The organism is Paenibacillus aurantiacus (assembly GCF_042431225.1).
GTDB classification, from domain to species: domain Bacteria; phylum Bacillota; class Bacilli; order Paenibacillales; family Paenibacillaceae; genus Paenibacillus_Z; species Paenibacillus_Z aurantiacus.
The window spans coordinates 516,053-556,595 of the sequence record NZ_JBHMDO010000022.1; the positions used below are offsets into that span (position 1 = coordinate 516,053).

Consider the following 40,543-nt stretch of genomic DNA (forward strand, 5'->3'; position numbering starts at 1 on the left):
CCGGGTTCTTGATTGTTCCGCGTCTCTCCGACCGCATTCCGTACGATCAGAATATGGTGGATGCGCAGATGGCCGAGCTGTCGAAGCTGGGCGTCCACCGCATTCTGTTTGAAGGCGACGCGGTCAAAGGGTACAAGGACAACGCGGAGAAGAAGAGCCTTGCGGGGTTCGCTCACATTTTGACGAAGTACAATATTGGCATTGCGGCCATCGAGAATTCGAAGCCGCAAAAAGGGATGAATTCGCTTGCGTATTTGACGCAATATAATATTGCAAGACTGTACTCGCTGTCGGATTCGGACGCGGCCACTATGGAGCCGGAAGCGATCGCGGACCGGTTCCATCTCGCCGTGAAAGACCGGAATATCCGGATGTTCTACTTGAATACGGCACCGACGCGCAGCGCGGCGAAGTCCGCGGTCGTCAACTCGCTGCCGAATATTTACGACGCGCTTCAAGGCGAGCAGGGAGCTGTTCGGAAGCTGAGCGATTTGGGATACGAGATTGGTTCGGCCCAGCCGTTCGAATACGAATCGCCGTCCTGGCATAAACCGTTGAAGGCGCTGGTTGCCTTGGGGGCGGTGGCGCTCATTACGCTGCTGGTCAGTGCGTTTATTCCGGGTGTCGTCATCCCTGTCTTCTTGATCGGGCTGATCGGCAGCGCTGGATTATACGTACTATCCAAGCCGACTCTGGAACAAGGTCTCGCGCTTGGGGCCGCGGTCAGCGCGCCAACGCTCGCGATTATTTGGGCGATCAGCCGGGTTAAGGCGCACACGACAGGCTCTCTTCGCCCCGTTGGCGGGACGAGTATGGCCAAGAACGGCTTTGCGGGCTTGAACTGGGTGTTCCCGGGACTTACGGCTGGCAGAAGGCTGATGATGGCGCTCTCCATCTTCGCGATGACCTCCGTCATCTCGCTGATCGGCGTGCCTTATGTATTCGGCCTGCTGAACAATATTACGTATTCGCTCGTGCTTGAACAGTTCCGCGGTGTGAGTCTGCTGCATTTGGCGCCGATCGGCCTGTCCGCGCTGTACGTGTTCTTGTTTACGAGCGGTTCGCTCGGCGGCAATATCCGGCGCATTCTGAGTGCGCAGATCACGGTGCTTTGGGTCGTCGTGGCTGGCGCGCTCGGCATCGTCGGGATGTACTACTTGTCGCGGACGGGCAATGCGGGACAAGCCTCCGCCCTCGAATTGTTTACCCGCAACGTGCTGGAGACGACGTTTGGGGTTCGGCCACGGTTTAAGGAGTTCATCCTATCCCATCCGTTATTTTTAGTCGGGCTTTTCCTTGCGCTTCGTTACAGGGCCGCATGGGTATTCTTTATCGTAGGATCCATCGGGCAGCTATCAATGGTGGATACGTTCGCGCATATTCATACACCGCTTCATATCTCGCTAATCCGCGTTGTGCTCGGACTTGTATTGGGCGCGATCATCGGTTTGGTCGGCATCGGCGTGTGGCAGGTGTTGGAAGGGGTTTGGAGAAAATGGGTGCTTCGCTACATCCCGATGCTCAAGTTCAGCCAGAAGTGAAGCGCGTCGTCATCTCCGGTTACTACGGATTCCACAACAGCGGCGACGAGGCCGTGCTCAAGTCGATGCTATTCGCGCTGGAGGAAGAAGGCAGACAGCAGGGCGTGCGCATCGTGCCGGTCGTGCTGTCGATCGATCCCGCATGGACGACGCGAATGTACGGCGTCGAAGCGGTGCACCGTATGCGGCTGACGGAAGTCATTCGCGCCATTCGTTCAAGCGACGGTTTGATCAGCGGCGGCGGAAGCTTGCTGCAGGATGCGACGGGCGCATTGACGATCCCGTACTACACCGGCGTACTGAAGCTTGCGCAGCTGCTGCGCAAGCCGACGTTTATTTACGCGCAAGGCATCGGGCCGGTCAATCGGAGATGGATGGACCCGCTGATTCGCGGCGTGATGCGACGCAGCGCTTACGTCTCGGTGCGTGACGCCGAATCTGCCGCGCTTCTGGGACGGATCGGCGTGCCGGCCGAACGCATCGACGTCGTGCCTGATCCGGTCATGGGCATGCCGTTGCCTGCAGGGGCCGTGCAAGGGGACGCTTCCCGCGACTCCGCCGACTCGGCGGTGCCGGTCGTGGGCGTGTCTCTGCGGCACTGGCGCAAAGACGAAGCCGATCTTGCGCGCGCGGTGGAAGCGCTGGGCGCGCTCGCCCGCAGCCGTGCGGTGCGGCTGAGGTTCCTTCCTTTCCACACCCCATCGGATGTGGAAACATCGCAATGGGTCATGGAGCGGCTGGGCGACCTGGGACCGGGCAGTTCTGCTGAAATGGCGGCTCCCGGCGATGACCCGCAGCTCATGCTCCAGGCGGTCAGTGAATGCGACCTGCTGTTCGGCATGAGGCTGCACGCGCTGATCTACGCGGCGAATCAGTCGGTTCCGATGATAGGACTGTCGTATGACCCGAAGATCGATCAATTCTTGAAGCGGGTCGGCTTGGAGGCTATCGGCACGACGGAGCAGTTGGATGCGGCGGCGTTCGTCGCGGAAGCATGCCGTCTGATTGACCGCCGCGAGGAGTGGCTCGCGGAGCATAAGGCCGCCATCGGGCAACTCAAGACGGAAGCGAAGAGACCGGCGAAACAAATCGCCAGCCTTCTTCGTCATAACAATAGAGGTGACAAGCGCACATGAGTCAGTCAACAACACGGCAGCCGGCGTATAAGGCGGGCGCCGCATCCGCGGCTTCGGCCGTGCCGACGGTCTCCATATATGGCATCGCATTCTCCAAGCTCAATATGCGGGAGACGGTGAACCACTTGACCGCTCGCATCGAACAGCGTATGCCGACGCACGTCGTGACGGGGAACCCCATTATGGTGATGGCCGCTTTGGAGAGCCCTGTCTTCGATCAAGCGCTGCGCAGCGCTGAATTGGTCGTACCGGATGGCACCGGCGTCGTGTGGGCGGCCTCCCACGTTGGTCAGCCAGTCGCGGAGCGCGTGGCGGGTTATGATCTCATGCACGAGCTGTTCCGTATCGGGCAGCAGCGCGGTTGGCGCGTCTATTTGCTCGGCAGCACGCAGGATGTCATCGAGACGTGCGCGAAGCGAATCAGCGAGCAGTATCCCGGGCTTGTTATCGCGGGGTACCGCAACGGATTTTTCGGATCGGAGCAGGACGCCGAAGTAATCTCGGAGATTCGCGAGGCGCAAGCCGACCTGCTGTTCGTGGCTCGTTCAGTGAATACACAGGAACCTTGGATCTCAGCGAACAAAGCAGAGCTCGGCATTCCCGTCATGATGGGCGTCGGCGGCAGCTTCGACGTCATCGCCGGCGTCGTGAAACGCGCGCCTAAGCTGTTCCAGCGGCTTCGGCTGGAGTGGTTCTACCGGCTGCTTAAGCAGCCGTCGCGGTTCGGCCGCATGCTCGTTTTGCCCAAATTCGCGCTCAAAGTGATGCGCGATAAAGAAAACGTGACAAAATATCGCAATGCGGTGTGAAAACTAGCGAAAACGGTGAAAATTGCTTGAAAAAGAGTATGGAGTTTCTTTTTCAAACGGAGTATAATTCATTCCGGCGATAGTCTTAGGCGAATGTAACATGTTCGTCATCCCGTTATTTACTGTCGCAGGTGTGAATCGGGCACGGCCTGTCCATGTACATAGCAAGCGGACGCCAGCGGCTTCGATTTACGAACATGAGAGGGAGATGAAGATGGCTGAGGGCTTTCTTTACGGAATCGGATTTATTATCGCGTTATGTTTAGCATTGGCGGTGACTCCGTTAGTCATTAAACTGGCTTATGCGATCGGCGCGATCGACAAGCCGAACCATCGCAAAGTACACACGAGAATTATGCCCCGTATGGGCGGACTTGGCATATATGCGGCGTTCGTTGGCGGCTATTTCGCCATCAAGCCCTTCCTGCCGGAAGGTTTGCTGCGCAGTTACGACACGAATTTGATTAACGGTCTGCTCGTTGGCGGCACGATCATCGTTCTGATCGGCGCGCTGGACGACCGTTTCGAACTTTCGGCGAAGGTGAAGCTGCTCGGACAGATTATCGCGGCATGCGTCGTCGTTATCGGCTTTGATATTAAGATCGATCTGCTGAACATTCCGTTCGGCGAAGCGATGCAGCCGGTCGCATCCTGGATTAGCATTCCGCTCACGATCCTGTGGATCGTTGGCGTAACCAATGCGATCAACTTGATCGACGGTCTGGATGGTTTGGCGGCCGGCGTATCGGCCATCGCGATTGGCACGATTGCCGTCATGGCGGCGATCATGGGCTTCGCCCCGGTTATTTTGCTCAGCACGATCCTGCTTGGCGGGGTTATCGGCTTCCTGGCCTACAACTTCCACCCGGCGAAGATCTTCATGGGCGATACAGGCTCTCTGTTCCTTGGGTTCAGCCTTGCGACACTGTCGATGATCGGGTTCAAGCAAGTCACGATCGTCTCGTTCGTCACGCCGCTTCTCATTATCGGCGTGCCGCTGTCGGATACGTTCTTCGCGATCGTACGCCGTTGGGTGAACAAGCGTCCGATTTTCGCCCCGGACAAAGGTCACCTGCACCATTGCCTGCGCGAGCTTGGCTTTAGTCACCGTCGCACGGTGCTGATCATTTACGGCATCGCGGCTTTCTTCGGCGCTTGCGCGATTTTCCAATCGACGATCGTGCAGTCCTCGGCTGCGAATTGGGTTACGTTCGTCGTTATCCTGGTCATGGTCTTCGTGCTGCAGATTGGCGCGGAGCTGATCGGCATCGTCGACAAGACGCGGCGACCGCTGCTCAATTTCCTGCAGCGCATTCTGATGCGGGCGGAAGAACAACGTTCCAAATAAGCATATCCTGGATATGGAAGCCTTGGTTCCTTCGTGGAATCAAGGCTTTTTTGCGTAAATGGGTTCCATTTTGCCGCAAGTGTAAACTTTTCGCCGGGTACGTCCGATAAATCTAGTACAACGACGTAAACAATGTCATGGACTATAAGGAGGTTTACCGTGTTTAAGAAACTAGGTTTATGGCTGATGCTCTTCAGCCTCGTGATTCAACTGCTGCCTCCAGGCAGCGTGAATGACGTAGCGACGGCGGCCAGCGCGAACTTTAACTTTACGGGTGAAAGCACGACGATCGGCTCTCCTCGTACCGTAACGGATGAGCGGATTACGCTCACGGGTACGATCAGCAATGTCGAGGCCAGCTCCATTTCTTATTCTGTTTATCAAATTGTAGATCCGACCGAGAAAACAGACCCGCCGAACAAGAGAGAGGGTCTGACGAGCAACGTGTACATCGACGGCACATCGATTAAGGTGTACAACGTGCAGCTCTTCCCGGGCTTGAACAAAATCACGTTCCAAGGGACGAAGAGCGGCGGGCAAGTATCCAGCTCGATCTATGTCGAGTATCGCAACTCCCCGATTCTCTATAACTTGACGGCTACATTGCTCGGCACCAGCTTCCCGCTGACCGAAGATAAGTCGACAATCGTTTACTCGACGGCTTCTAAAGGCAGATCGACGGTAGACATCAGCATCACGGGCAATGCGCCGAATGCCTCGGCCATCTCCGTAACGGTGAATGGCAACACGAAGTCCTTCACGGTCAATGCGGCGAACGGCTCGACCTTCGCGGCATCGCCGATCACCTTGCAGAAGGGCAAGAACGTCGTCACCTTTAAGGTGAACAACGGTACGCAGGTACTGACGTCGACGCGGAATATCACCTTCTATAACGGCAGCGTGACGTACAGCGATATTAATATTAACGAAATCGCCGGTAGCGATATCAACCAAACGGCCGATCTGGCGACATCGCCAACATTGAACGTCGATGGGGAAAGTAAGTACACGGTAACGGGTAAAGTCATTGTTCCGAATAACTACAACTCGGATACGAAGAAGCCTGATCCGGACCCGGATGGCGCTGGCATCGCGTCGCTGGTAGCGGGAACACTGAAGAATACGACGAACGCCAAAACGGTTACATCAACGACGGTAACGCAGGCGCTGACGTCAGGCGTAAATGACAACGATGCTTATTTCGTATTTGATTTTACGATGTCTGTGGATAAGATTGATTCAGATAACGATCAAAGACTTCACTTCAATGAAGAATTCAGCGTGCAATTCGGCGCGACCAACCCGTTGACTGTGTTGACTGAGTACAGTAATACGTACCGATTCAAGTTAATTAACAATACAGATCCGTTCATCAAGGAAATTAACTACTTGCCGGGCTACAAAACGGGGGGATCGTTAAGCGGGATTACCGGATTGACACTGGACGGTAGCAAGATTTATGGACTTCCGCTAGCGGTTGAAGTTGTTTTCGGTAACTATTCCGCTAGCACGGAAGTGAGCCTGACGAAAATCGCTAATCTTTATGGAGGTTCGAAGAGCCTTGTAGCCGATACAGATTACACGGAAGTTCTCCCGAACGAGTCGGAAAAATATGTAACGAAAGACGGCGTAACCTACAAAAGACGGATATTCGTTTTTACCAAAATGCCGTATGAAGGCACCCAAACGCTGACGGCAACGATTAAGAAGGACGACACTTCTAGTGCGCCTACTTCATCCGCTTCAGCAACGCTCAACATGCTGTATGGACCGTTCGTAAACTATAAGAATTTGTATGATGGATTGATTATTAACGACAATACGGTGGCAGGTCCGGCCAAACGCCGTGATGATATTATTAGTGGAATTTTAAAGAATTTCGAAGGCGAATTCTCTAATATCAACGACACAAGCGAGATCCGGTATGAACCAACCAGTACCGGTAAGAAGTTACCGCAAACGGTATTCTTCTACATCAATAACGTTCAAATTCCGCTTGAGATGATGGATGAGAACGGCGATGGAAATGCCAATGATGATGCGCGTCATTTTATTATGAACGCCGACAAGAAGATGCAAACCGGCGAAGTCGACGATGACGGGAAGTTGATTGAAAAATCGCTATCGCAAATTGCATTTGATGCCCTAATCAATGGCGAGAATACGATTCGCATTGTGTTCCAAGGCACGAAGAGTTACTATGACAAGACGGTTAAAGTGAATATTGTTCCGAACAATCTGCCGAAAATTCCGGTCGATGATACAGGCATTTTCCCGTTCACTTATGCGACCGCTGATACAGTGGACGTAATGCCAACCATCAACGATACGAACTTTAAGTTGACGAACGGCGTATATACAACGAAGCAAGCGAACATGAACATCTATGGCACGTTTGACTTTATTGACCTTGGCGAATACGGAGGCGCATTGGATAGTGATGAAGTAGCCAGAGTCAAAAAGGCAATTGACGATTTGACTCTTAACGAGATTCGCCCATCCGACTATTTGCTGAAAATTACAAGTACCTCATTGAAAGCAGGAATTGAGTGGAATCTGACATATCCGCTGCAAGTCATGAATGGCACGCAGAAACTCGGCACGATCAACGCGCTCGATCCGAACAAAACAGCTCCAAAAGGTTATGATCCGAATTTGATCGTACGCTACGATATGAAGAGTCAGACGTTCTCGTTCGTGCTCAAAGGGCAAGACTTGAACGCCGACGGTAGCTCGAGCGTATACCTGTTCAGCGTGTATAACAGCGGGGAATACGGGCCGAAAGCCTCGTACCGCGTAGAAGTGGACCCGACCGTTCTGCCATATACGATCGAGCGTCCGATGCTTCCGCAAGAGGCGATTATCAACAAGAACTATGTCGAAGTCATCATTACCGCTAACGGCGCCGATTCGGTTGTTATTAACAAAATCAACGCCAAGAAGACAGGTTATGATATGGACAATGACGGTAACATCGACAAACCGAATTCCTTCCGAGCTACCGTTACGGGGCTGAAGGCGGGCGTCAACAAAATTAGCTTTACCATTAAAAATGCGAACGATAGCGTGTCTGATACGATCGAAGTGACGTATCAGCCGACGAACATCCCTGGCGCGGCGTACATGGAAGACATGAAGAGTTCCCACAAAGTATTTGACGGAACGCTCTCCCTGACTTTCGCCAAAGGCACGTCCCTGATTCGCACAGACTATGATTCGACGAACAAGCTGAAGAACCAGATCTACACAGGCCATAAGCTGCTGTTCGGCATTGCCAACCCGAAAGACGGCGTTCTTGACCGCCGCGAGTACGATGTGTGGCCGGCCAACTTCAGCCAATTGATCGAGAACTACGGCACGCGTTTCGACGTCTCCTTCCCGACTCGTTTCGGTAAGGCGAGTCCGGTGTATTGGATTGACGCCGGCTTGGCGGACAATCTGTCGACGGCCGCTTACGATCCGGTAACGACGGGCGTGGATCCGTACCAGTTCCCAACTTCGCCGATCCCGACGTATGACTTGCGTCCGGACGATCGCGAACTCGTCACTTCCAAGCAAGGCAAGCTGACGCTTTCGTTCGATCCGAACATCCGAGACAGCGTAGGTACGTTGGTAACGGTATACCACTACGATGTGAAGAATAAGTTCTGGATCAACGTGGGCGGCGTGGTTGACACAGGCAAGAACACGATCACGGTTCCGTTCGAGCAGTTCGGTTACTATGTGGTCGGCAAGCTGTCCTACTCGTACAGCGACGTCTCGAACCATCCTTATGCGCGGAACTACATGGAAGCGATATACTCCAAAGGTCTGATGAACGCGTCCAATTATGACGATTTTGGCGCAGACATGTATGCGACGCGCGGCGAGTTCGCGAGAATGATCGTGCGCATGCTAGATATTCCATTGAACTACAAAGGCAACCTGCACTTCGATGACGTGGCGCCGATAACGAACGTGGATGCGCTGTGGGACTATAGATATATCGAAACGGCAGCTCGCGAAGGCATCATCCGCGGCACGCAGCCGAGAACGTTCGAGCCGAACAACAGCTTGACGCGCGGCGAAGCGGCAGTTATTCTGGCGCGCGCCCTCGATCTGAAGCTGGACACGGATTCGACCAAGATCGACAAGGCGCTTCAGAAGGCGTTTAAAGACTACTCGAACATCAGCTACTACTCGAGATCATCGGTCGTAGCGATCGCGAAGAAGGGCTATATCAAAGGCTCGCCTGTGGATGCATCCGATTTGACGAAAGGGTATGTATTCGAATCGCAATCGTACCTGCTTCGTTCCGATGCCGCCATTATCGTGGGCAAAGTCATGGCCGATCTGAAGAAGCTTCCGAAGATCAACTAATCATTTCGCAGGAAACATTAAGCGGCTTGCTCCCGAGGGAGCAGGTCGTTTTTTTTGCGCGTTCTAGCGAATGCTGTCTCTTTCTATTAGGTTTTGTTTAAGGTTTGGAGGGCGAGGTTATACAACCTATGTGAGCCCATATCCATCAAGATAGCAGGGTTGCGAACCGATGCGGTGTTAAGGGGGAGTCGGGAAAAACAATCAAGATTAGGGGATAAAAAATAAAAAATAAAAAAGTTTGCAACACGCGCAACTTTTGCTCGAGTACTGCGTCTATATACGTGAACATCACAAAACGACAGGGATACAGGGCGAGAATGAGAGATTTTTCTATAGAATCTCTTTACCTAGGTATTTCGCCATTGTATAATGTTAAAGTGTGTTAGTTCCCAAGTAGTCTTACATTATTCATCCGTTTACTAGTTTCTGCGACGGCGTTCGACACATGTTCGGTGCATGTTCGTAGACATCATTTTTTGGAAGTGTTAAGCTGAGGTTCGCTTGAGCCGAACGCAAGATACTTCTACAAACAAAGCGCACCACAATCGAGGAGGAGAAAAAAAGGTTATGAAGAAAAGTCTATCCGCAATTCTCGCTACATCCATGGCTTTCTCGATGTTCGCATCGGCTGCATTCGCTGCAGACGCAACGACGACCATCACAACAGAAGCTAAGTTCCAAGAAATGAAAACAGCTGGTATCTTCCAAGGTATCAACGGTGAGTCCCACCTGGACCAACTGATGACTCGCGCTGAGTTCGCGAAAGCACTCGCTACGCTCCTGAAGCTCGAGAGCAAACCAGCAGCAGCTGCATCGTTCAAAGACGTAACAGCTACTCACTGGGCAATCGGCCAAATCGGCGCGCTTGCTGAAGCGAAAATCATCGAGGGCGTTGCTGCAGGCCAATTCGGTCCTAAAGTAAACGTATCCCTGGAGCAAGTCGCGAAAATCGCGGTAACAGCTCTGAAACTCGAAGTTAAAGACGACGCTAAAGTAGAAGGTAAAACTTCCGCTTGGGCTACGAAATATGTTGCAGCAGCAGTAGCAGCTGGTCTGATCAAGACTTCCGCTGACTACACGAAGAACGCAACTCGCGGCGACCTTGTTGACGCATCGTTCGTTGTTTACCAAAACACGAATGTTGCAGTTAAAGGCGATGCTAAAGTAATCGACGACAAAAACATCGAAGTTACGTTCACAGACGGTGGCGTAGTTAAGAAAACTCTTGACACGGCTCTGAAAACTGGCGAAACTACGAAAGTTTCCGTTGAATACAAAGGTAAAACATACGAAGTTTCCGTTAAACTCGACGCTCTGAAAGCAACAGGCGCGAAACAAACGGGCGCTAAGAAAATCACGGTTGACTTCAACCAACCAGTTCTGTCCTCCGACAAAACTGTACTGACGTACGAACTGAAATTCGGTCTGCAAACTTACGCGGTAACGCCTAAATATGCTGACGACAACAAATCGGTTGTTCTGGAAGCGGCTTACCTGCCAGCTGGCGACTTTACGCTGACTGTTAAAGGTTCCGACGCGATTAAACTGAAAGTTGAAGCTGAGAAAGCAACGAAGATCGACATCGCTGCGCCAGCGCTGACATTCGCTGATGACGTTGAACTGGGTGTGAAAACATTCAACCAATTCAACGAGGAAATGAAAACTGTTTCGCCATCGGTAACGGTTTATAACGTTACTAAAAACAAATCGATCAGCGTTGAAAGCGTAAATGGCGGCCGCGTTGACTTGAAAACACCTGCTGACACTGCAGCGATCGGCGATTCGATCACGATCATGGCTGTCATTCCTTCGGTAGGTCTGTCGCAAAACAAAACTGTAAAAGTCATCAACGGAAGTGCAGCTACATCGATCAAAATCGACGCTGTTAAGCCGCTGACTGGCAAAGACCGTGTTTCCATCAACGAAACTGGCCTGGTTCTGCCACTGACGCTTACAGATGCTTCTGGTCAAGCAGTTAAATTGCCAGCAGTAACAAAAACGCTCGATGCTACAAGCTTCGAACTTGGCGGACTCTTCTTCTTTGTAAGTGACATCGAGATCATCAAGTACATCGCAGTTGACGCTAACGGTGTTGTAACATTTAACACAGGTGCTAAATCGGGTACTGCATTCGTTACAATCACGAACGGTGCTACGCAGGCGACTGCTTCTACATCGATCGTAGTTAACGGCGCGGCAACGGTTAAAGACCTGCAAATCAGCCACCCAGGTAAAGAAATTGTGAAAGGCGAAGACATCGCATTCCCATTCACAGCTATCGATACTTTCGGTGCAACGATCAAAGGTAAAGATCTTGACCTGAGCAAAGTAACTTTCGCAGCTAACGGCGCAACAGTGAAAGTTAACGCTAAAGGCGAACTGATCTTCAACTTCCCTAACACTGGCGACACAACGATCTACACGTACGTGAACGGTCTGCAACAACCGAACCCAGTTCAAATCAACGTTAAAGACGTTGCGAAGTATACAGCTGTTAGTGGTATCAAAGACGTTGCTACGACTTACGAAGTAGGCGCGAGCAACGACTTTGACCAAGACAACATCCTGCTCGTTGACAGCTATGGCCGTTCGTCCAACGTAGCTGAAGGCAAGTTCACAGTTACGTCCGACAAAGAAGGCATCGTTAAATACGAAGGTGGCAAGCTGGTTGCAGTAGCAGCTGGTTCCGCGACAATCACGGTAGCAAGCACTGCTAACGCTGATAACGTTGCTAACAAAATCACGAACTACTCCTTCACGGTTAACGTTGTAGCTTCCGACGACATCAAATCGTATGCAATCGACACGGTTGGCACTGTGTATGGTAAAGCTTTCACAGCTGCAGAAGCAGCCAAAAAAGTTGCATACACTAAGAGCATCAAACTGGTTGGTAAAACAGCTAGCCAAACTGTTGTAGCTCTTAAAGACAACACGGCTCCATTCGTAACAAGCAGCGACCAATCCGTTCTGGAAGTTGTTGGAACGAACCAAGTTAGCGGTATCAAAGCTGGTAAATCCACGATCACCGTTATCAAAAACGGCGAACAGATTGCTACGCAAGAAGTAACGGTTTCCGAAGAACTTCCAGTTGCAAAAACGGTTGAGTTCGAGAAAGACGAGTACACAATTGCAGCTGTTAACGGTACAGCTACAATTAAAGTAACGGTTAAAGACCAATATGGCGTAGTGGTTTCCCCACTGAACCAAGTTGCATCCAGCGACACTGCAGTTGCTTCCGTAACGGACATCACACCAAACGGTGACGGTACGTTCAATGTAACGGTTAAAGGTCTGAAGAAAGGTAGCGTTGTTCTGACGTTCACTTCTTCCAACCTGGTTACTGACACGACAACTGTTGTAGTTAACGGCTAATATGTCTTACCCAAAAGAGACAGGTCTATGACCTGTCTCTTTTTTTATTTCTACCACTTAAAATCTCATAAAAGAACGAAACAAACTTGCACCAAATGGCGTCTATATTAATATACAAGACGCAGGAGGAATGAATGTGAAGAAGAAGTGGATCCAGAACGGAATTGCCACGGTTACCGCGACCACGTTGCTCGTCGGGACCGTTGCGCTTTTTCCGACGGAGGGACTCGTCTCCGCAGCGGCGGCTACAACGCAAGCGACCGCGAGCTTAGCGAGCAAGATCGTTAAATTGAATGCCTCGAGCACTCTATATATTCGCGATGCCAATTTCTTGATGCAAGACAAGGGCAAGGTGCTTGCGTTCTCGGTAGCCATCACGAATAATGGCTCATCGCCATTGGATCTGATGGACTACTGGCTGCGCGTAAAGTCAAAGTCGGGCAAAACATTCAAAGCAGTTGTTGTCGAAGGGGACAAAGAGAAGCAGAGCGTCGCTCCCAAATCCACCACCTACGTGACTTATTATGCAGTCGTTGATACGCAGACCCAACTGAAGGACTTAAGCTTCAACGTCATCAAGTGGGACTTCTCGGTTGCGAACTATGAACGGACATTGGGCACGATTCAGTATCCGGCCAACAGCACGGATCAAGTCGCGGCATTCAAGGACAAGGTCATGCTGTATAACAACGGCAAGATTCGTGGGGCCGTCAAGCAGACTCTGATTACGAAGGACGCGACCAACGGATACTTGACCGTGAACTTCCTGTTGGAGAACGTTGGACAACAAGCGGCGGACATTTCGAAAATGAATTTCTTCGTTCAGACGCAAGGCTTGTCCGTCTACAGCGTAACGTCCTCGAGTACGGACCAAACGACGCTCCAGCCGAAAGAACGTAAAATCATCACGCTTCGCGCAACGCTGCCGGTAGCCGTGGCGAGCAAACCGCTTTCGCTCGTGGTCGCGCAGAATGATGAAGCCTCAAAGGTGCTCTTGGGCGCAGGTAACTTTGCTTTACCGGCTGCGGCCACGCTCAGCGCGACGCCGATCGACAAGGCACGCTCGATCTTTCTGGGCGGTACGACGGTGAACACGAAGGCAGGATCTGTTTTCGTCACGCAAGGCGCGACGAAGAACGAGATTTCGCTTGAATACAAGATGACGAATACCGGAACGCAAGATATCAAATTCCCTAGTTTGGATTTCTTCATTGTAACCAAAAGCGGCACAAGTTATCCGCTAGCGTATACAAAGGAAGAGAACGCTTCGATCCTTCCGGGAATCGAGAATACGATCACTTTAACCGGTTCGCTGCCTTCCACGGTGAAGATCGAGGAATCGCAATTGGTCATGAAGAGCACGGCAACCGAGAAAGAAAAATCCTATGTACTCTCCAGCTACTTGATCCGTTCGGCATCGCAGCAGGGCGGGGTAGGAAGCTCATTCGCCTACAATGACTACGGAATTAAGTTGAACTCGATCGAACGCTCGCCATATGAAGACAATGATATGTTGGTGGCGAATTTGACGGTTACGAATAACAGTGACGTGACCAAGCAAATTCCAAGCCTCGGCGGTTACTTTATGGTCAATGGTGTTAAGGTCGGGGCCGAGAAGAAAGCCGTCGCCCTGGATAATGCCATTACGATCGCGCCAGGCGCCTCGGCGGAGTTCGTCGTGAATACCGAAATTCCGTATACGACAACCTTCAATAATATTACCTTCGTCAGCACGGAGCCGGTACAAGATAAAGCAGGCAAGCAACTTTACCAATTTACCGGGCAACGACTTAACGAGGCAAGCCTGACCAGCAGCGATACGCCATATGTTATTTCTAATGTGGGCAAGAAATCGACCACCAAGATTCTGCGTACGGCCGTATTCACGGGCGAGTTGAAGAATAACTTCTACGCTGAATTCGAAGTGACGAATAATGAGACTCGCTCCGCGCTTATTTCGAAATTGGGCGGTTACATCAAGGACAAGAACGGCATCACGGTACCAGTACAATTCGCGGAAGTGAAGGAGAAGGTGGGACCGGGCAGCAAGGTATTATTATCGGCTTGGACTGCGGTATCGAAGACTTTCGATACATCTTCCTACACGTTGTATCTGGGTCAGGCTTTCTCGGAGGGCACGAGCGGTGGAGGCAATAGCGGAAGCACTGGCACGACAAGCGGCGAGAGCACGACCGCTGCGGCCAGCAGCATCGTCGTCAAACCGGTTGCATATTCGGTTTCCTCCTCCTCGCCGGCGACGAAGACGGATCTGCGCGGAATCAATTTCGCGGGTTACTTCTTGGATCTATACCGGATCAACGCATTCTTGGACGTACAAGGCGAGTACAGCGTGAACGGCTTGAAGATGGTCATGGATTACACGCTGAAGAAGGATGAGCAATACGAATATATTGCGGGCGACCATAAAGTCATGTTTGAATTCGTGAACGATGACGATCAAAAGGTAACCTATAGCAAGCAGTTCGGATTGACCACGGCGGCCAGCGGAGAGGAATACTTGAAAGAAGTTGCCAGCTATCCGCTCTCCATGGTATTCCAGGATTCGTCCGTGCAAAGCAAAATCAACAAATATGAGAACTACACGCTTAACGTCTACGACGTCTTCCAAAACACGAAGCTGCTCGTAGCGAGCAAGAAGCTCCGCTGGTTCAACATCAACCCGTAATCCTCAGCAGCTTGGATCCCGGTATCGACTTCTCGGTCCGGGATCTATTTTTTCGTGCTAGAAGGACAAGAGAGAATTTAGTATGCTAGTAGGGATGAACGAGAGGAGTGAAGGAATGAAGCGCAAGCTATGGGCAGTGGTTGTGATCATTCCGCTAACCATTGCCATTTGGTCCGGCGTGGACCAGCTGCAGTCCAGGGCCGATGGGAATTCGGTAACGCCGGGATCGGTGGAAGATCCGGTCGTGACGAAGAGCTACGTCGATCAGAAGCTGGCCGAACTTGGCGGCTCCGTGAAGCCGACAACGCCGGAGAAGGACGAGCCATCGCAAGCGGGCGCCACGCTTGAAATCGTCATGGTCCCCGTGGGGAAAGTGCTGATGGCAGGCGCAGGTGCAGAAATCATCTTACGTAATGGCAAAGCGGCAGCCTACAGTTCGGATGCCAACGGCATCTCCGATGTGACGGACGGCGTGGACATAGCGAACGGCAAAGCGGTTCCGGCGAATCATCTCGTGATTTTCCCCCGGGCGGGCAGAGGCATCATGCACGCGTCGGATTCCAAAGGGAGTTTGACGGTCATGGTGAAGGGCAGTTATGAAGTGAAAGACCTTCCTTCGCCCCAATAATGCCGCGAATACGGGACGGTTAACGCGTAGCGGTCATATCTCGATTCCGACTAACTAGGTAAGTATCCATGCGCCATATTAATGAGGACTGACAATGTCGATTGTCAGTCCTTCTTAATTTTCCCCTTGCAGGCAACATGTTATCCGGCTCAAACGAGGCGAACGCGAACACAATACGGGTATCAACTACAGGAGGTGCATGACGAAGATGGCAAGACGTCGAAGCAACATTGTAGTGGTACCCGAAGCGCGCGCAGCGATTGATCAAATGAAATACGAAATTGCGGCAGAGCTCGGGTTGACAGCCAACGCGGTAACGCCGGATCGGCTGGGCATGACGGAGTTCGCGGCAGATGATTTCGGCACGGTGGGCGATTCCAGCGATCCGGCCAGCGTACCTTGGTCGCGGCTGGCGACCCGCGATGTCGGCTATATCGGCGGCTCCATTACGCGCCGGTTGGTCGAGCAGGCGGAGCGTGTTCTGAACGGCTTGTAATGGCGTCAAACAAGAGACAACAGCCATTGACACCAAGCGACAACTTCGGTATCATACTGTTTTAGAGAGTTGACTAGCGACCTTTTCCATCACCGGAAAAGGTTGATTTTTTGGATGCGAAACTAACGTAAAGCTCCATGTATGGCGTGTTGACTTTTCTATTGTTTCGAACCCATGCATGTCTTATTCTTCATACTTACCTTTATTTTGAGTAGCAGGAGGTTGAAAACATTGTCGATTAAAGGACGGCATTTGTTTACTTCGGAATCGGTCACAGAGGGACATCCCGATAAGATATGTGACCAAATCTCGGACGCGGTATTGGACGCGTTCCTCGAGCAAGATCCATACGCGCGCGTAGCGTGCGAAGTATCCGTAGCAACGGGTCTGGTTCTTGTTATTGGCGAGATCAGCAGCCGCGCGGATTATGTGGACATTTCGGCGATCGCACGCAAGACGATCAAAGAAATCGGCTACACTCGCGCGAAATACGGTTTTGACTCCACGACTTGCGCCGTGCTGACTTCCCTGAACGAGCAATCCGCGGACATCGCACAAGGCGTTAACGCCGCGATCGAGACGCGAGACGGCAAAGACATCCGTCAAGAGAACGAAGATATCGGCGCTGGCGACCAGGGCTTGATGTTCGGTTTCGCAACGAACGAGACGCCTGAACTCATGCCGCTGCCAATCGCGCTGTCCCACCGCATCGCGCGTCGTCTGTCCGAAGTGCGCAAGAACGGCACGCTGGACTACCTCCGTCCGGACGGTAAGACGCAAGTAACGATCGAGTACGTAGACGGCAAGCCTGTTCGTGTAGACACGATCGTCGTGTCCACGCAGCATGCGGAAGAAGTTACGCTCGAGCAGATCCAGAAGGACATCATGGAACACGTCATCAAGCCGGTTGTTCCTGCTGAATGGCTGGACGAGCAAACCAAATATTTCATCAACCCGACAGGTCGTTTCGTAATCGGCGGTCCTCAAGGCGATGCAGGTCTTACAGGCCGCAAAATCATCGTCGACACGTACGGCGGCTACGCACGCCATGGCGGCGGCGCATTCTCCGGCAAGGATCCGACGAAAGTCGACCGTTCCGCGGCATATGCGGCTCGTTACGTCGCGAAGAACATCGTCGCGGCAGGCTTGGCCGACAAATGCGAGATCCAATTGGCTTACGCGATCGGCGTAGCGACTCCGGTCTCCATTAACGTCGACACGTACGGCACGGGCAAAGTAAGCGAAGAAGTGCTGGTTGAAGTAATTAAGAAGAACTTCGATCTGCGCCCGGCAGGCATCATCAAAATGCTTGACCTTCGTCGCCCAATCTACGGCAAAACAGCGGCATACGGTCACTTCGGCCGTACCGACATCGACCTTCCTTGGGAACGCGTCGACAAAGCGGAGCAGCTGAAAGCGGACGCGCAAGTGAACGCATAAGAATGTGACTAGAACCGCACCTTTCCGGGTGCGGTTTTTTTATGACTTTTTATCTGTACAAGATGTTATTTTCTGGTCCTATCTTCACTTTTGAGTATGCAAGACCGACAAATATAGTACATAGGTTATAGATTGGGGAGTGAAAAGACGTTGAGACGCAAATGGATCGTATATGTTCTGTTCGCAGCACTATTAATCCAAACCGGATTGGCCGGCCATAATTACGACATCGCTTACGCAGATACCGTCGGCCCCCAAATCTTGGTGAAGTCGCCGACGAACGCGGCAACAAATGTACCCGCGAACGCCAATCTGGTCCTGACGTTCGATCAGAGCGTCAAGAAAGGACCAGATGCCTCGAAGATTGGGATTTATGAGATGGACAGCACCGTGTTCGCCGAGTATACGGTCGCTTCCAGCAAAATCACCATCAATCCGTCGAATCCGACGATTGTGACGATTGCGCTGCCGGATTCCAAGAACTTTGATTTAGGCAAGAGCTATTATGTCAACATCGCGGAAGGCGCGTTCGTTAGCGTTTCGACGAATGCCAACTTTGCCGGTATTAACAATACGTCCGGCTGGAACTTCTCCGTGACGACGAGCACGGCGGATACGCAAGCGCCTGTGCTTGCTTCCTCATCGGCCCTCTCGCCGGCGAATAACGCGTCGAACGTGGCCGTGAATTCGCAGCTGGCTATTGAATTCAACGAGAAAGTCTATACGAATAGCGGCTTCATCACGCTTTACAATCGCGACAATAGCAGCGACACGCGCATGATCCCGGTGACCTCGGGCGGCGTGTCCGGGAGCGGCACTACGTCGATTCGGATCGCGCTGCCATCCAACTTGAGAACGAATAAGGTGTATCAAGTTGAGGTGCCGAGCACGGCTTTCGTAGACGATTCCGGCAACGCCTTCGCAGGAATTGCACGAAGCAATTGGGTGTTCACAACGACGCCGCCTCCTATAGGCACACCGTCACTTTCGCCTGTGGACAATGCGTATGCGGTAAACATTCGCGCGTCGCTAACGATGACGTTCCCGAAGCGGCTAGCCCGCAATACAGGGAGCATCTCGATTTACCGAATCGCCGATAATGTGCTGGTGCAGAGCTTCAACGTGGCGTCCGGCAGCGAGGTGCAGATGGCCGTGAACTCGTCGACGAACGAGACGACGGTGACGGTTCAACCGTCCTCGCCGCTTGGCGCAAACATCGGCTACTATGTATTGGTGGATGCCGGAGCGTTCAAGGACAGCGCCAACGCCGCGCTTCTGTATGAAGGCATACTGGATGCGGCGGAGTGGAATTTCTCGACGGGGTACGGGGATGATACGACCGCGCCAGTGCTCGTCACGAAGGTGCCTGCCGACACGTCGGCCACGACGGCTTCGACGCTGGAGCTGACGTTCAACGAGCCGGTATTCCAAGGCAACGGGAACATCGTGATCAAATCGGCGCCGAATGGCACGGTTATCGCATCCATTCCGGTCACCGATGCGAAAGTAAGCGGAGGCGGAACGACGAAAATCGTCGTGTCGCCGGGCGTAACGCTTGTCGACGGCACAACTTATTATGTGCAAATCGGCTCCCAAGCTTTCCGTGATGCCAGCGGCAATAATTATGCGGGGATGCTGAGCACGGACACGACGACATGGCGATTCATCGTCAGCAACGACAAAGTAAAGCCGACGGTCGTGACGATGTCGCCTGCGAACGGCGTATCGACGGTTCCGACAACGGGCGGATCGTTCAGCGTTATTTTCAGTGAGCCGATCAAGGTGCTTAATGCGAACGGCGTCAGCTTCAAAAAATCATCGACGTCCTCGACTTCTGCGATGATGGCCGTGGACGCGGACAACAACCGGAAGCTCAACATTACGCCAGATCCGTTATCGACCAATACGAATTACTACGTGGAGATCGCGGCCAACGCGATTTCGGATATGACAGGGAATATGTTTGACGGCATTCTGAACACCTATCAATGGGCGTTTAAGACATCTTCTGCGACGGGAGCGCCGACGATTACATCGGTGGCCATGTCCGGAAGCAGTCGCATCGCGTTGACGTATAATCAGATGCTCGACGCGACGTCTATACCGTCGGCGGGCGCGTTCTACGTCACGGTGAACGGGACGTACCGGGCGGTGACCGCAGTCCAAATTACGGACGCGACCGTGTATCTGACGCTGCAAAGCGCCGTCGTGAACGGACAAGAAATTCGTCTGTATTATACGGCTCCCATCGCGCTGGACGCTGGCGCGGTGCGCAGTTTGTCGTCAGGGATCAAGGCGGCCAGCATCTCGAGCCAGTCCGTGACCAACACGCCGGATACGACGGTGCCAAGACCCCTCAGCGGGACAGTGGCGGGCAATCTCATTACGATGACGTTCAACGAGGAATTAAGCGCAATCACCAATTCGAGCTCGACGGCGGCTCAGTTTTATGCTTACGTCAATGGCGGCTATCGCAGCATCTCCAGTATCGCCGGTACGGGATCGATGATTACGATGCTGCTGAGCGGCTCGGAAGTTAGCGTGGGTCAAACTGTAACGCTGTATTTTACGAAAGGTGCCTACCCATTGACCGACTTGTCAGGCAATCCGGTGGCATCCTTCACGGGCTTCCAGATTGTGAATGGCGTGGATACGACCATACCGCAGCTATTGACCGTCACCGTGACGGGCAACAAGTTGACGCTGACGTATAACGAAGCGTTGAATACCACTGCCAAACCGTCCAACAGCGCTTATGCGGTGCAGGTTGACGGGGTAGCGCGCAGCGTGAGCGCAGTTACCGTGAGCGGCTACCAAGTGGATTTGACGTTGGGTTCGGCGGTAGCGAGCGGCCAGACCATCCGCGTTAGCTATACACGTCAGACGCCATATTTGACGGACTTGGCGGGCAACCCGGCCGATTCGTTCAGCAACGCGGGCATTACGAACGCGGGAGCGACCATGAACGTCAATGGCGCGATCGCGAAAGGCAGTACGGTTACGTTGAATTTCTCCGATTACTTGAATCAGAGCATCGTGCCGCTTATATCGCAGTTCACGGTCAAATCCAATAACAATGCGCGTCCAATCGCGTCGGTGCAAGTAAGCGGCGCTTCGGTGGTATTGACGCTGGCGACCCCGGTTGCCATCAGCGATACCGTGAAAGTCAGTTACTCGACCAGCGGTGGCACGATGTTGCGCTCCTCAGGCGGCGTGAATGCGGAGAGCTTCACCGACTTATCGGCCGCGAATCAGACGACGTGGTCGGACGACCCGACGAGCGATTTCGAGACGGTGACCGGAGCTGGCATCGGCCTGAAGAAGCAGGTCGCATCCACGATGCCGGACACGACGCCAGGCGGGAAGAGCGTCAATCGTTATACGATTCCCGAGAGCAAAGTGAAGGCGGCGTTCGATACGATTAACGGCATCGGCGGGGAACCGCGCTTGGTCTTTACAGTACCGTCGACGGAAGCGGGCGCAAGCGTCGCGTTCCCGTTGTCATCGCTGAAGACGGCGCTGGATAAATATCCGAAGGCCAAGGTGGTCGTAAACTATAAGAACGCCAGTTACGAAATGCCGCTCGATCAGCTGAAGTTGGGCAACTCATCAAGCCCGTCCGGTTCGCTGCTCCTGACAATCGATTCGGGCTCGAACAGCTTGACCGATCCGCTCACGACGGCGATCAGCGCGGCAGGCTCCAAGCTGATCGGCGATCCGGTGAACATGGAGACGTTCATCGTGAACACCGGCGGCGCAACCAAAATGAGCAGCTTCGACGGTTATGTCAAACGTTCGATTACGGTCGACCAAACGCTGGAGACGCGTCAGACGACCGTGGTCTGGTACGATCCGGAGGTCGGCAAGATCTCGTATGCGCCAACGCACGTCGAGACGGCCAACGGCAAATCAGTCGTGACTTTCCAACGGAAAGGCAATAGCGCCTATGCGATCATCAAAGGCAACGTGGTCTACTCAGACTTGGGCGCGCATTGGGCACGTAACGATATTTTGCTCATGGCAAACAAGTATATCTTGGATGGCCGGACGCCGACGACGTTCGAACCGAAGAAAGCCATTACGCGCGCGGAATTCGCGACCTTTATCTCCAAGGGCTTGGGACTCTCCGGCGACAAGAACGCGGCCGCGAAATTCCAGGACCTCAATTCCGGACATCCCGCGATGGCCTATATCGGAGCTGCGGCCAAGGCGGGCATCATCCAAGGCATGACGGACGGCAGCTTCAAGCCGAACAGCCCGGTGACCCGCGAGCAAATGGCATCCATGATGGTGCGGGCGGCCGAGTATGTAGGCAATAAAATAGATCTGTCCCAGAATGCCGCTACGATGCTGAAGCGCTTCAAGGACAGCGCCAAAGTCGGCACGTGGGCACAGGTGGACGTGGCCAAAGCCGTTCAAATGGGCGTCATCAACGGCATGTCGAACGGTAACTTTGGCGCCAAGTCGAATGCGACGCGCGCGGAAGCGGCCGTCATGATCGAGCGTCTGCTCAATCTAAACGGGTTGATGGATACGTAATCCACAAATTTACATGCACGTCTTCAAGCTATCTTTCCTTCCCTAAGGAGAGATAGCTTTTTCTTTTCAATCGCACCTTCGTCGATAGGAGGTTTCTATCAACCGTAACTTTTCTACTAGTTTCGGAGTCTATAACAGATAGATTTCGAGATGGGAGAGTTGCAACCAACATGACGAAGCTTACGAATCAGCGGGGAACCGTTCGCATACAACAGCCAACGAAGAAACGGACAAGCGCGACGATCGTCGCGGTAGCCTTAGGAACCGCGCTGCTGCTGCAGCCTGTCGCGCTGCTGATGCCGCCCGCGTATAGCGTGGCGGCCGCGGCGACAACGGCGCAGGCGCTTAAGAAGCAAAGCGAAGAGATGATCACCTCCGGCGCGAAGCTGATCCATTATCAATGGACGCAAGGGGATGGCGAGGTTTCGAAGGTCCATGTCATTGAAGTCGATTTGACTAATCCGTACGTCAAGCTGGACGTCATGAACGGCAAGACGGGTGCGATTACGGGTAAGAGCTCGGTCGGCAATATGGTGAAATCGACTGGCGCGGTGGCAGGGGTCAACGCAGACTTCTTCGATACGTCCTCCGCGGCGAAGGGCAATCCGATGGGCGCGCAGGTGACGGGCGGGACGCTGCTGACGAGTACGTCGCAGTTGAACGGGATGTACGCGTTCGCGGTGACGGCCGACCGCAAGCCGATGGTGGATCTCTTCACGTTCCAAGGTGCGATCACAGCGGCGGACGGCGCGACGTTCCCGTTGTCGGGCCTTAACAAAGGCGCGTACCGGACGGACCCGAACATGGGCTACAGTCACGTGAACGCGGCGCATATCTATACGAGCGCCTGGACGGCGGCGCGGCCGAGCGCGGCGGAATCGGCGGCTACGCCGACGGAGGTGCTCGTTGTAGACAACATGGTGCAGGAGATCGCCGTCAACGGCATGATCCCGGGCACGCCGCCCGCGAACGGCTATATTTTGCGCACGCACGGCACGGCGGCCAAATTCGTAACGGAACATTTGACGGTCGGTTCGACGGTAAGCGCCAACTATTCGCTCGTAGCGTCTTCGACAGGTCAGCCAGTCGACGCGGCTTCGCTGCAGATGCTTGTCGGCGGCCATACGATACTAGTCGATCAAGGCAAAACAACGTCGTTCTCGCGCGATATTACGGGCGTGAGCGGATCGTCCGAAGTGTCGCGAACGGCGGTAGGCTATTCGCAGGACGGCACGAAGGTGTTCTTGATCACCGTGGAAGCCGCGGGAGAGAGCGAAGGCATGACGCTCAAGGAGCTGCAGACGATGATGGTGCAGCTGGGCGTATGGAAAGGCATTAACCTCGACGGCGGCGGCTCGACGACGATGATCAGCCGCCCGCTGGGCAATACGGAGACGACGCTTGCGCATGAGACGCAGAACGGCTCCCAGCGCGCAGTGGCGAGCGGACTTGGCGTGTATACGATGGCGCCGGCCGGCCAGCTGCGCGGATTGTCGGCGAGCGGCAGCACGGTGCTGTTCGTCGGCCAGCAGGCTTCGTATTCGCTGAAAGGCTACGACACCTACTACAACCCGATCGATGCCGGTTCGGTCGCGGCGACGTGGACGGACGCGCAAGGGTTGGGCACATTCAGCGGCAGCGCGTACACGGCGAAGAAGGCGGGCAAGACGACGATCAAGGCGATCTCCGGCGGCATTAGCGACAAGCTCGAGATCGAGGTCATCGGCGGGCAGCAAATCGCGGAGATGGAAATCGCAGCCGGCGCGCCGGTGCTCGAAGCGGGCAAATCCTTCGAGGTGCCGGTCAAAGCCGTGCTGGCGGACGGCCGCAAGGTGACGATTCCGGCTGCGTCGGTGAAATGGGAGCTTAGCGGATTCACGGGCAGCGTGAAGGATGGCGTGCTTACGGTTCAAAGTCCAGGGGCGGGCGCAACGACCGGCTACGCGATCGCAAGGTACGACGGGTTCTCGGCTATGCTCGTGCTGACGGCGGGCGCCAACAAGAAATTCGAAGATTTCGAAGCGGCAACCTACCCAATTACGTTCCAAGGCACGAATGCTGTAACGGGAACCGTAGCGCTGGTGAGCGATGTGCCGGAGCAGACGTCGGCCAAGTCGCTTCAGTTGGACTATGACTTCTCGCAAGTCGCATCGGGCACCAAAGCGGCGTATGCGGTTCTGAACGGTTCGGGCCGGCAAGTGGAAGGCAAGCCGTCGAGCATGACCGTCGATGTGTATGGCGACGGCAGCTTGAACTGGCTGCGCGCTGAATTCGTCGACGCGGCTGGCAAGGCGTATCCGGTCACCTTAGCGGACAAAATCTCATTCACTGGCTGGAAGCAGCTGAAGGCGGATCTGCCGGCCGGCGTCGCGTATCCGGTCAAGCTGAAACGGCTCTACGTCGCTTCGCTTCAGGAGGATCAAGACGAGCGGGCGCTGACGGGCCAGGTCGTGTTCGACAACATCGGGTTCCAATACCCGGCATCGGTTGAAACCAAAGCGAGCCCGTCGATCCAGTTGAAGCTGGGCTCCAAATCGGCTTCGATCGGCGGGCAGGCGACGAAGCTCGACGTGGCGCCGATCGCGCTGGACGGCACGACATATCTGCCGCTGCGGTTCGTCGCGGACGCGATGGGCGCAAAGATTAACTGGGACGGCACGCTGAAGCGCGTCACCGTGCTGCGCGGAGATCGCTTGCTGGAGATGTGGCTCGGCCAATCCTCGTTCCTACTGAATGGCAAACGGGCAGAAGCCGAGGTCGCGCCGATCTCGCGCGGCGGCCGTACGCTCGTGCCGATTCGCCTCGTGTCGGAGCAGCTTGGCCTGAAAGTGGGCTGGGATCCAAAAACAGGGGGAATCACCGTCGAATAAATGGACGGTTACTGGCCATTCTGTGGTATGATAAGGGCAGAATGCGTGACATAGAAAGCGAGCCGATGCAGACGTGGACTATCGCATTAACGATATCGACCGTGTAATCAAGAATGCGGTTAATGTGATGGAAGAAAGCAAATACCAAGTGTATGAAATATGCGAATCGGCGCGCAAGGAGCTGTTCTCGCTCAGTCAGGAGCTGACGGATATTCTGGCGGAGACGGCCGAGATAATCGACAAAGTCGACAAGCTCGAGATCGACTATCGCCGAGCGCGCGTCCGGCTGACGGAGGTCAGCCGGGATTTCGTCCGCTATAAAGAAGAGGATATCAAGAGCGCTTACGAGAAAGCGACCCAGCTGCAGCTCGACTTGATGGTGTTCCGCGAGAAGGAATCGTATTTGCGGGCGCGCCGGGACGAGCTGCAGAAGCGGGTACGCAACATTGAGCAATCCATCGAGCGCGCGGAGACCATTGCATCACAAATTAATGTAGTCCTGGAATATTTATCCGGAGACTTGAATAATGTGACGCGCATTCTGGAATCCGCCAAAAATCGACAGCTCATTGGGATGAAAATCATACTCGCCCAGGAAGAAGAGCGCAAGCGTATTGCGCGCGAGATACACGATGGTCCCGCCCAATCGATGGCGCATCTAGTGCTTAGGACGGAAATTGCGGAAAGAATGCTGCACAAGCAGGAATTTCAAATTGTCCAGGAAGAATTAGTAGAATTGAAAAAACAAGTGCGCTCCGGTATCGAGGAGATTCGCAAAATTATTTTCAACCTGCGTCCAATGGCCTTGGATGATCTCGGACTGGTGCCGACGCTGCGCAAATACGTTCAGGATTTCGAGGAGAAGTCGAAGATTCGGACGATCTTCGAGACCATCGGCAAGGAGATCCGGCTGCCCTCCGCCATGGAGGCCGGTATTTACCGGATGGTACAGGAAGCGTTCAGCAACGCCTACAAGCATGCCAACCCTTCTTTCGTTGCATTGGAGATCACCTACCAGGCGCAGATGGTGAAAATCGTCGTCCGCGACAATGGCGTCGGATTCCGTGTCGACCAAGTCGAAACCCGGACCAAGGACAGCGCGCATTTTGGCCTCATCGGTTTGAGGGAGCGGGTTGAACTGGTTGAGGGGAGGCTGGAAATCGAATCGGCGATTAACGAAGGGACGAAGATTACGATCCATATCCCGATCAATGCGGAGGAAAGAAAGGAGTAATAGATGATGGAAGCTCAACCAACGAATGGCAAACGTAAAATCAAAATATTGATCGCTGACGACCATCAGTTGTTCCGCGAGGGCTTAAAGCGCATTCTCAATATGGAGGACGATCTGGAGGTAATCGGGGAGTGTAACGACGGCATTCAAGTGCTGGAGTTCTGCAATCTGAACAAGCCAGAGGTCGTGTTGATGGATATCAACATGCCGATCGAGAACGGGGTTATCGCGACAGAGCGGCTCCGCGATATTTTTCCCGACGTCAAAGTTATTATTCTGTCCATCCATGACGACGAAAGCTACGTATTCGAGACGCTGCGCAAAGGCGCGTCCGGCTATCTGCTGAAGGACATGGAGGCGGAAGCGCTCGTGAACGCGATCCGTTCGGTGGTAAGCGGTCATGCGTACATTCATCCGAAAGTAACGGGTAAGCTGATCAACCAGCTTCGCCGTATGACATATTTGGACGAGATCGGATCCGTATCCGGCGCAGCCGCAACACGCGAGGCTGGCGTGAAATTCATCCCGAGCGAGAACAACCCGCTGACACGCCGCGAAGCAGAAGTGCTTCGTCTGATGGCGGAAGGCAAGAGCAATAAGATGATCGGCGAGTTTTTGTTCATCAGCGAGAAGACCGTCAAGAACCACGTCAGCAGCATTTTGCAGAAGATGGAAGTCGATGACCGTACGCAAGCCGTCATCAATTCCATTAAATTCGGTTGGGTCGAATTATAATCGCATAAGACGACTACTTGAGACCTTCGCATGCCAGCGGAGGTCTTTTTGGTGTGCAATTGAGCCGCCGCCGTGCCCTTAAAGGTTATTACCTCCAAAAAAAGTTGCGAAACAGGCAGGGGTAAGAGCGGCGGGCTTCGTCTTATATAGAGAAGGCGAATTGGCGTGGAACGTTAGGGAGAGGAGGGGAACGAGATTGCGGGGCAGCGTAAGGAAATCGAGCTGAAAGAGGAACGTGCGGCAGCGGCCCACCATCCGCCATGGGCGCGATCGGCGGGCGCGGATCCGAACGCGGCGCGCGGTACGGACGAGCGTGAGCACGGCGCGGAACCGGACGAGGTGCGTGGTAGTTACGAGCGGGAGGACGAAGGCGGCGATGAGGCGATTGTAGCTCGCGTGCTGGCCGGCGATCGGGAAGCGTTCCGGCTGCTGGCGGTTCGCCATCGCCAGCAGTTGTACGCGCTCGCGTGGGGCGTGCTGCGGCACCCGAAAGACGCGGAGGACGCGCTGCAAGAGGCGCTGGTGCGCATGTATCTCTCCCTCCCACAATATAAGGGGAAAAGCTTCAAGGCATGGTCCGCCCGGATCGCGGTTAATTGCGCGATCGATCTGCGGCGCAAACGAGAGCGGGAATCCAAGGCGGCGGCTTCGCCCGAGTTAGGCAGGCGAGCGGACATGTCGGCCAGACCACCCGAGATGGGGCGGGATACGGACGAATCAGGCGGTGCGTCTCCTGAAGGCGCCTATTGGAGCGGATGCGCGCCCCCGGCGGAGACGGAGGCGCTGGCGCGCGAACGGAAGCAGCAGGTGCATGACATGGTGGACACCATGCCTGAAGGATATGGGGCGGTCGTGCGCGCTTATTATTTCGAGGAGAAGAACCAGCGTCAAATCGCGGAAGAAGCGTCGCTGGAGGTCAAGAGCGTGGAGTCTCGCCTATACCGGGCGAAGCAATGGCTGCGCAAACGATGGAAGGAGGAGGATTTCACATGATGCATCCGGCGCAGGAACGATGGCGGCGTTACGCCGCGGATGAGATGGACGACGCGGAGCGTCTCGAGCTCGACGACCATTTGGCGGGATGCGAGGCGTGCCTGCTCACGTACATGGAGGCGGCGGGCGGCATTGCGGAGTGGGACGCGGAGCGGGCGGACCGCTTGACGGAAGCGGTTATGACGGCTGTCGCAGGTAGGACGCATGGCGGTACGCGACTGGACACGGACTGGGCTTCGGGCATCGGAGCTGGACCCGGGTGGTCACACAAGGAGGACGCCGAGGCGGCGGACCGCGCACAGAACGAAGAGGCAGGACGCGGCAGAGGCCGAAGAATCGCCTGGGATGCAAGGCGCAAACGGACGCTGCTCCATTATGCCATTGCCGTGTGCATTATGCTGCTCATGATGTCAACAGGCGTGTTCGACCGGTTGGCGGCGCAGCCGGAGCAATGGAAGGCGGGGCGTCAGCAGGAACAGGGCGGCTCGCTGAGCGATACTCTCATGGCCAAGACGTCGATGGTGCTCGATAAAGTGCTCGATGGCGAGCGGCCATAAGCGGAATTGCCGCGTGAGAAGAAGCGCGAATACATAAAGGAGATGGAAGAATGGTACGTAATCCGATTATTATCTTGCTGCTCGGCCTCGTGCCGGGTCTTGGCCATTGGGCGGCGGACAGGAAGGGGCGAGGATTCATCTATGCGCTGCTCGTATTCGGCGTCGCGGCATTCGGGTTTTTGCTCGGTGTGGCGCACGAGACGGAAATGCTCGCGATGGCGCTATTCGTCGCTTTTCTATTCTGGCTTGTGAATATGGCGGACTTGGTTATCTATCTACTGCGTTACCCCAACGGCAAGCCGGCACCGGAGCATGTCGAAATCCATCCGGCGTATGGTCCTCAGCCTTACCCGGGTTATGGGGGGATGGGTTACGCGGCCGCGGACCGGTCAGCGCCGCCGCCGCCTTCGGCCTTCGATGGCAGCGCCGGAGTCTCAGGCTCCATACCGGGGCAGTCTCCTGGCACAGGTGCGTACGGTCCTCATGCACCTTACGGCATACCCGTCCGGCGGGATGATGCGGGCGAGCGGTTTCTCACGATTCTGTTGTCCTTCATTCCGGGTTTGGGACACTTGAGCCTCGGCTTGATGCAGCGCGGATTGACCTTCATGATGGGCTTTTTCGGACTGCTGACGATGATTCTGTTCGTCGCGGCGCTCTCAAGTGAGGAAGGGTTCCTCGTGTTTCTCGGCGTGCTGCCGATCATTTGGCTGTATGGCTTGTTCGATGCGATCCGCATGGTGCAGCGTAAGCAAGCGGGAGAGCCGCTGCTCGACCGCTCCATTATGGAGGATTGGGACGACCATCGCGCGGGCGGACGCCGAAGCCGGCTGTTCGCGACGGTGCTGTCCATTTTGCCGGGAGCCGGTCACATGTACTTGGGGCTTCAGAGCAGAGGGCTGCAGTTGATGGCAGGGTTCCTGCTGTCGATCTATTTGCTCGATACGCTGGAGCTGTCGCTGTTCCTCTTCCTCGTGCCGATCCTGTGGTGCTACGCGTTCTTCGATTCGCTGCAAATTCAGTCCCGGTACGCGCTGGACGGATTCGTGCCGGATGTGCCGATCGTTAGCGGCTTAATGCACCAGCGACGGTGGCTGGGCCTCGCGCTCATCGCCATGGGCTTGTATTATGTGGGCGACCGTCTGCTGCTGGATGTGTTCAATCAATTCGGTCTGCGAAATTATGCGGAGCTGCGCTATTATTTCAAAACCGCGCTTACGGCGCTTCTTCTGCTCGGGGCCGGGGCGAAGCTCCTGCTCGGCGGCAAGGAGAAGGAAGAGCTCGCGCAGTAAGGATGACATCCGCCTGGAAGAGGTGACGAACGGTACGTTCCTGGGCACGTTTTGGAAGACGAGCTCTTCCAGCACGACCTCGACCAGTTCGAGCACTTCGAATAGCATTTCCGAGCTGGAGAAATCGAAGACGGTGCTTCAGCAGAGCTTGAACAAGGAGATGCAAAGCAAGGACGACGAGAAAACGAAGCAGCAGAAAGTCCAGCAGATTCAAGCGCAAATCCAGCAGCTCGATGCACAGATCGTGCGGTTGAAGACGGAAGAGATCAAGAAAGCGACCGAGCAAGCAAGCACAGGCAGCAAGCAGGCTCCGGCGCAGGCTGTACCGGCCACGAACGTGGCAGCGGCGGCTGGCATAGGCGAGAACCTCGACATTCGCGTGTAAGGTGTGGGATCGGATAGGGTGGAAGGTGGAATGAACCGTTCGGGCTGGTGTCCCGGGCGGTTTTTTCTTTCAACCGGGCAGAGGACCGATCGGCCCCCGCTTGAACAGGGGAGTTCTGCCTATCTGCGGACTTGTCTCTTTCATCTGTAACCCCTGGGCGGGGCGGTGCATAAACTGGCATAAAGGAGGTGGCCGCCATGATCGAAATTTTGCTGTGGGTGATCGGTTGCTATGTAGTGGCGGCGGCCCTCGTGCATGCGGCATTCCAGCTCAGGAGGAAACCGAAGGCGGAGCATTATGTTTTGCTGGCGGGCAATGAGCAGCACCGGATGGAATGGTATATGCGCGGGCTGCGCCGCTATTCGCACCGAAGCGGGAAAGAGGTGCAGGTGACGATCATCGACCGGGGCTCGGAGGACGATACCGTTCGAATCGCGAGCCTGTTCGCGAAGAAAGGTATGGATGTGCAGTTGGCGGACGGGAGGAAATTCGAAGGAAGCTTCCAACCTGCGAATCAGGAGCGCGCGAAGGCATTACCGGCGGAAGAGGGCGAGCGAGCGGGTCGGAATATCCCGAAATGGAAGCGTTTGCTGACGGTGCGGAGTCGCCGCTCCGATCAACCGACTGTAAAGGCAGAGACGGTCGAGCCGACGCATTTGATGTGGATGCTGCAGGCAGAAGGAATTATTACGGAGCCGGACCATGCGGTGCTTGTCGATTTGCGCGAACCGGCGGACTGGTCGAAACTGCCGCAATAGCACATTGCCGCTCGGGCGGAGGCAGGTTATAATGAATGGCAAATAGGAAGACGGACGAGTGAAGCACACCCGTATGCCGCGTAAAGCGGCTGCAGGGTGTGCTTTTTTTGTTGTCCGGCTTTAGGCGGAGGGGGAAGTCGAATGAAGGTCGTGCTGTATGCACTGTTGGGGCAGGAGGGAAGCTCGTGCCGCTGGACGCTCGATTCCGAGGTGGACCGCTGGTATTGGCTAAGTCCAGGTGGAGAACGTCTCCGGGAGGAACAAGGTTTGAACGGGGAGGGTGGGCGAACGGAGCGCCGCCCAGGGGGAGAGCACCTAGGTATGGGACAAGCTGGTCGAGCGAGCGAGTATGGCGATAGGTATAAAGCGGCAGCAGCCCATAAGAAGCGCAAGATTCTGGCATGGAATGAGCCGCTGCCGCTTGGAGCGGCGATCGATGCGGCGGACCGGTGGCAGCGGCTGGCGGGCAAGACGATGGACGAGGCGGCCGGGGAAGCGCTGCTGCGCCGCTGCGTGCGAGATGCGATGGAAGCGGAGGGAGGCGAGTCCAATAGGCGTGAAGGGGCCAAAGCGGGGGTCTCGGGAGCAGTGCGGATGTGGGTGCCCCTGGAGGATGACGATGGGCGCGATGGAGAGGCCCGCTTAGTGCGGGAGAGAACCTTGGCCCTCCAGCCGGCCGCATCAGGCGCTGCGTCCGACAAGGCGTGGCGCCAGACCGCCGCATTCGCCGCGCTGGGCAGGCAGGCGCGCCGCGACGCGGAGCAGCTCCTCGGCCGCGCCTTGCACATACCCGAGGCGCTTGCGCTGCTTGGCGTCGCCGAGTGGCGCGAGCTCGCGCCGCGGCTTCAGCTCGCCGCGCTGCTCGGCCTTGCGCGCCTGGAGGCGGCGGTCGCACCGGCGCCGCCTGACGGGCGCTGGCGGCTCCGCGCGGCCAGCGCCAAGCCCCGGCCTCGCCGCTGCCTCAGATGCGGCAGCGGCGAGGCGCGCTTGAGGCGCACGCCCTGCGCGGCATGCGGGCGCCGCGCGTGCGCCTACTGCGAGGCGTGCCTCGCCATGGGCCGCAGCCGCGAATGCGGGCTGCTTATCCTCGGCACGCCGCCAAGCCCGAGCGCGGCGTCGCCCCTCGCCGCACCGAAGCGCCCCATGGCGGCCAGGCTCGCGCCATGGAACCTGAGCCCGGCTCAGCAGGCGGCCGCGGCCGCCGCGCTTCGCTGCATCGAAGGCGCGCCGCCGGAGGCGAAGCGGCGCGCCCTGCCGGCGGAGCGGCTCCGTGAAGCGTGGCGCCGCCTCGCCGGTCGGTTCGCGGCGGCGCTGGCGCCACAGGCGACTCCCCGGCGGATGATCCCGTTATCCGCCCCCACTAGGCCAGCTGATGCTCCAGCACGCTTCCTCCCTCAGCGCCAGTTTCTCCTCTGGGCCGTCACGGGAGCCGGGAAGACCGAGATGATCTTCCCGCTTGTCGCCGCGGCGCTCGAGCGGGGCGGCCGCGCGCTGATCGCGACGCCGCGGCGCGACGTCGTGCTGGAGCTGGACCCGCGCATTCGCCGCGCTTTCCCGGCGGAGCGGGTCGTCACACTGTACGGAGGCAGTCCGCAGCGCTGGGAGAGCGGCGGGATCACCCTTGCCACGACGCATCAGTTGTTCCGGTTCCGGGAAGCCTTCGACCTCGTGATCGTCGACGAGATAGATGCTTTCCCTTACCACGGAGATCCCCAGCTGCATTATGCGGCGAGCCATTCCATGGCGCCAGATGGCACGACCGTGCTGCTGTCTGCCACGCCGCCGGCCAAGCTGCGCGCGATGGCCAGGCGCGGGAGCCTGCCGCATGCGCGCGTTCCGGTGCGCTTCCACGGGCACCCGCTGCCGGAGCCGGTCATGCTGCGCATACCGACGGTCGACCGTCTGCTGAACCAGCTTCGGTTCCCACCGACCTTGCGGCGGGCGCTGCAGGCGTCGCTGGACAGAGGCGCCCAGCTGTTCGTGTTCGTGCAGCGTATTCGCCACGTAGAGCCGCTCGTTGCGCGGCTCCGCCGCGAATTCAAGGCGGTAGCGATCGACGGCACGTCCTCGAAGGACGAGGCGCGGACCGATAAAGTCCAGCGTTTTCGGGATGGCGACATACGTCTGCTCGTGACGACGACCATCCTCGAGCGCGGCGTGACGATTCCGCGGAGCGACGTCTTCATCCTGGACGCGGATGGACGACTGTTCGACGACGCGTCGCTCATTCAGATGGCGGGGAGAGCGGGGCGGTCGCTCCATGACCCTGCGGGACGCGTGTACTTCTGCGCCGCCGCGTTCAACAACGCGCAGCGCAGCGCGACGAAGGAGATCCGGGCCATGAACCGGATCGCGGCGAAGCGGGGTTACTTGAAGGCGAGCGGTGCCGGGAAGCGCGCTCTCTGGGCTCCCTCGAGCTCCTCGAGCTCCACGGTCTCTGCGGTCCCATCGAGCTCCTCGGTATCCTCGATCTCTTCGGTCCCATCGAGCTCCTCGGTATCCTCGATCTCATCGGTTGCATCGAGCTCCACGGGCTCTTCGGTCTCCGCGGTCACATCGAGCTCCTCGGTCTCCGCGATCTCCGGGGTCTCCGCCGTCGCATCGAGCTCCACAGGCTCTTCGGTCTCCGCGGTCACATCGAGCTCCACGGCCTCTTCGGTCATCTCGGTCTCTTCAGCCCTTTTGGCTCGCCCTTACCCTTCAACTCCCCCGGCCTCTTCGGTCCCGGCAGCGCCCTCGGCTCCGTCGTCGCAGCCTGCTCAACACGCGCTGCGGCCGCTGGGAGCGCTCCCGAACGCCGGTCGCGGCGCGGAGACCAGATCATGAGCGCCGCGGGACTGGTCGTCCGGTCGCTAGAGGCGCTCCGCGGTGCCGTCATGAACGGCTGTTCCGGCGCGCTCGCCATGCTCTCGCCCGCAAGCCAAGCCTGTCCGGTGTGCGGTCATGCCTTCCGAAGCGCGGGCAAGGCGTCGTTCGCCGGTTTGTGTCCCGCTTGCACGGAAGCCATCCCTTGGATACGCGGAGTGACGTGTCCGGTCTGCGGCAGGCCGGAGCGCTGCGGCGATTGCCTGCGCAGAACCGCCGCTAGCTTCGTAGCCAGCCGAAGCGCCGTGCGTTACGATGAGTCCGTCCGAAGCTGGCTCGCGTTGTACAAGTACCGGGGGCATGAAGCGCTGCTTCCGGTACTAGGCGAGATGATGGCGGCAGCAGGTCTGCTTTTCCTTGCCGAACGTCGCGCAATATACGCGCATTTTGGGTACGACGCGCTCGTTCCTGTGCCACTGAGCGAGGAGAGGCTGGCGGAGCGGGGATTCAATCAAGCGGAGCAGCTGGCGTCTTACGTGGGCGGGCGGCTCGCGATTCCGGTCATCGAGGCGCTGCGCCGCACGCGGAACAGCGGCAAGCAGAGTTTCATCTCCCGCCGCGAGCGGATGAAGAATACGCAGGGACTCTTCGCGGCAGAAGAATCGCGGCTGCCGGAGCTTCTCCGCTCGCGCCTTGCGCGGAACGCCAACCAATCGTTCGCGGCGTTCCGCGCAAGGCGCCGACGACAGGCCGCTTCTCCCGCCCAAAGTCCGCTCCGTCTGCTGCTAATCGACGACGTCTATACGACCGGGAGCACCATCGACGCATGCGCTGCCGCGCTGGCCGGGGCCTTGCGGCAGCTGGATCCGGAGGCGCGCGTCGAGATTTATGCGTTGACGCTGGCTCGTTCCTGAATGTACCACGTGCTCGGGTATATCAATTTATGATGTATTTTGTCGATACAACTGATAGAATAACCATATCTGCATCCTAGGGGAGGAGGCATGGACATGAACATTGCGAATTGTCCGCGCTGTGGCAAACTATTTACCAAGAACTTTAGAGACGTATGTCCGAACTGCATCAAGGAAATCGACCAAGAGTATTCGTTGTGCGCCGAGCATCTTCGTCAGAATAAAGGCATTACGACGCACGAGCTCTCCGACGCGACCGGCGTTTCCGTTAAGCAAATTACGAAATTCATCCGTGAAGGCCGCATTTCGATCATCGGCTCGCCTAACCTTGGTTATCCGTGCGAAGTGTGCTCGAGCATGATCCGCGAGGGGAACATGTGTCAAGACTGCCGGACGCGTCTGATCAAGGATGTCGGACAGATGAACGAGCAAATCAAAGCCGATGCGCAGAAGAGCTCGGGGGCTGGTATCTACCGCACCAAAAGTTAAATTTAAACAATGCTCGAAATCATATAAATTTTCTTGTAAAATTGCCGATAATATCTGTATACAACAGATAAATCGGCTTTTTTATTTGGCTGTTTCCACTATGGAGGGATTTCCATGAAGATTAACGATATGCGCCGCGTTAGCGGAGTCAACCCTTATCAGAAGCAAAACGAAGCGCGCGCGACCGGGAACACGGAGCGCAAGCAGCAGAAGGATGAAGTCAAGTTCTCAGCGGAGGCGATGGAGATGCTCTCTACGAGCCGTTCGAACGACGCTGAACGTACGCAGCGCATTCAAGAGCTCAAAGCGCAAGTGGCTTCGGGCACGTACCATGTCGATGCCGGCAAGCTGGCCGACAAAGTATTGCCATTTATCCGATAACGTCTGACAACCGATACAAGGGAAGGGGCCGTTGCCAATATGCAAGAGGTCGTCAAAGATATCGTACACGTTCTGCAGGGATTGATCGAGGTGCACGAGCAGCTGATTGCGCTTGGGAAAGAGAAGCAGCAGGTGATCGGAGCCGGCGATACGAACGGCTTGTCTCGCGTGACGAGCCAGGAGAAGAAGCAGCTGCAGACGCTGGTCGACCTGGAGCAGCAGCGAAGCAACCTCGTTCGGGATTATTTCAAACAGACTGGTCTCGTCGTCGTGCGCAAGTTCAAGATGGAGCATCTGATTCAAGCCGTCTATAGCGCGGAAGAGAAGAAGGTGCTGATCGAGACCAGCGACACGCTGCGCAGGCTGATCGACAAGTTGAAGGAATTGAACGATTTCAATCAGCAGCTATTGCGCATGCAGCTCAACTATGTGGACTACTCGCTGGATCTGCTGATTGGACCTGTCGAAGAAGAAGTGACGTATCACCGCGCCTTGCAGGCGAACGGTCATAGTCGTTTAAATAAATACGATACAAAGGCATAAAGCGAGCGTTTTGTACAACCTCTTAAACGAAGGAGAGTGCCAAGTTGACCTCAACATTTCATGGGCTGGAGACCGCACGAAGAAGCTTATTTGCGCAGCAGGCCGCGCTGAATACGACTGGACATAACATTGGCAACGCGAATACGGAAGGCTACACGCGCCAGACCGTGAACCTAACCGCTTCCAAACCAATGGAAGCCTTCGGGCTGCAGCGTTCGACCGCCGCCGGCCAGATCGGCACCGGGGTGGAATACACCTCGATTACCCGTATCCGCGAGAAGTTCCTCGACGATCAGTTCCGAAACGAGAATAAGTCGCTTGGCAACTACGAGATTCAGCAGGACGTGCTGGAGAAGCTGGAGAAAATCATGAACGAGCCGTCCGATACCGGTATCCGCACGGTCATGTCCAACTTCTATGACGCCTGGTCGGACCTTAGCAAGACGCCGGAGAGCGCCGACGGCCGCAAGATCGTCCGGGAGAAGGCGCTTGCGCTGACCGACGCCTTCAATCAGACGGCGAAGCAGCTGAACGACCTGAAAGGCGACATTTCGGAGAACATTTCGATCCGCGTCGATCAGGCCAACGCGTACCTGAACAATATTGCGGAGCTGAACAGCAGCATCCAGAAGATCGAAGCGCTCGGCAACGATGCCAACGATCTTCGCGACCAGCGCGATTTGATGACGGACAAGCTGTCCAAAATCATGAATATCACGGTGAGTCATGCCTCGAACGGGTATCGCATCGCAATGGGAGGCAACGAGCTGCTGAACGGCTCGACGGTGTCGCCGCTGTCCGCCGAGACGGTCGCGACGGCATACGCTTCCGGCGATTTGAACAGCGGCGAGCTGTACGGCATGGTGGAATCCCGGGATAAGTTCGTGCAGGGGTATATTTCGGATTTGGATAACATGGTGAATTCGATCGCCAATGGCGAGGTAGAGGTAACAATTCCGAAGGGGTCGGTCCTGCCGGAAGGCACGACGCTGAACAATGTGACGTATACGGGGGCGAACCGGACGTTGACCGCGGATCTGACCGTGAAAGTCAACGGGTTGAACGGACTGCACCAACTGGGCTACAACTTCACGTCCAACTCCACCGGGGTTGCGTTCTTCACGAAAGCGGACGGCACGACGGCAGGCTTGACGGCCGAGAGCTTGCGGCTCAATCCGGAAATCGAAGCCAACGCGAATAAGATCGCGACGTCGATGCGCGTGTCCATCGGGGCGAGCAGCGACACGGTTATTATGGGCAACAACTCGATGGCCGTACTGTTCTCCCAAATGCGGGATGGCCAATTCAACTTCGGTAACGCGACGGACGCGGACCTGAATACGGGCGATGCTTATTTCCGTTCGGTGGTCGGCCAATTGGGCGTACAAGCCGAGGAAGCCAATCGCCGATTGGCGAACCAGCAATCGCTTGTCGACCAAGTCGAGTCGAACCGCCAATCGGTAAGCGGGGTTTCGCTGGACGAAGAAATGTCCAATCTGATCAAGTTCCAGCATGCGTACAACGCGGCTGCCCGTAACATGACCACGATGGACGAGATGCTGGACAAGATCATCAACGGTATGGGCCGCGTAGGCCTCTAATTCTTAAATCCTAGATCACGGAGGTAATTAGCGATGTCATTACGTGTCACCCAATCGATGATGAACGCCCGTCTCCTTAGTAATATAACCGGAAATATGAATCGTATGAATACGCTGCAGGATCAACTTTCTTCCGGCAAGAAAATCAACAAACCATCGGATGATCCGGTGGGGCTGACGTTTGCGATGCGCTACCGCAGCGAGCTGCAATCCAATGAGCAGTACGAGCGCAATGTCGGCTCGGCCACATCGTTGCTGGAGCATACCGATACGACCATGGGCGAAGCTACAGAGGTGCTTCAGCGTGTTCGCGAGCTCATGGTACAGGGCGCAAGCGATACTTTATCGCATGACGGCCGTATTGCCATCAGCACCGAGCTGAAGCAGCTTCACAGCCAGATGATTGAAATCGGAAACAGCCAGTTTAATGGGAAGTATATGTTCAATGGCGAACAAACCTTGTCTGCCCCTTATCCGAAAGTTACGATCGACGAGGCCGCAAGCACGACGCCTACGCCGGCAATGGCTCAGAATGTTACCAGCGATGCTGGACAAATTAAATATGAGCTGTCTCCAGGCATGGTCATGGCCGTGAACGTGACCGGGGATGAATTTTTCGGCCCGGCCGTGGCACCTGGTCAAGAGGGGACCAGCGATAACGTATTTAACGTCATTAGCCAGGCGGTTAAAGCGCTGGAGTCTGACGATACGGCAGCGGTGTCGAGTATGCTGGGCAGAGTTGACACGCGCATGAGCACCATGCTGGAGAAGCGCTCGGAGGTAGGGGCACGCATGAACCGTGTCGAGCTAATCACGTCGCGCCTTCAGGATAATGGCATCAATCTGCAGACCGTTCAAGCGAAGGCAGAGGATGCCGACATGTCCGAAGTGATTACGAACTTGAAGATGGAGGAGAACGTTTATCAGGCCTCCTTATCAGCCGGAGCCCAAATTATCCGGCCAAGCCTTGTCGACTTCTTGAGATAGAGGTGAACCAACCTGCGCATCCCTCAGATTCAAATTCATCAAGAGATGGCGCTGATCGGCATGCAGACTACGCCTGCCAAACAGGAGATTGAGCAGCCGGGCGCAACCATCGATATGAGACAGATTAATGCCAAGCTCGATATACAACAGCCTTCGGGCAAGCTGGAGATCGACCAGTCGCGAGCCCGGGATGCGCTTGCGCTTGGGAACAATCTGGAGACCATGAAGCGCATTTATGCCAAGGCGTCCGAACTTGCGCTTCAAGGCATATCGCGCATTGTGGAGAAGGGGAATCAGATGGCGGCCATTCATCAAGGGGGGAACCCCATCGCGGAAGCAGCGAAGGACTGGCGCCGCACATTCCCGGAATTTGCCTTCGAAGGACCGGCTTCGATGGATAATGTAGACATCCAGTATACAGCCAGCAAACCTGTTATCGAGGTGCAGCTTGGCGGCGTTGAGTATAACGTAACGCCGAACAGGCCGATTCACAACTATACGCCGGGGAAGACGGATATTTATTTGCGCCAGCGTAACAGTTTGGAAATCACGCCTCCGCAGCTGGATATCCCGTTATAAGCAGAGAATGAAGCTATAGGCAGCAACGCATTATTTTTGCGGAACGCTGCCTATGGTTTTTTGTTATATATCTGATTGGAGGAATGTACGATGCAGGTAGCTGCCAAACGTTTAGGTAATGTGAAAGTGACAGGATCGAGGGAGCTTGCCTTTGATCAGGGACTGCCGGGCTTTGAGGATCATCTCCGGTTTGCGCTGCTTGATCTAGAGATCGATCTGCCCATCAAACTTCTTCAATCACTTAGCGACCCGGACATTTCGTTGCTCGTCGGCGATCCGTTTTATTTCTATCCCGATTACGAATGGGAGCTGCCCGAACATATCCAACAGGAACTTCATATTTCCGACGTTTCTGACGTCGAAATATGGTCCGTCATTATTCTGCCGGCCGTGGCGAGCGAATCGACGATTAACCTCCTTGCGCCTATCATTATGAACCGTACGAAGCTAAGCGCACGTCAGATCATTCTGCATGGCAGCAGCTATAGTAACCGTCACCCGCTCATGCGTCCCGAAGGCGGTGCTGGTAACCAAGGACAGGGGGAATCGTAATGCTTGTATTGGCACGCAAGAAAGGCGAGTCCATCATGATTAACGGGAACATCGAGGTCGTTGTCGTCAGCGTAGAAGGAGATAACGTCAAGCTGGGGATCCGGGCTCCGAAGGAAATCGAGGTCTATCGCAAGGAGATCTACCTGAACATCCAGGCATCGAACAAAGAAGCCTCGCAGGGCGTAGCCTCGCTTCAGCAATTAACCGACTTGCTGAGGGGTTCCGAATAGCCGCCCAGTCGACCGGACTGGCAATAGTGAAGACAAACCTCTGATGCGATAGTCAGGGGTTTTTCTATTATTTGGGCGTCTTCGAAGCTCCAAAGGCTATAAACAAATCTATCAAGAGGCCGATATATATAATAAGCAAGGGCGCGAGACACTCGGCACTCTGGCTGACATCCAACAAGGTCCGCAAGGAAGCGGGCTTTCAACTTCCAAGGAGGAAACACATCATGATTATCAACCACAACATTGCAGCACTGAACACGCACCGTCAGCTGTCGGTCAACACG

Annotated in this window: 30 protein-coding genes (1 of these 30 only partly in view); all 30 read left to right on the top strand. The window is 55.5% G+C overall.

All coding sequences use genetic code 11. From position 1 onward, the window contains the following. Positions 1-1,541, top strand: partial view of a DUF5693 family protein gene (locus tag ACFFSY_RS13940; RefSeq protein ID WP_377494865.1) — the 3' portion only. Its footprint begins 562 nt before the window's first position; 1,541 of the gene's 2,103 nt are visible here — the last part of the coding sequence; the start codon falls outside the window, past its left edge; its stop codon occupies positions 1,539-1,541. Then, positions 1,496-2,677, top strand: coding sequence for a polysaccharide pyruvyl transferase CsaB (gene csaB, locus ACFFSY_RS13945; protein WP_377494867.1), 1,182 nt, complete (start codon positions 1,496-1,498; stop codon positions 2,675-2,677). The genes ACFFSY_RS13940 and csaB overlap by 46 nt, the downstream gene beginning before the upstream one ends. Beyond that, positions 2,674-3,486 carry a WecB/TagA/CpsF family glycosyltransferase gene (locus tag ACFFSY_RS13950; RefSeq protein WP_512699691.1) on the top strand — a complete coding sequence of 271 codons (813 nt, stop codon included), beginning with the start codon at positions 2,674-2,676 and terminating at the stop codon, positions 3,484-3,486. The genes csaB and ACFFSY_RS13950 overlap by 4 nt, the downstream gene beginning before the upstream one ends. Before the next feature lie 214 nt (positions 3,487-3,700). After that, entirely contained in the window at positions 3,701-4,834 is a 1,134-nt protein-coding gene (locus ACFFSY_RS13955) for a glycosyltransferase family 4 protein (protein WP_377494869.1), read from the top strand. Positions 4,835-4,993: 159 nt separating this feature from the next. Beyond that, entirely contained in the window at positions 4,994-9,193 is a 4,200-nt protein-coding gene (locus ACFFSY_RS13960; RefSeq protein WP_377494871.1) for an S-layer homology domain-containing protein, read from the top strand. 567 nt (positions 9,194-9,760) lie between these two features. Continuing rightward, positions 9,761-12,565, top strand: a complete 2,805-nt coding sequence (locus ACFFSY_RS13965) for an S-layer homology domain-containing protein (protein ID WP_377494873.1) — start codon at positions 9,761-9,763, stop codon at positions 12,563-12,565. 136 nt (positions 12,566-12,701) lie between these two features. Beyond that, positions 12,702-15,251 carry a hypothetical protein gene (locus ACFFSY_RS13970; protein WP_377494875.1) on the top strand — a complete coding sequence of 850 codons (2,550 nt, stop codon included), beginning with the start codon at positions 12,702-12,704 and terminating at the stop codon, positions 15,249-15,251. A 115-nt stretch (positions 15,252-15,366) separates the two neighbouring features. Further along, positions 15,367-15,879 carry a hypothetical protein gene (locus ACFFSY_RS13975; protein WP_377494877.1) on the top strand — a complete coding sequence of 171 codons (513 nt, stop codon included), beginning with the start codon at positions 15,367-15,369 and terminating at the stop codon, positions 15,877-15,879. A gap of 208 nt (positions 15,880-16,087) precedes the next feature. Then, positions 16,088-16,375: an alpha/beta-type small acid-soluble spore protein gene (locus ACFFSY_RS13980; protein ID WP_377494879.1), complete on the top strand. Its 288-nt coding sequence runs from the start codon at positions 16,088-16,090 to the stop codon at positions 16,373-16,375. A gap of 231 nt (positions 16,376-16,606) precedes the next feature. Continuing rightward, the gene (gene metK, locus ACFFSY_RS13985; RefSeq protein WP_377494881.1) at positions 16,607-17,815 is read left to right on the top strand and encodes a methionine adenosyltransferase; all 1,209 of its coding nucleotides are present in this window, start codon (positions 16,607-16,609) and stop codon (positions 17,813-17,815) included. Between the two features lie 150 nt (positions 17,816-17,965). Then, positions 17,966-22,354 carry an Ig-like domain-containing protein gene (locus ACFFSY_RS13990; RefSeq protein WP_377494883.1) on the top strand — a complete coding sequence of 1,463 codons (4,389 nt, stop codon included), beginning with the start codon at positions 17,966-17,968 and terminating at the stop codon, positions 22,352-22,354. Between the two features lie 170 nt (positions 22,355-22,524). Then, complete coding sequence (locus tag ACFFSY_RS13995; protein WP_377494885.1) at positions 22,525-25,224, top strand: stalk domain-containing protein; 2,700 nt, start codon at positions 22,525-22,527, stop codon at positions 25,222-25,224. Between the two features lie 73 nt (positions 25,225-25,297). Then, the gene (locus ACFFSY_RS14000) at positions 25,298-26,458 is read left to right on the top strand and encodes a sensor histidine kinase (RefSeq protein ID WP_377494887.1); all 1,161 of its coding nucleotides are present in this window, start codon (positions 25,298-25,300) and stop codon (positions 26,456-26,458) included. A 3-nt stretch (positions 26,459-26,461) separates the two neighbouring features. Then, complete coding sequence (locus ACFFSY_RS14005) at positions 26,462-27,193, top strand: response regulator (protein ID WP_377494889.1); 732 nt, start codon at positions 26,462-26,464, stop codon at positions 27,191-27,193. 339 nt (positions 27,194-27,532) lie between these two features. Continuing rightward, a complete protein-coding gene (locus ACFFSY_RS14010; RefSeq protein ID WP_377494891.1) occupies positions 27,533-28,186 on the top strand; it encodes an RNA polymerase sigma factor in 654 nt (217 codons plus the stop codon). Then, positions 28,183-28,743 (top strand): zf-HC2 domain-containing protein, encoded by a 561-nt coding sequence (locus tag ACFFSY_RS14015; protein ID WP_377494893.1) that lies wholly within the window; start codon positions 28,183-28,185, stop codon positions 28,741-28,743. Before ACFFSY_RS14010 ends, ACFFSY_RS14015 begins: the two co-directional genes overlap by 4 nt. Before the next feature lie 50 nt (positions 28,744-28,793). Next, positions 28,794-30,035 (top strand): hypothetical protein, encoded by a 1,242-nt coding sequence (locus ACFFSY_RS14020; protein ID WP_377494895.1) that lies wholly within the window; start codon positions 28,794-28,796, stop codon positions 30,033-30,035. A gap of 22 nt (positions 30,036-30,057) precedes the next feature. Further along, on the top strand, positions 30,058-30,420 hold the full coding sequence (locus tag ACFFSY_RS14025; RefSeq protein ID WP_377494897.1) for a FlxA-like family protein: 363 nt from the start codon (positions 30,058-30,060) through the stop codon (positions 30,418-30,420). A 197-nt stretch (positions 30,421-30,617) separates the two neighbouring features. Then, complete coding sequence (locus ACFFSY_RS14030; RefSeq protein ID WP_377494899.1) at positions 30,618-31,178, top strand: hypothetical protein; 561 nt, start codon at positions 30,618-30,620, stop codon at positions 31,176-31,178. Between the two features lie 96 nt (positions 31,179-31,274). Next, positions 31,275-34,004: an ATP-dependent helicase ComFA gene (locus tag ACFFSY_RS14035; protein WP_377494901.1), complete on the top strand. Its 2,730-nt coding sequence runs from the start codon at positions 31,275-31,277 to the stop codon at positions 34,002-34,004. Continuing rightward, positions 34,001-34,897 (top strand): ComFC family protein, encoded by an 897-nt coding sequence (locus ACFFSY_RS14040; RefSeq protein WP_377494903.1) that lies wholly within the window; start codon positions 34,001-34,003, stop codon positions 34,895-34,897. The genes ACFFSY_RS14035 and ACFFSY_RS14040 overlap by 4 nt, the downstream gene beginning before the upstream one ends. Positions 34,898-34,993: 96 nt before the next feature. After that, on the top strand, positions 34,994-35,386 hold the full coding sequence (locus tag ACFFSY_RS14045) for a TIGR03826 family flagellar region protein (protein WP_377494905.1): 393 nt from the start codon (positions 34,994-34,996) through the stop codon (positions 35,384-35,386). 114 nt (positions 35,387-35,500) lie between these two features. Beyond that, positions 35,501-35,767 (top strand): flagellar biosynthesis anti-sigma factor FlgM, encoded by a 267-nt coding sequence (flgM, locus tag ACFFSY_RS14050; protein ID WP_377494907.1) that lies wholly within the window; start codon positions 35,501-35,503, stop codon positions 35,765-35,767. 39 nt (positions 35,768-35,806) lie between these two features. Continuing rightward, positions 35,807-36,310, top strand: coding sequence for a flagellar protein FlgN (locus ACFFSY_RS14055; RefSeq protein ID WP_377494910.1), 504 nt, complete (start codon positions 35,807-35,809; stop codon positions 36,308-36,310). 44 nt (positions 36,311-36,354) lie between these two features. Beyond that, positions 36,355-37,911: a flagellar hook-associated protein FlgK gene (gene flgK / locus ACFFSY_RS14060; protein WP_377494912.1), complete on the top strand. Its 1,557-nt coding sequence runs from the start codon at positions 36,355-36,357 to the stop codon at positions 37,909-37,911. A gap of 33 nt (positions 37,912-37,944) precedes the next feature. Further along, positions 37,945-38,898, top strand: a complete 954-nt coding sequence (gene flgL / locus ACFFSY_RS14065) for a flagellar hook-associated protein FlgL (RefSeq protein ID WP_377494914.1) — start codon at positions 37,945-37,947, stop codon at positions 38,896-38,898. Positions 38,899-38,931: 33 nt separating this feature from the next. Then, positions 38,932-39,477 (top strand): DUF6470 family protein, encoded by a 546-nt coding sequence (locus tag ACFFSY_RS14070; RefSeq protein ID WP_377494969.1) that lies wholly within the window; start codon positions 38,932-38,934, stop codon positions 39,475-39,477. A 90-nt stretch (positions 39,478-39,567) separates the two neighbouring features. Beyond that, positions 39,568-40,029 carry a flagellar assembly protein FliW gene (locus ACFFSY_RS14075; protein ID WP_377494916.1) on the top strand — a complete coding sequence of 154 codons (462 nt, stop codon included), beginning with the start codon at positions 39,568-39,570 and terminating at the stop codon, positions 40,027-40,029. Beyond that, positions 40,029-40,259, top strand: a complete 231-nt coding sequence (gene csrA, locus ACFFSY_RS14080; protein WP_377494918.1) for a carbon storage regulator CsrA — start codon at positions 40,029-40,031, stop codon at positions 40,257-40,259. Before ACFFSY_RS14075 ends, csrA begins: the two co-directional genes overlap by 1 nt. 71 nt (positions 40,260-40,330) lie before the next feature. Continuing rightward, the coding region (locus tag ACFFSY_RS14085) for a hypothetical protein (protein ID WP_377494920.1) at positions 40,331-40,543 on the top strand (213 nt) is incomplete at its 3' end.

Coding starts and splice junctions, on each gene's coding strand:
- csaB (WP_377494867.1), top strand. CDS start 1,496: ATGGGTGCTTCGCTACATCCCGATGCTCAAGTTCAGCCAGAAGTGAAG.
- ACFFSY_RS13950 (WP_512699691.1), top strand. CDS start 2,674: ATGAGTCAGTCAACAACACGGCAGCCGGCGTATAAGGCGGGCGCCGCA.
- ACFFSY_RS13955 (WP_377494869.1), top strand. CDS start 3,701: ATGGCTGAGGGCTTTCTTTACGGAATCGGATTTATTATCGCGTTATGT.
- ACFFSY_RS13965 (WP_377494873.1), top strand. CDS start 9,761: ATGAAGAAAAGTCTATCCGCAATTCTCGCTACATCCATGGCTTTCTCG.
- ACFFSY_RS13975 (WP_377494877.1), top strand. CDS start 15,367: ATGAAGCGCAAGCTATGGGCAGTGGTTGTGATCATTCCGCTAACCATT.
- ACFFSY_RS13980 (WP_377494879.1), top strand. CDS start 16,088: ATGGCAAGACGTCGAAGCAACATTGTAGTGGTACCCGAAGCGCGCGCA.
- ACFFSY_RS13995 (WP_377494885.1), top strand. CDS start 22,525: ATGACGAAGCTTACGAATCAGCGGGGAACCGTTCGCATACAACAGCCA.
- ACFFSY_RS14005 (WP_377494889.1), top strand. CDS start 26,462: ATGATGGAAGCTCAACCAACGAATGGCAAACGTAAAATCAAAATATTG.
- ACFFSY_RS14015 (WP_377494893.1), top strand. CDS start 28,183: ATGATGCATCCGGCGCAGGAACGATGGCGGCGTTACGCCGCGGATGAG.
- ACFFSY_RS14020 (WP_377494895.1), top strand. CDS start 28,794: ATGGTACGTAATCCGATTATTATCTTGCTGCTCGGCCTCGTGCCGGGT.
- ACFFSY_RS14030 (WP_377494899.1), top strand. CDS start 30,618: ATGATCGAAATTTTGCTGTGGGTGATCGGTTGCTATGTAGTGGCGGCG.
- ACFFSY_RS14040 (WP_377494903.1), top strand. CDS start 34,001: ATGAGCGCCGCGGGACTGGTCGTCCGGTCGCTAGAGGCGCTCCGCGGT.
- ACFFSY_RS14045 (WP_377494905.1), top strand. CDS start 34,994: ATGAACATTGCGAATTGTCCGCGCTGTGGCAAACTATTTACCAAGAAC.
- flgM (WP_377494907.1), top strand. CDS start 35,501: ATGAAGATTAACGATATGCGCCGCGTTAGCGGAGTCAACCCTTATCAG.
- ACFFSY_RS14055 (WP_377494910.1), top strand. CDS start 35,807: ATGCAAGAGGTCGTCAAAGATATCGTACACGTTCTGCAGGGATTGATC.
- flgL (WP_377494914.1), top strand. CDS start 37,945: ATGTCATTACGTGTCACCCAATCGATGATGAACGCCCGTCTCCTTAGT.
- ACFFSY_RS14075 (WP_377494916.1), top strand. CDS start 39,568: ATGCAGGTAGCTGCCAAACGTTTAGGTAATGTGAAAGTGACAGGATCG.
- csrA (WP_377494918.1), top strand. CDS start 40,029: ATGCTTGTATTGGCACGCAAGAAAGGCGAGTCCATCATGATTAACGGG.